At 59.6% G+C, this 56982-nt stretch carries 55 protein-coding genes and 1 tRNA gene (1 of these 56 only partly in view); 22 read left to right on the top strand and 34 right to left on the bottom strand.

The annotated features are described in order from the left end of the window. On the top strand, positions 1-799 hold the final stretch of the coding sequence (locus AKG12_RS00280) for a PAS domain-containing hybrid sensor histidine kinase/response regulator (protein ID WP_052816947.1). 2711 nt of this gene lie to the left of the window's left edge; only the last 799 of its 3510 coding nucleotides appear in the window; the start codon falls outside the window, past its left edge; its stop codon occupies positions 797-799. Between the two features lie 52 nt (positions 800-851). Here the strand turns inward: AKG12_RS00280 and AKG12_RS00275 are convergent, their stop codons facing one another. The 13 genes from AKG12_RS00275 to AKG12_RS00215 all read right to left on the bottom strand — a co-directional run bounded on the left by AKG12_RS00275 (position 852) and on the right by AKG12_RS00215 (position 14370). Next, a complete protein-coding gene (locus tag AKG12_RS00275; RefSeq protein ID WP_052816946.1) occupies positions 852-2699 on the bottom strand; it encodes a methyl-accepting chemotaxis protein in 1848 nt (615 codons plus the stop codon). A gap of 156 nt (positions 2700-2855) precedes the next feature. After that, complete coding sequence (visR, locus tag AKG12_RS00270; protein WP_046800731.1) at positions 2856-3557, bottom strand: transcriptional regulator VisR; 702 nt, start codon at positions 3555-3557, stop codon at positions 2856-2858. 53 nt (positions 3558-3610) lie between these two features. Next, positions 3611-4342, bottom strand: coding sequence for a transcriptional regulator VisN (gene visN, locus AKG12_RS00265; protein ID WP_052760248.1), 732 nt, complete (start codon positions 4340-4342; stop codon positions 3611-3613). A 372-nt stretch (positions 4343-4714) separates the two neighbouring features. Continuing rightward, positions 4715-6397 carry a flagellar basal-body MS-ring/collar protein FliF gene (fliF, locus tag AKG12_RS00260; protein WP_052816945.1) on the bottom strand — a complete coding sequence of 561 codons (1683 nt, stop codon included), beginning with the start codon at positions 6395-6397 and terminating at the stop codon, positions 4715-4717. A 129-nt stretch (positions 6398-6526) separates the two neighbouring features. Next, positions 6527-6910 (bottom strand): chemotaxis protein CheT, encoded by a 384-nt coding sequence (gene cheT / locus AKG12_RS00255; protein ID WP_052816944.1) that lies wholly within the window; start codon positions 6908-6910, stop codon positions 6527-6529. Between the two features lie 14 nt (positions 6911-6924). After that, positions 6925-7470: a chemoreceptor glutamine deamidase CheD gene (gene cheD / locus AKG12_RS00250; RefSeq protein ID WP_046800555.1), complete on the bottom strand. Its 546-nt coding sequence runs from the start codon at positions 7468-7470 to the stop codon at positions 6925-6927. After that, positions 7467-7856 (bottom strand): chemotaxis response regulator CheY2, encoded by a 390-nt coding sequence (cheY2, locus tag AKG12_RS00245; protein WP_003515008.1) that lies wholly within the window; start codon positions 7854-7856, stop codon positions 7467-7469. Before cheY2 ends, cheD begins: the two co-directional genes overlap by 4 nt. Beyond that, positions 7856-8911, bottom strand: coding sequence for a protein-glutamate O-methylesterase CheB (gene cheB / locus AKG12_RS00240; RefSeq protein ID WP_046800554.1), 1056 nt, complete (start codon positions 8909-8911; stop codon positions 7856-7858). The genes cheY2 and cheB overlap by 1 nt, the downstream gene beginning before the upstream one ends. Beyond that, on the bottom strand, positions 8908-9816 hold the full coding sequence (gene cheR / locus AKG12_RS00235) for a protein-glutamate O-methyltransferase CheR (RefSeq protein ID WP_052817816.1): 909 nt from the start codon (positions 9814-9816) through the stop codon (positions 8908-8910). The genes cheB and cheR overlap by 4 nt, the downstream gene beginning before the upstream one ends. 13 nt (positions 9817-9829) lie before the next feature. Then, complete coding sequence (locus AKG12_RS00230) at positions 9830-12097, bottom strand: chemotaxis protein CheA (RefSeq protein ID WP_046800553.1); 2268 nt, start codon at positions 12095-12097, stop codon at positions 9830-9832. A 16-nt stretch (positions 12098-12113) separates the two neighbouring features. Continuing rightward, on the bottom strand, positions 12114-12479 hold the full coding sequence (cheY1, locus tag AKG12_RS00225) for a chemotaxis response regulator CheY1 (RefSeq protein ID WP_004439870.1): 366 nt from the start codon (positions 12477-12479) through the stop codon (positions 12114-12116). Continuing rightward, on the bottom strand, positions 12476-12775 hold the full coding sequence (locus AKG12_RS00220) for an STAS domain-containing protein (RefSeq protein ID WP_046800552.1): 300 nt from the start codon (positions 12773-12775) through the stop codon (positions 12476-12478). The genes cheY1 and AKG12_RS00220 overlap by 4 nt, the downstream gene beginning before the upstream one ends. Further along, the gene (locus AKG12_RS00215; RefSeq protein WP_285277682.1) at positions 12775-14370 is read right to left on the bottom strand and encodes a globin-coupled sensor protein; all 1596 of its coding nucleotides are present in this window, start codon (positions 14368-14370) and stop codon (positions 12775-12777) included. The genes AKG12_RS00220 and AKG12_RS00215 overlap by 1 nt, the downstream gene beginning before the upstream one ends. 517 nt (positions 14371-14887) lie before the next feature. Here AKG12_RS00215 and AKG12_RS00210 point away from each other — a divergent pair. The 7 genes from AKG12_RS00210 to mnhG all read left to right on the top strand — a co-directional run bounded on the left by AKG12_RS00210 (position 14888) and on the right by mnhG (position 21358). Further along, the gene (locus AKG12_RS00210; RefSeq protein WP_046800550.1) at positions 14888-15253 is read left to right on the top strand and encodes a hypothetical protein; all 366 of its coding nucleotides are present in this window, start codon (positions 14888-14890) and stop codon (positions 15251-15253) included. Positions 15254-15357: 104 nt separating this feature from the next. Continuing rightward, entirely contained in the window at positions 15358-18276 is a 2919-nt protein-coding gene (locus tag AKG12_RS00205) for a monovalent cation/H+ antiporter subunit A (RefSeq protein WP_052816942.1), read from the top strand. Then, positions 18276-18611, top strand: a complete 336-nt coding sequence (locus tag AKG12_RS00200) for a Na+/H+ antiporter subunit C (RefSeq protein WP_020810384.1) — start codon at positions 18276-18278, stop codon at positions 18609-18611. The genes AKG12_RS00205 and AKG12_RS00200 overlap by 1 nt, the downstream gene beginning before the upstream one ends. Then, positions 18608-20254 carry a monovalent cation/H+ antiporter subunit D gene (locus AKG12_RS00195; protein WP_052816941.1) on the top strand — a complete coding sequence of 549 codons (1647 nt, stop codon included), beginning with the start codon at positions 18608-18610 and terminating at the stop codon, positions 20252-20254. Before AKG12_RS00200 ends, AKG12_RS00195 begins: the two co-directional genes overlap by 4 nt. Further along, positions 20251-20739 carry a Na+/H+ antiporter subunit E gene (locus AKG12_RS00190; RefSeq protein WP_046800547.1) on the top strand — a complete coding sequence of 163 codons (489 nt, stop codon included), beginning with the start codon at positions 20251-20253 and terminating at the stop codon, positions 20737-20739. Before AKG12_RS00195 ends, AKG12_RS00190 begins: the two co-directional genes overlap by 4 nt. Next, positions 20736-21017, top strand: a complete 282-nt coding sequence (locus AKG12_RS00185; RefSeq protein WP_046800546.1) for a K+/H+ antiporter subunit F — start codon at positions 20736-20738, stop codon at positions 21015-21017. The genes AKG12_RS00190 and AKG12_RS00185 overlap by 4 nt, the downstream gene beginning before the upstream one ends. Then, positions 21014-21358 (top strand): monovalent cation/H(+) antiporter subunit G, encoded by a 345-nt coding sequence (gene mnhG, locus AKG12_RS00180; RefSeq protein WP_046800545.1) that lies wholly within the window; start codon positions 21014-21016, stop codon positions 21356-21358. The genes AKG12_RS00185 and mnhG overlap by 4 nt, the downstream gene beginning before the upstream one ends. A 9-nt stretch (positions 21359-21367) precedes the next feature. Here mnhG and AKG12_RS00175 read toward each other — a convergent pair whose 3' ends face one another. Further along, positions 21368-21700: a helix-turn-helix domain-containing protein gene (locus AKG12_RS00175; protein WP_052816940.1), complete on the bottom strand. Its 333-nt coding sequence runs from the start codon at positions 21698-21700 to the stop codon at positions 21368-21370. A 410-nt stretch (positions 21701-22110) separates the two neighbouring features. Between AKG12_RS00175 and AKG12_RS00170 the strand changes: the two genes are divergently transcribed. Beyond that, a complete protein-coding gene (locus AKG12_RS00170; RefSeq protein ID WP_046800543.1) occupies positions 22111-22353 on the top strand; it encodes a helix-turn-helix domain-containing protein in 243 nt (80 codons plus the stop codon). Positions 22354-22371: 18 nt separating this feature from the next. Here AKG12_RS00170 and AKG12_RS00165 read toward each other — a convergent pair whose 3' ends face one another. From AKG12_RS00165 to AKG12_RS00135, 7 genes are all read right to left on the bottom strand, one after another. Further along, positions 22372-22962, bottom strand: coding sequence for an alpha-ketoglutarate-dependent dioxygenase AlkB (locus AKG12_RS00165; RefSeq protein ID WP_052816939.1), 591 nt, complete (start codon positions 22960-22962; stop codon positions 22372-22374). Positions 22963-23121: 159 nt separating this feature from the next. Continuing rightward, positions 23122-23197 (bottom strand) — tRNA-Phe (locus AKG12_RS00160). Between the two features lie 284 nt (positions 23198-23481). Continuing rightward, on the bottom strand, positions 23482-23913 hold the full coding sequence (locus AKG12_RS00155) for a hypothetical protein (protein WP_052816938.1): 432 nt from the start codon (positions 23911-23913) through the stop codon (positions 23482-23484). Positions 23914-24079: 166 nt separating this feature from the next. Continuing rightward, positions 24080-26296 (bottom strand): 3-hydroxyacyl-CoA dehydrogenase NAD-binding domain-containing protein, encoded by a 2217-nt coding sequence (locus tag AKG12_RS00150; RefSeq protein ID WP_052816937.1) that lies wholly within the window; start codon positions 26294-26296, stop codon positions 24080-24082. 147 nt (positions 26297-26443) lie between these two features. After that, positions 26444-27652 carry an acetyl-CoA C-acetyltransferase gene (locus AKG12_RS00145; RefSeq protein WP_052816936.1) on the bottom strand — a complete coding sequence of 403 codons (1209 nt, stop codon included), beginning with the start codon at positions 27650-27652 and terminating at the stop codon, positions 26444-26446. Positions 27653-27691: 39 nt separating this feature from the next. Next, positions 27692-27931 carry a hypothetical protein gene (locus tag AKG12_RS00140; protein WP_052816935.1) on the bottom strand — a complete coding sequence of 80 codons (240 nt, stop codon included), beginning with the start codon at positions 27929-27931 and terminating at the stop codon, positions 27692-27694. Positions 27932-27946: 15 nt separating this feature from the next. Beyond that, entirely contained in the window at positions 27947-29743 is a 1797-nt protein-coding gene (locus AKG12_RS00135; RefSeq protein WP_052816934.1) for an acyl-CoA dehydrogenase C-terminal domain-containing protein, read from the bottom strand. Positions 29744-30117: 374 nt separating this feature from the next. On the opposite strand from AKG12_RS00135, the gene podJ reads away from it, so the two are divergent. From podJ to AKG12_RS00115, 4 genes are all read left to right on the top strand, one after another. Next, a complete protein-coding gene (gene podJ / locus AKG12_RS00130; protein ID WP_082178637.1) occupies positions 30118-33867 on the top strand; it encodes a cell division protein PodJ in 3750 nt (1249 codons plus the stop codon). A 265-nt stretch (positions 33868-34132) separates the two neighbouring features. Then, positions 34133-35059 (top strand): sulfite exporter TauE/SafE family protein, encoded by a 927-nt coding sequence (locus AKG12_RS00125; protein ID WP_046800536.1) that lies wholly within the window; start codon positions 34133-34135, stop codon positions 35057-35059. Continuing rightward, complete coding sequence (locus tag AKG12_RS00120; RefSeq protein ID WP_046800535.1) at positions 35056-35883, top strand: TIGR02186 family protein; 828 nt, start codon at positions 35056-35058, stop codon at positions 35881-35883. The genes AKG12_RS00125 and AKG12_RS00120 overlap by 4 nt, the downstream gene beginning before the upstream one ends. Before the next feature lie 160 nt (positions 35884-36043). Then, positions 36044-36481 (top strand): universal stress protein, encoded by a 438-nt coding sequence (locus tag AKG12_RS00115; RefSeq protein WP_052816932.1) that lies wholly within the window; start codon positions 36044-36046, stop codon positions 36479-36481. A 78-nt stretch (positions 36482-36559) separates the two neighbouring features. Here AKG12_RS00115 and pdeM read toward each other — a convergent pair whose 3' ends face one another. Together pdeM and AKG12_RS00105 are read right to left on the bottom strand one after the other, a co-directional pair. Continuing rightward, positions 36560-37288, bottom strand: coding sequence for a ligase-associated DNA damage response endonuclease PdeM (gene pdeM, locus AKG12_RS00110; RefSeq protein ID WP_052816931.1), 729 nt, complete (start codon positions 37286-37288; stop codon positions 36560-36562). 32 nt (positions 37289-37320) lie between these two features. Then, complete coding sequence (locus AKG12_RS00105) at positions 37321-39912, bottom strand: ligase-associated DNA damage response DEXH box helicase (protein ID WP_285277679.1); 2592 nt, start codon at positions 39910-39912, stop codon at positions 37321-37323. A gap of 49 nt (positions 39913-39961) precedes the next feature. On the opposite strand from AKG12_RS00105, the gene AKG12_RS00100 reads away from it, so the two are divergent. Together AKG12_RS00100 and AKG12_RS00095 are read left to right on the top strand one after the other, a co-directional pair. Beyond that, on the top strand, positions 39962-40465 hold the full coding sequence (locus AKG12_RS00100) for an RrF2 family transcriptional regulator (RefSeq protein ID WP_052816930.1): 504 nt from the start codon (positions 39962-39964) through the stop codon (positions 40463-40465). 114 nt (positions 40466-40579) lie between these two features. Further along, positions 40580-41041: a carboxymuconolactone decarboxylase family protein gene (locus tag AKG12_RS00095; RefSeq protein ID WP_046800531.1), complete on the top strand. Its 462-nt coding sequence runs from the start codon at positions 40580-40582 to the stop codon at positions 41039-41041. Positions 41042-41067: 26 nt separating this feature from the next. Here the strand turns inward: AKG12_RS00095 and AKG12_RS00090 are convergent, their stop codons facing one another. From AKG12_RS00090 to AKG12_RS00080, 3 genes are all read right to left on the bottom strand, one after another. Then, positions 41068-41709 carry a YitT family protein gene (locus AKG12_RS00090; RefSeq protein WP_052816929.1) on the bottom strand — a complete coding sequence of 214 codons (642 nt, stop codon included), beginning with the start codon at positions 41707-41709 and terminating at the stop codon, positions 41068-41070. Positions 41710-41780: 71 nt separating this feature from the next. After that, complete coding sequence (locus AKG12_RS00085; protein WP_350638899.1) at positions 41781-42419, bottom strand: YitT family protein; 639 nt, start codon at positions 42417-42419, stop codon at positions 41781-41783. A gap of 108 nt (positions 42420-42527) precedes the next feature. After that, on the bottom strand, positions 42528-43469 hold the full coding sequence (locus AKG12_RS00080; protein WP_052816927.1) for a class I SAM-dependent DNA methyltransferase: 942 nt from the start codon (positions 43467-43469) through the stop codon (positions 42528-42530). A gap of 168 nt (positions 43470-43637) precedes the next feature. Between AKG12_RS00080 and AKG12_RS00075 the strand changes: the two genes are divergently transcribed. Further along, entirely contained in the window at positions 43638-43904 is a 267-nt protein-coding gene (locus tag AKG12_RS00075) for a DUF6460 domain-containing protein (RefSeq protein ID WP_046800527.1), read from the top strand. A gap of 1 nt (position 43905) precedes the next feature. After that, a complete protein-coding gene (locus tag AKG12_RS00070; RefSeq protein WP_052816926.1) occupies positions 43906-44406 on the top strand; it encodes a CAP domain-containing protein in 501 nt (166 codons plus the stop codon). Between the two features lie 62 nt (positions 44407-44468). Here AKG12_RS00070 and AKG12_RS00065 read toward each other — a convergent pair whose 3' ends face one another. Together AKG12_RS00065 and AKG12_RS00060 are read right to left on the bottom strand one after the other, a co-directional pair. After that, complete coding sequence (locus AKG12_RS00065; RefSeq protein WP_052816925.1) at positions 44469-45560, bottom strand: quinone-dependent dihydroorotate dehydrogenase; 1092 nt, start codon at positions 45558-45560, stop codon at positions 44469-44471. Beyond that, the gene (locus AKG12_RS00060) at positions 45560-45913 is read right to left on the bottom strand and encodes a DUF952 domain-containing protein (RefSeq protein ID WP_046800524.1); all 354 of its coding nucleotides are present in this window, start codon (positions 45911-45913) and stop codon (positions 45560-45562) included. The genes AKG12_RS00065 and AKG12_RS00060 overlap by 1 nt, the downstream gene beginning before the upstream one ends. Positions 45914-46154: 241 nt before the next feature. Between AKG12_RS00060 and AKG12_RS00055 the strand changes: the two genes are divergently transcribed. Together AKG12_RS00055 and AKG12_RS00050 are read left to right on the top strand one after the other, a co-directional pair. Continuing rightward, complete coding sequence (locus AKG12_RS00055) at positions 46155-46805, top strand: response regulator (protein ID WP_046800523.1); 651 nt, start codon at positions 46155-46157, stop codon at positions 46803-46805. A gap of 113 nt (positions 46806-46918) precedes the next feature. Then, positions 46919-47569, top strand: coding sequence for a S24 family peptidase (locus tag AKG12_RS00050; RefSeq protein WP_046800522.1), 651 nt, complete (start codon positions 46919-46921; stop codon positions 47567-47569). 47 nt (positions 47570-47616) lie between these two features. On the opposite strand, the gene AKG12_RS00045 is transcribed toward AKG12_RS00050, so the two are convergent. Both AKG12_RS00045 and uppY read right to left on the bottom strand, forming a co-directional pair. After that, positions 47617-48369 carry a polysaccharide deacetylase family protein gene (locus AKG12_RS00045; protein ID WP_052816924.1) on the bottom strand — a complete coding sequence of 251 codons (753 nt, stop codon included), beginning with the start codon at positions 48367-48369 and terminating at the stop codon, positions 47617-47619. A 26-nt stretch (positions 48370-48395) separates the two neighbouring features. Further along, on the bottom strand, positions 48396-49691 hold the full coding sequence (uppY, locus tag AKG12_RS00040; RefSeq protein WP_046800727.1) for a Wzy-type polysaccharide biosynthesis protein UppY: 1296 nt from the start codon (positions 49689-49691) through the stop codon (positions 48396-48398). A gap of 289 nt (positions 49692-49980) precedes the next feature. Between uppY and uppX the strand changes: the two genes are divergently transcribed. Beyond that, positions 49981-51273, top strand: a complete 1293-nt coding sequence (uppX, locus tag AKG12_RS00035; RefSeq protein ID WP_052816923.1) for a Wzx-type polysaccharide biosynthesis protein UppX — start codon at positions 49981-49983, stop codon at positions 51271-51273. Between the two features lie 100 nt (positions 51274-51373). Here the strand turns inward: uppX and AKG12_RS00030 are convergent, their stop codons facing one another. After that, positions 51374-52135 carry a transporter substrate-binding domain-containing protein gene (locus AKG12_RS00030; protein ID WP_046800519.1) on the bottom strand — a complete coding sequence of 254 codons (762 nt, stop codon included), beginning with the start codon at positions 52133-52135 and terminating at the stop codon, positions 51374-51376. A gap of 170 nt (positions 52136-52305) precedes the next feature. Between AKG12_RS00030 and AKG12_RS00025 the strand changes: the two genes are divergently transcribed. Continuing rightward, the gene (locus tag AKG12_RS00025; protein WP_052816922.1) at positions 52306-54252 is read left to right on the top strand and encodes a glycosyltransferase family 2 protein; all 1947 of its coding nucleotides are present in this window, start codon (positions 52306-52308) and stop codon (positions 54250-54252) included. Between the two features lie 213 nt (positions 54253-54465). Here the strand turns inward: AKG12_RS00025 and AKG12_RS00020 are convergent, their stop codons facing one another. The 3 genes from AKG12_RS00020 to AKG12_RS00010 form a co-directional block, all read right to left on the bottom strand. Continuing rightward, complete coding sequence (locus AKG12_RS00020; protein WP_046800726.1) at positions 54466-54759, bottom strand: hypothetical protein; 294 nt, start codon at positions 54757-54759, stop codon at positions 54466-54468. Positions 54760-54848: 89 nt separating this feature from the next. Next, complete coding sequence (gene aqpZ, locus AKG12_RS00015; RefSeq protein WP_052816921.1) at positions 54849-55538, bottom strand: aquaporin Z; 690 nt, start codon at positions 55536-55538, stop codon at positions 54849-54851. Between the two features lie 56 nt (positions 55539-55594). After that, positions 55595-55999, bottom strand: a complete 405-nt coding sequence (locus AKG12_RS00010; protein ID WP_285277678.1) for a hypothetical protein — start codon at positions 55997-55999, stop codon at positions 55595-55597. A 186-nt stretch (positions 56000-56185) separates the two neighbouring features. Here AKG12_RS00010 and AKG12_RS00005 point away from each other — a divergent pair. Further along, a partial coding sequence (locus AKG12_RS00005) for a contractile injection system protein, VgrG/Pvc8 family (protein ID WP_285277677.1) occupies positions 56186-56982 on the top strand: 797 nt, incomplete at its 3' end.

The following is a 56982-nucleotide window of genomic DNA, read 5'->3' as shown; positions in this document are numbered from 1 at the left end:
CTCACTCACGGTCCGTTCCGACCCCAATCTCCTGCGGCGGCTCGTACAGAATCTGGTCTCGAACGCCATCAAATACACACTGAGGGGCAAGGTCGTCGTCGGTGCCCGCCGCCGGGGCGGTGAAGTCGTCATTCAGGTGACGGATTCCGGCATCGGCATTCCTGCCTCCAAATTCCGCACCGTCTTCAAGGAATTCGCCCGACTGGATGAAGGCGCGAAAACGGCCTCCGGCCTTGGGCTGGGCCTTTCCATCGTCGACCGGCTGTCGCGCATGCTGCACCATCCCGTGCAGCTGATTTCGACGCCCGGCAAGGGTACGACCTTCCGCATTCATCTGCCGCGTGAATCAGACCGCGTTGCGCCAGCCAAATCCGGCGGCGCCGTCAGCAATGCGGCGGCGAGCGATCGCCTTCAGGGGGTGCGCGTCCTGTGCATCGACAATGAGCCAAAAATCCTCGAGGGCATGACGCTGTTGCTGACGGGATGGGGTTGCGAGGTTCTGCCGGCAGGTTCGGTGGCGACGCTGGAAGAACCCTTCCTGAAACTGGCGGCAGCGCCTGATATCATCATCGCCGATTACCATCTCGATGATGGTGACGGCATCAGCGCCATCCGCCTCATCCGCACATTCTACGGCAAATCGATCCCTGCCCTGCTGGTGACGGCGGATCGCAGTCCCGAAGTGCGCAGCGATGCCGAAAAATACGGGATTTCCGTTCAGCACAAGCCGGTCAAACCGGCGGCGCTGCGCGCCTATATCAACCAGATATCCAGCATGGCACGGGCAGCGGCGGAATAAAAAATCCCGGACCTTGCGATCCGGGAGATTTTGATTTTGCAGAACGGGGGTATCAGGCGGCGCGGTTCAATCGATCCCTGCCCGCCGCCGATCCCTGCTCCATCTGGAAACGCTGGACGAGATCGAGCAAGGCCTCCACCTCGCCGGACAGCACCCGGCTCGCCGCACTCGATTGCTCGGCAAGCGCCGCATTCTGCTGCGTCATCTGGTCCATCTGGTTGACGGAACCGTTGACGTTGTGAAGCGCGGATGACTGGTCCTGTGTCGCCGTTGCGATGGTTTCGACATGCTGGCTTACGGTGACGATCTGCTGGCTGATGGCGGAAAGAACCGTGCCCGCCTCCTGCACCAGCTTCGATCCGGTGCTGACTTCGTGCGTCGACTGGTTGATGAGCTGCTTGATCTCGCGGGCTGCGTCGGCGGAACGTTGCGCCAGTTCGCGCACTTCCTGCGCCACCACGGCAAAACCCTTGCCCGCCTCACCCGCACGCGCCGCCTCGATGCCGGCATTCAAGGCCAGGAGATTGGTCTGGAAGGCGATATCGTCGATGACCTCGATGATCTGCTCGATCTTGCGTGAAGCGCCTTCGATGCGGCCCATGGCATCAACGGCATTGCTGACGACCGAGCCGGAACTGTCGGCGCTCTGCTTGGTAATGCGGACGGCCTCATTGGCCTCCCGCGCCCGCTCGGCCGACGATCTGACCGTCGCGGTGATTTCCTCGACGGCGGCGGCGGTCTCTTCCAGCGAGGCCGCCTGATTTTCGGTGCGCTTCGACAGATCAACCGACGACTGCTCGATTTCAAAGCCGCTATGCTGGATGATGAGCGTGCGCTCACGGATCTGCCCCAGCGCATCGCGCAGATTGAGCAGGGATTCGTTGAAATCCGTGCGCAGCCGGTCCAGACGGCCGGCGAAAGGTGTCTCGATCGTGCGGCTCAGATCGCCACGCGAAAGCCTGCCGAGACCGGATGCGATTTCACCGACCGCAAATTCGATCTGGCTGTCCAGCGCCTGCTTTTCCGCGTCGTTGCGGTGGCGTTCGGATTCCGCCACAGAGCGTTCATCGGCGCTTCTTCCCTCGATGGCCAGTTTATCAAGCGCATTCTCGCGGAAGATCACCAGCGCGCGGGCAATGTTGCCGAATTCATTGGTATTGGTGGCATAGGGGATTGGTGTGTCGAGATTGCCGTCTGAAAGAGACTTCACCGCATCCGTCAGTTTGCCCAGCGGCTGCAATGTTCGTCTGATGACGAAATAGGCGAGAAGCCCGACTCCGCCCATGGCCAGCGTACCGCAGATCAGCATCAGGTCGCGCAGGCCGAATATCTGGGCTTCGTAGACGGCCATGGGAACGCCGACAAAAAGAATGCCGACGGTGGCGCCGGACTTGTTGATAACCGGCATGTAACCGGTCATGTAACTGACGCCGAAAAGCGTGGCCGGGCCGAAATATGCTTCGCCCTTGCTGACTTTTTCGAAAGCAGGATGATCGGTGGCAAGCTTGGTGCCTGCCGCCCGTTCGCCCTTTTCATTTTTCAGATTGGTGATCATACGGACATATTCACCGGCCTTGGTTTCAAAAACCGTGGCGATGCCGCCGTTTCCTGCCGCGGTGCGATCAACGAGGTCGTTGTCGCGCAGCGTCCCAATGCTGGCGCGGCTGACACTTTTGAGTTGCCCATCGCCCATGTCCAGCGCGACGCCACCGACCTTCATCTCGTAGAGGATCGCCATGTTGCGCATTGCGCTGTTGGTATCGCGCAGCGCGGTGGTGATGATATTATCCTTCAAGCGCATGTAGGTGGAAAAACCAACTGCCGCCACGCTGAGCATGATCAAGCCGATCGTCAGCACGACGACTTTGCTCGCGACGGTCTTAAAGAGCCGGTTGTGCATGAACAGTTCCCCAAAGCCAAACCTGCGACAGTTCTAGCTGGCAACTGTTAAAAAACGCGAAATGAGACGCCGGAACCATGGCGCATCGGCAGGTCTGCCGCGGCCTGCAGCCCTGAAAACCCGGGGATGCGGTGCGGGGGGAACCCCCGCCCGCCATCAGTGGATATAGCCGAGCCGGATGGCCTTTGCGATTGCCTGAATGCGGTTGACGGAATCGAGCTTGATCGTCGCGGAACCGAGATAGGCATTGACCGTGTGCACGGAAAGCCCGAGCTTGACCGCGATCTCTTCACTGATCCGGCCGTCACCTGCCAGTTGCAGGCAGGCGATTTCCCTCTCGCTCAGTGCTTCCGAGGGCGCCGCCTTGCGCTCGTCGAGCGCCAGCATGTCCACCATGATCTCGCAGCATTTGATATGCTGCTCGATGACGACCTCATTGTCGAGAACGAGATTGGTGCCGCAGAAAACGATGTAACCGTTGCCGATGGTGCCGAGCCGCACCGGCATGGCCAGCCCGGCATAGGGCAAGGTGTCGTTTTCGATCCGGCGCAGCAACGCCGGAACATCGGGAAGATCGGCAAAGCCGCCGGCATTCTTGTTGCGCCAGATGACCGGCAACAGCGACGTCTCGATATGATCGAGAAGAATATCACCGACGGCGCGGATGAACTGCGTGCTCTGTTCTGCGGCATTCATGCCCCAGTTTTCCAGCTCGCAGGTCAGCTTCTTCTTGTTGGGGAAACCGGAAGCGGCAGCCTTCGTCACCACGAAATTTCGTGCGCCGACCAGCTTCTGCATGGCGACGAGCTTTGGAAACAGATCCGACCGGCTCGTTGCGACAGGGCTGCGGTAAAACATGCCCGTTTGACCTGTACCCTCATTGTCTTTCGTCTGTACCATCCGTCCGACCATTATACGAGGTTGTTGCGCACGGCGTAGGCAATTGCCTCCGAGCGGGTTTTTGTCGCGGTTTTACGCATCACGCTTGTAATGTAATTATTGATCGTATTGCGCGAAATGCCAAGGATCATCGCAATTTCGTCGCTTGTCTTGCCTTCTGCAATCCAGAACAGGCATTCGAGCTCGCGCTCGGTAAGATCGATATCACGCACGGCCTTTGCTTCGCTGGCGATGCCGAAACTGACGCAATAACCCGTCAACAGGGCGATTTCGCGCAGACGCTCCGGTGAAGGAACAGCGTGTTCGGGAAACAGCAGCAGAAGGGAAAGGCGGATGCGGCCCACGCAGAAAGACAGTGCGGAATATTGCCGGTCGATACCGTAGGGCACAGAAACATCGTCGGGAAGAAACAATAATCGCGGCCGCAGAAGCGAAAGGCATTTTTCCATTTCGCTCGATCTGTTCTGGCTGTTCGTCAGTTCAATGCCGAGCCTGCGTACCAGATCGAAAGGCCAGTCGGATGTAACGATGAATTTCAGCCCGGTTTCTTCGAGAAGGTCATCCCGCGCCAGCAGATAATGCGAGGCGCCGGCGTAGGTTACGAGCAAATCCAGTGCGCCTGCAACGTTACCGGCAGCGGCCGTGGCTGCGACGTTCTTGGCAAGCTGATCGCGCGGCAAGGGCTTACCCATGCCCTCCATAGGCTTGGCAGACAGCCTGCGGATATCAACATCGACTTTCAATCGCCTACGCCCTCTTGCTCCCAGTGGGAGATTATACATCGGGATGGAATCATTCCATTCAAGAAGCTTACCAAAATGGAATGGCACGCCCCCGGAGACCGAATCACTTCATTTTATGGAACCGACCGGAATTTGCCATTACCTGACAACAGCCTTTCCACGTATTTCCTCATTCGTCTATTGCTAAAAAAACATACTGAAAAGCTGGCCAATCCATAAACGTCATTCTCAGCCTATTCCCAGCAAACTGTATCGTTGATGAATTTTTTGTAAACACTGTCCTGAAACGAGAATGCCACGGCCCGGCGACCAAGGATAGTAAAAAGCCCGAAAATGCGAAAAAGGCCGGGGGTAAGCCCGGCCCTTTCAAAATCACGCTGCCTTTTCCACCGCCCATTTGCGCAGGATCTTGGCTGCTCTTTCCTCGCTGATTTCCACCATGCGGGAGAGCCTGCGTTCCGGTCCTTCGCGAACCCGGCGGTTGAAGGTGCCTTCGCTGTCGCCACCCGCCAGAAGATCGTCGGTGCTGTCGAAGCCGAAATCCGCTCCGAAACCTTCCATAAGACCACCAGCACCTGCATCCATGCCCGGAGAGAAATCCGGCAGTTCGAGACCGGCGGTCTCCTGGCTGAGCTGACCCGCAGCCGCGCCATTGCCGGCGACCGTGCGAACCAGGGGGCGCACACCAAGCCAGATGACGAGGAAGGCGACAGCGACGAAAGCGAGCGAGTTGATGATGCCGGCCGAATTGCGGCTTAACACTTCCATGATGCCCGGACCGCTGGCGGCCTCATCGAGCAATTGCGTTTCAAGGAAGTCCATTGCCGTCAGCGTCACGATATCACCGCGATCGGAAGAGATACCCGCCGCCGAAGTCACGATCTTCTGCATTTCGGCAAGATAGGCGTCGATCTTGGCCTGATCGACGGGTTCACCGACCATCTTGGCAATGCGACCCTTGTTGACGACCACGGCGACCGAAATCTTCTCGACGGTATAGCCGTTCTTGACCGTAGCGACCGTCTTCGAGTTGATCTCGTAATTGGTCTGCTCTTCCTTCTTGGCCGACTGGTCGGAGGACTGCGGGCCACCGCCGCCGCCCTGCGGGGCTGCCTGCGGTACGTTCTGTTCCACGGTCGCTGCCGTATCCGGCTGCGTTTCCTGGGACTTCTGGTCTTCCTTTACCGTGCGGACAGAACGCTCGACGCGCGATTCCGGATCATACACGGTCTCCTGGATCTGGCGGCTGTCGGTGTTCAGCTGCGCCGTGACGCTCGAGCGGAAATTGTCCATGCCGAGGAAAGGCGCCAGCGCCTTGTCGATATTGGTGGTGATTTCCTGCTGGACGTTCTGCGCCAGCGTCAACGAGCGGTTCATGGCGGCGTTGGTGACGTCGTCGCCGGAAGCCAGAAGCTGGCCGGTGGAATCGAGCAGCGTCACATCATCGACTTCAAGGCCGGGAACGGCCGAGGCGACGAGGTGACGGATGGAGGCGGAGGCCTTGCGACCTGCGGTGGCGCTGGCGCGGATCATGACCGATGCAGTTGGCTTCTGTTCGCCACGGCGGAAATTGCCGACGTCAGGCATGACGATATGGACGCGTGCGGCCGCAATCCCATCGATCTGCTGGATGGAGCGGCTGATCTCACCCTCGAGGGCGCGGACGCGCGTCACTTCCTGCATGAAGGAGGTCAGGCCGAGAGAACCGACATTGTCGAAAAGCTCGTAACCGGCATTGGCGCTATCAGGCAAACCGCGTTCGGCCAGAAGCAGCCTTGCCTTGCTGGTCAGCCCAACGGGAACCTGAAGGCTCGAACCGTCGGTTCCAACCTGAAAGTCCAGCCCCGATTCGGCGAGCGCAATGCTGATCTTGTTGAGGTCGCTTTTTTCAAGCCCTACATAAAGGGTCTCGTAGGCGGGACGGTTCACGTAGAGCGCTGCCGCAAGGATAACGGCCATGGACAAAACGCCCACGCCGCCCAGCATCAGCAGCCGTGCCTGACCCAGCGCCGCGAAATTCTTCAGGACCTGAGGGATTTGATTTAACAGATTCATTCTGTTCCGCACCGTCATTCATAGAATCCGAGACCTTTTGGCCCCGTAATGACAATAGGGTGCGAAGCTTGCGCGAGCGTTGCCTTTCTCCGCATTCAGCGAGGAAAGGAACGTCGGCAGAAATGCGGTCTAGAACAGGTCGAAGTCGCCGGAAGCCTTGTCCAGCGGCTGGGAATGGCCGTGCCGGAAGGCAGCGCCCAGCGCCTTCTGCATTTCGGCAAGCTTGACGAGGCTGAGTGCCGTGGAGACATCCACGATCCATTCACCGGGAATGGAACCGGTGATGGTATCGATGAATTCGGCAAGACCGCGGGTCTTCTGAACGGCGAGATCAATGCCCTGCAACAGCTTGATGCCATCGCCCGACAACTGACCGCTGGTCACTTCCAGCAGCTGCGGCTCGATGCGCTCTATGAGATAGGCGACATCGTGCAGCTCCGACACCACGCGCATGAGGACATCCGGCAGGGCTTCTTCGAACGGAGCGGTACCGGCGTGGTCTGCAATCTGCATTGGAAACTCCGTGACTAGAAAAATTCGATGTCGTTGGCGACGGGCTTGGGAGCCGGCACCGGACGCGTTTCCATGGCGACCGTCTTCTGGGTTTCCGCGCCGCTGAGCGGATGCTGACGTGCGCGACCCGAGACCGGCCAGAACTCGATCTTGCGGCCATGCTCTCCGCCCGTGGAAGAGCTTATGACCGGAATGCCTTCGTCCTTCAGAAACTGCATGGCGAAGATGGCATTCTGCTCGCCGACATTCGAAAAGCTGGCGATCGTCTTCGCGCCGCCGAAAACCTTGGCCTCCAGCCGGTCGCGGCGGGCGCCCTTCTTCAGAAGGCCGTTGATCAGAAGTTCCATGAGATGCACGCCGTAACGCGTCGCATCTCCCCCGGTCACATTGCCCGTTCCCGGCAGCAGGAAGTGGTTCATTCCTCCAAGCCCGGCAACGGGATCTCTCAGACAGGCGGCCACGCACGAACCGAGTATCGTCGTCATGACCACGTCGGGATCGCTGACAACCTTGTACTCGCCCTGAATGATATGTACGCGTTTGGCCGCAGCTTCAATCATTTCAGCGATCCGAAAACCGCCTCGATGGCTGCGCGCATCTTGTCGATGGTGAAAGGCTTGGCCAGCACGTTGTTTGCGCCGAGCTGCGCCGCCTTCTGCACCAGCGCGCGGTCGCCCTGCGCCGTGAGGATGATGAAGGCCGCCTTTTTAAGAGTCGGATTGGCCCGCACGGCGTGCAGGAAACCAAGACCGTCCATCTTCGGCATGTTGAAGTCGGAGATGACGAGATGATGGGGCTGCTGCTCCATGATCTTCAATCCCTGCTCGCCATCGCCGGCGGCAGTGATCTGCTTGAAGCCCAGCTGTGTCAGCGCATCGCTGAGAAGCAGCCGGCTGGTCACCTGATCGTCAACGATCAGAACTTTGATCTTTTCTGCGAGAGACATTAGTCAGCACCTTCTTTGCGGGCAGTGGTTAGTTTCAGGATTTCTTCGCCGATGGAGGCCAGCGGCAATTGCTGTTCGACGGCACCGAGCTCATAGGCCACGCGGGGCATGCCGTAGACGACACATGTTTTTTCGTTCTGGCCGACGGTGCGCGCACCGGCATGGCGCATTTTCAACAGTCCGGCCGCGCCATCGCGGCCCATGCCGGTGAGAATGACACCGACGGCGTTGCGACCAGCAAGCTCGGCCACCGAATCAAACAACACATCGACGGAGGGACGATGGCCGTTGACAGGATCACGCTCGATGAGCCGGCAGCAAGGTGCTGCCCGGTTGGCGATCTGCAGGTGGCGTTCACCGCCCGGCGCGAGATAGATCTTGCCTGTCTGCAGACGTGCACCATCCGTCGCTTCTTCCACGACGGGCGCGCAAATCCGGTTCAGCCGTTCGGCGAAGCTCCGGGTGAAGGTCGGCGGCATGTGCTGGGTGATGACGGTCGGCGGGCAATTGGCCGGAAACTTCTGCAGCACGGCGATCAGCGCTTCGACGCCACCCGTGGATGAACCGATGGCCACGACTTTGCGACCCGCCCGATAATCGCTGACCGGGGTAGGCTGCACTGCCGCGGCGCTTTCCGGACGAGCCGCGCGATAGGCGGCATGTTGGGAGCGGGCGGCAGCCTTTACCTTGTCGGCGAGATCGCCAAAGGGACGCGCATCGCCCGGAGCAGGCTTGCCGACGCAATCAAAGGCGCCGATTTCAAGAGCCGCAAGCGACGCGTCCGCACCGCGATGCGTGAGCGACGAGACCATGATCACCGGCATGGGCCGCAGGCGCATGATCTTTTCGAGAAATTCGAGGCCGTTCATTTCCGGCATCTCGATGTCGAGCGTCACGACATCGGGGTTGAGCTGCTTGATGGCGGCGCGCGCTTCCATGGCGTTGCCGGCCTGCCCGACCACCTCGACTTCCGGATCTGCCTTGAGGACAGCTGAAATCAGGCCGCGCATCGTTGGACTATCATCGACGACGAGTACCCGTGCGAGTGCGCTCATGCCTTCCTCCCGGATGCGTGACCAATGTAGCGGTAGGTGGTGATGCCGGTATTGTCGAACAGGTTTTTGGCATCACCGGCGACGCGTTCGGAATGGCCGATATAAAGATGCCCACCTTCCGGCAGCAGGCCGGCGAAACGCGACCAGATGCGCGTCTGTGTCGGCTCGTCGAAATAAATGACGACGTTCCGGCAGAAGATGACGTCGAAATTGCCCTTGAAGGGCCATTGCGTCATCAGGTTCAATTCGTTGAAAGTGATGAGGCGCTTGACCTTGTCGTCGATGCGGAATTTGCGGCGCCCGCCGGCATCGACCTCCGTGAACCATTGCTTGCGCATGGCGGGGGATACGGTTTCGAGCGCGTTGTCGTCATAGACGCCGGCACGGGCCTGCGCCAAAATCTTAGGATCGATGTCCGTCGCCAGAATCTTGAAATCGTAGTCCGCCGCATTCGGGAACATGGCGAGCACGGTAAGCGCGATCGAATAGGGCTCTTGCCCGTCGGAACAGGCCGCCGACCAGATACGGACGCGTCCACCGCTTTTTGCTCTTGCAATGAGACCCGGCAGGACCTCATCACGCAGATGTTCGAAATGATGGTTCTCGCGGAAGAAGCGCGTGAAATTCGTCGTCAGATGCGACAGCATCTCGCGCCGCGCCGGTGCGCCCTCGGTTGAGGAGACCAGCGTGCAATATTCGCGGAAACCGGAAAGACCGAGATTGCGGATATGCTTCGACAGGCGGGAATAGACCAGCGACGCCTTGGTGTCGTTGAGATAGATACCCGCATCCGCATAGATCATCGCAGCGATCTCCGACAGATCGCGTCTCGTCAGCGGATATTCACCGCTGGCAAGAACGTCGTCCGGAGACTGGCGCTGGTCACTGAAATTAAGTGCTGCCATGAACGAACCGCTTTCAACCTGTCGCCGCAAGCGACATTTCCTGCTTCAGGGGCTGTCCGCGCGAAGCGCTGACGATGGCATCGACATCCAGAATGAGCGCAACGCGTCCGTCACCGAGGATAGTGGCGGCGGCAATGCCCGGAACATGGGTATAGTTTGCTTCCAACGACTTGATGACGACCTGACGCTGGCCCTGAATGGCATCGACCATCAGCGCGCGCTGACCGCCGCCTTCCGATTCCACCAGAAGCGCCACACCTTCGACCGGATCGGCCTGGGTCGGGCGGAAGTTCAGGACGCGTCCGACATCGACCAGCGGGCAGAAGGAATTGCGGATGGAGATCAGTCGCTGGTTGGAGCCGAAGGAGTGGATGTTCTTCGCTTCCGGCTGCAGGGTTTCCACGATTGCGGTCAACGGCACGACGAGCGTCTGCCCGGCCACCGTCACCACCATGCCGTCGAGGACGGCAAGCGTCAGCGGCAGGCTCATGGTGAAGGTGGAACCATGTCCGGGGCGCGAGGAGATGCTGATGCGGCCGCCAAGCGCCTGAATGGAACGCTTGACCACATCCATGCCGACGCCGCGGCCGGAAATGTCGGAAATCTTGTCTGCCGTCGAGAAGCCCGGTGCAAAGATCAGGTTGTCGATCTCTTCGTCGGTCAGGTTCGCATCGGCAGCAATGAGATCATTGTCGATCGCCTTCTGGCGAACGCGTTCGCGGTTGATGCCGGCGCCATCGTCCTGAAGCTCGATCAGGATGCGGCCCGAGCGGTGCTTGGCCGAAAGCTTGATGGTGCCTTCCGGGTTCTTGCCCGCGGCTTCGCGTTTTTCCGGTGTTTCGATGCCGTGGTCGACGGCATTGCGGATCATATGGGTCAGAGGCTCGGCCAGCTTGTCGATAACGGTCTTGTCGACTTCGGTATTCTCACCTTCGGTGATGAGGCGGATCTGCTTGCCGATCATGTCGGCGACTTCGCGGACGATACGGGACATGCGCTGGAAGACCGGCTTCACAGGCTGCGCGCGGATGGCCATGACGCTGTCCTGGATCTCGCGCGTCAATTGCTGCAGCTCGTCCAGGCCCATATTGACGGCAGAGGTGCCGCTCGCATCGTTTTCGATGACGCTCTGCGACAGCATCGCCTGATTGATGACAAGCTCGCCAACAAGGTTGATGAGGCGGTCAACGCGGTCGAGATCAACGCGGATGGTCTGGCCGGCACTTGCATTGGCCGCCGCATTGGCATTCGCCTGCGCTGCGGCCGGCGCTGCCGCCGCCTCACGCTTTTCGATGGCGGCATTGACGCTCTGGGCGATCTGCGTCGTTGCGACGGCCGCTTCAACGGCTGCGGCAACAAAAGGTTCTTCCACCATAGCTGCTTCGACGGCAATGTCCGCTTCCGGTCCGCTATCAAGCGCCGAGAGATCGAACGGAACCGGGATCATCGGAAGTTCTTCGTCATCCGCAGCGGCACCCGAGAGAACCGGCGTGATTTCGAGATCGCAATCCCATTCGGCGAATTCGAAGACGCTGCGGATACCCTCTTCACCCTTGTCGGTGGTGATCGAAACCGTCCAGGAGAGATAAGATGCTTCAGGATCGAGCTTGTCGAGCGAAGGCAGCTCCGACAGGTCGCAATTGATGCTCATCTCGCCGATACGCGAGAGATCGCGCAGGAGAAGCGCTGCCTCGTTGCCCTTTGAATAAAGCGATGCATGCGGCTTGAAGGTGATCTGGAAGGTCGGCGCTTCCATCAACGGTGTCGTGTCGTCGGCAAAGTCCGAGAAGGAGAACAGGACCGGCTGGAAACCGCTCTCATCCGTCGGCTTGGGCGCGGCGGGTGCCGGCGCCTTTATGGCAGCTGGGGCTGCCGCCGGCGCGGAGGCCTGTACGGCTTCGCCGTTTGCCAGCGCTTCCAGCTCCTTGACGAGACCACGGGTACGGCTTTCATCGACGCTGCCGCCGTCTCTGGCCGCATTGGTCAGGTCCGCCAGCACATCGGCGGAGCGCAACATGACTTTCAGAACATCCTGTGTCGGCTCCAGCTTGTTGGAGCGAACGCAGTCGAGGGTCGTTTCAAAAACGTGGGCGAAGGCCACGAGATCATCCAGACCGAAGGCACCTGCCCCGCCCTTGATGGAATGAACGGCACGGAAAACGGCGTTGACGGTTTCCGGATCGCGGTCGCCGTCATTCAATTTAAGAAGCCCCGATTCCAGTTCAGCGAGCTGCTCCTCGCATTCCTGGAAAAAGATTTCCTTGATTTCGTTCATATCCATCGTGAAATGTCCCGTATCAGGCGGTTACGCGTTCAATGGCATCGATGAGTTTTGCAGGGTCGAACGGCTTGACAATCCAGCCGGTCGCACCGGCCTGACGGGCGCGGTTCTTCTTTTCTGCATCGCTTTCAGTCGTCAGAACGAGGATCGGGATAGCCCGATATTTCTCGTTGCGGCGCACGCCTTCGATAAAGCCGAAACCATCAAGACGGGGCATGTTGATGTCAGTCACGATGACATCGGGGTTGCTCTGTTCCAGCACCTCGAGGCCTTCAACGCCATCTTCGGCCTGAATGGTCTCAAAACCGGCATTGTTGAGCGTGACCAGGAGCATGTTCCTGATCGTCCGGGAATCATCCACGGTGAGAACTTTTTTCTTCACTTTTGCATCTCCTTGGGGAGCAAATGGTCAATATCGACGCCTATCAGTTTCATGGTCTTGTCGAATGCATCGGACACCCTGGCAAAACCGAAGGGCTTGCCGTCCTCCTCCCAGGATTTCGCGCCGGCCATCAGGACCTGGACGCAAAGCGCGCCAATGCGCTCCACCTCGGACGCATCGACCGACAAAGGTGCTCCTCTCAGCGTCATCAGCTTGCCTTGCAGCGCCGATGCTTCGTTGAGATCCAGCACCGGTGACAGTTTCAGCGTCGCCTCAGCTGCTTTTCTGGCTGCCATTACATGACTCCTTGGCGTCTGAATTGTTGGTAATCCTGGCCGTAATCCGTGCGGTTATCCGCACGGGCCATAAATGATGTGTCCTGACGGTCCGCCACGGCCATTGCCGCTGCCTGACCCTGACGGGCGATGCGGAACTCGCGAATGGTGCGGCCCAGTTGCAGAATGACAGTGTGAAGCGCGTCTGCCTCGCAGGAGCCTTCGCCGATCTCGTTTGCGATCCGGCCGGCCTGCCGCTGCTGTTCGCTAATATCGGCAGCGACCGTTTTCAGGTCATCTGCCTGTGCAGACGTATGCCGGGAAACTTCGGCGATCATGTCGTTGATGCCGGACACCTGCCGGACGACGCCGCCGATTGCTTCCTGCGTGCGGTTCACCATGCGAACACCGCCCTCGACCTGCGTCTTGGTGGTGCCGACAAGGCTCTTGATTTCCCTTGCGGCGTCGGCGGAACGCTGGGCGAGTGCCCGGACTTCCTGTGCGACGACGGCGAAACCGCGGCCGCTTTCACCCGCACGCGCCGCCTCGATGCCGGCGTTGAGGGCGAGAAGGTTGGTCTGGAAAGCAATCTCGTCGATCGTGCCGATGATCCTGCCGATGTGCTCGGCGGATTGTTCAATGTCAGACATGGCGTCGATCGCCTCGCCGATTGCCTTGCCGCTTTCGACAGCCGCGTCGCGGGCACGGGAAACCGCCGTTTCCGTCGCCGATATGCGGGTGCCGTTTTCGGCGAGGTTCCCGATCATCGCCTGAAGCGCGCGGGAGGTCTCGGCAAGGGCTTCTGCCTGCTGGCCGGAACGTTCTGCGATGGAGCGACCGATATCGGCGAAACGGGCGCTGAGCATCTCGGCGTCGCCGATACCCTGCTGCGCGGAGGTCAGCGATGCGCCGATCGTTTCCAGCGCCGCGTTGAAGGAGGCGGCAACATCGCGATAGGCTTCCGGCAGATCGCCGCCGATACGCGCCTTAAGATCGCCGGCGGCAAAGGCCGTCAGCGCCGCACCCAGCAGTGTCGCTGCTTCCGAACGGTCATTGTCGCGCTGTTCCGCAAGTTCGCGGCCGTGACGCAGGCGTAATTCATTAAAGCGCAGCGAGACGGCGATCTCCGTATCGACCATCACCAGACGGACGATGTTCTTCACGGCTTCGGCCAGTTCACGGCTCTTCTTGCGGCTGCCGGGCAGGATGGAGCGCGGCGCGTGCTCAGTCACCAACCCACCGAGCAGATGTTCCAGAACGATGGCGTGGCTGGCGATCTGCCAGCGTGGATCGAGACCCATGCGGCCGGCATTGTCGGAAAGAACCTTCACCCGCTCGGCATAAAGCGCATCGAAACGCGCATCCGTCAGCACACTCCAGTGCGAGGATTGCAGATCGTGCAGGCGATCAAGCTGGTTTTCGCTTTCGAAAGACGGAGAACAGTCGGGCATCGACTGAAAACGGTTCATCACGTCCCGCAGGCCGGCCTTGACGTAAGGCTCCAGCATGCTGCGATAATTGCGCAGGAAATCGGATTGCGTCTCATCGAGGCCGGCAAAACGCAACCGTCCCGCCAGGCTTGCACCTGCCGATCTGCGCGCTTGATCTGATGGCAAGTCCTGCCCCAACCGACGTCCCCAACAACATGACGGCCGGTAAAACCCGGCCAATTGGCCAAGGTTCAGAACGCCAGCACCCTAAGGGGGATTTTTGAACGAACATACCCATCGCGGACGATGCGGCATCGACGCTTGCCTGACCTTCTTGAACCAAGAAACGAAAATACCGGATCGGCACCGGTACGGCAGTGCGGCGTCATGCCTGGAAGGGGAGAGAACCCCATTCCGCCGTGGAAATACCATCAATCTTTATGGTTAATTCCTTGCTTGAAAGTTAAGAAACATCAGCTCCAGCGTCAAACGGTAAAATTTGTAAAAGCTTTTAGCCATTGCCGCCCTCACTTTGCCGCAAACGGGCAAAAACGAAAAGGAATCGGCCATTGCGGGCGGTTTTTCCGGCCTGTGCGCTGGACAAGCGCCTGCGGCTTCCCCTAAAACAAATCAACGGGATATTCGCTGAGCGGTGATGCTTTAAAGAGACCTTTACGATCAAGGAGATGCCAACTTGTTATGGATGGAGAAATGCCGCCGTTCAAGGCGCCATCCGCAAGTGTTGATCGGCATCATGGTCGCAAGCCTGCTCGTCATGATCGGCTTTCAGGCACCATCCGGCATCAAGACCCTTTCCAAGACCAGCCGTCTGGAGAGATTGCAGACCGTCGATCTCAACCGTTCCCTCACTCTTCGCGACAGGGATTGCGATAGCGGCTGCAAGGCCGGGGATACCAGCTCGGGTCTTCGCCCCGGCAACTTCCCCTCGCCCGCTTTGCGGATCGCCGTTGACGCCGGGCCGGCCGTTGCATCTGTTGCCGTCGCGCCACAAGCTTTCCGAGACTTTGCGAGCGTGGTTCCAAGAGCACCCCCGCATATTATCTATTAGTCATTCCGGCGGTCCTCATCATTCGGCTCTCATGAGCCTTGAGGGATCGGAGTCGTCGGAAACCCGCCGTAGACTCCAATTCCAGAGAAAAACCGCCGCTGCATATGACACTTGCAACCATTCTTCCATTTATTGTCGCATTGCCCTTTGTCGGCGCCATTCTCACGGCTTTCATGCCGCGCGATGGCGCAGCCGCCGGCCCCGCCTCCGTTGCAGGCGGCGTCGCCCTTTTCGGTCTCATCAGCAGCGTCTTTCTTTATTCGACTGTCAGCGACGGCGGCGCGCTGAAATACGATGTGGAATGGCTGCCGCAGCTCGGGCTGAATTTCACCCTGCGGCTGGACGGGTTTGCCTGGATCTTCGCAATCCTCATTACCGGCATCGGCCTGCTCGTGGTGCTCTACGCCCGTTATTACATGTCGGCCAAGGATCCAATCCCGCGGTTTTTTGCCTTCTTCCTCGCCTTCATGGGCTCGATGCTCGGCGTGGTCCTGTCCGGCAACGTCATCCTGCTGTCGATCTTCTGGGAGATGACCAGCATCTTCTCGTTTTTGCTGATCGGCTACTGGCACCAGAACGCCGGCGCGCGCGACGGCGCCCGCATGGCGCTGACCGTGACCGGCATCGGCGGCTTCAGCCTCCTGGCCGGACTTCTCATCCTCGGCCATATGGCGGGAAGCTACGATCTGGACAAGATCATCGAGGCCGGGGCCGCGATCCGCGCCCATTCCCTCTATCTGCCGGCACTTATTCTCATTCTTGGCGGCGCGTTGACCAAAAGCGCGCAGTTTCCCTTCCATTTCTGGCTGCCCAACGCCATGGCAGCGCCCACACCGGTTTCCGCCTATCTGCATTCGGCGACCATGGTGAAGGCGGGGGTTTTCCTGCTCGCGCGGTTCTGGCCGGTGCTGGCAGGCACGCCGGAATGGTTCTGGCTGGTGGGCGTTGCCGGCATCATCACGCTGCTGCTCGGCGCTTATTTCGCCATGTTCCAGCAGGACCTGAAAGGCCTGCTCGCTTATTCGACCATCAGCCACCTCGGCCTTATCACTACTCTGCTGAGCCTCGGCAGCCCGCTTGCGGCAGTTGCGGCCATCTTCCACATGGTCAACCATGCCACCTTCAAGGCCTCGCTGTTCATGGCGGCCGGCATCATCGACCATGAAACCGGCACCCGCGACATGCGGCGCTTAAGCGGGCTTTATACCTATTTGCCGGCAACGGCGACGCTTGCCATGGCGGCCAGCGCGGCCATGGCCGGCGTGCCGCTGTTCAACGGCTTCCTTTCCAAGGAAATGTTCTTTGCCGAGGCCGTCGAGACCCATGCCGATTCACTCCTGGACCGGGCGCTGCCCTATGTCGCGACGCTTTCAGGCGCATTCGCCGTCGCCTATTCGCTGCGCTTCATCCACACCGTCTTCTTCGGCCCCAAGCCCGTCGATCTGCCCAACCCAAATCCGCATGAGCCGCCGCGCTGGATGCGTTTCCCGATCGAGTTCCTGGTTTTCGCCTGCCTGATCGTCGGCATCGTTCCGAGCCTCTCCATCGGCCCGTTCCTGCATTCGGCCGTGCTTTCCGTTCTCGGCGACCAGACGCCCGTCTACAGCCTGTCGATCTGGCACGGTTTCAACCTGCCGCTCATCATGAGTATTGCGGCACTTATCGGCGGTGTGACGATCTATGCGCTGCTCGGCGGTTATTTCTCGCGCTGCGACGACGGCCCGCCGGTCTTCCGGCATTTACGGGGACAGCGCATCTTCGAGCGCATTCTCGTCACCGTGTCCTGGAAGTGGGCGCGGTGGCTGGAAAGCACGCTCGGCACGCGGCGTCTGCAGCCGCAGCTGAGACTTCTCATCCTCGTGGCGCTTCTTGCCGGTTTCTCACCACTATTCCTTTCGGAATTCTCCCTGTCGCTGCCGCGCGTGACGACCTTTGATCCGATCTTTGCCATCCTTTGGCTGATCGGCATGATTGCCGCGCTGGGTGCCGCCTGGCAGGCGAAATATCATCGCCTCGCCGCCCTCATCATGCTCGGCGTCTCCGGGCTCGTCACCTGCCTCACCTTCATCTGGCTTTCCGCGCCGGATCTGGCGATCACCCAGCTGCTGGTCGAAATCGTCACCACGGTTCTCATCCTGCTTGGTCTAAGGTGGCTGCCAAAACGCTTCGAGAAGGTCGATAGCAGCGACGAGCTGCCAGCGCAGCTTCGCCGCGCCCGCGACTTCCTGCTGGCGGCAGCCAGCGGTATCGGCATGTCCGTCATCGCTTACGCCGTCATGACCCTGCCGGTGCCAAACGCCATCGCCACCTATTTCCTGGAGCGTGCCTATACGGAAGGCGGCGGCACCAATGTCGTCAACGTCATCCTCGTCGACTTCCGCGGCTTTGACACATTCGGCGAGATCGCGGTGCTGGCCATCGTGGCGCTCACCGTCTTCGCCCTTCTTCGCCGTTTCCGCCCCGCGCATGAAAGCATCGGGGTGCCGGAACAGCAGCAGATGCAAAACGCCTTCGATGCCGAACGCCCTGATCGTAGCAAGGGCGATACCGTCCGCGACTATCTCTATGTACCGTCGATCGTGATGCAGTGGATGTTCCCTGTTATCATCACCTTTTCGATCTTCCTGTTCATGCGCGGCCACGACATGCCGGGCGGCGGCTTTGCGGCCGGCATCACCATGGCGATTGCCTTCCTGCTGCAATATCTCGCCGGCGGGGCGCGCTGGGCGGAAGACCGCATTCGCATCCTGCCGCTGCGCTGGATGGGCTTTGGCCTTCTGATGGCGGCGGCGACGGGTATCGGCTCCTGGTACTTCGGCTACCCGTTCCTGACCTCGTATTTCCAGTATACGGAGATACCCTATATCGGCAAAATGCCGACCGCATCCGCCCTGTTGTTCGATCTCGGCGTCTTCTCGCTGGTCGTCGGCTCCACCGTTCTTATCCTGATAGCACTGGCACACCAATCGTTGCGTAACTACCGCGTTCGCACGCCTGACGCCGCAAAAGCGGAGGACGTGTAATGGAACTCATTCTTGCAATCGGCATCGGCATCATGACCGGCTCCGGCGTCTGGCTGGTGCTTCGCCCGCGCACCTATCAGGTCATTGTCGGGCTTTCCCTTTTGTCCTACGCCGTCAACCTGTTCATCTTCGGCGTCGGCGGCATCAAGACCAATGCGCCGCCGGTGCTGGTGAATGGTGTCGACAGCTCCACGCTGGCCGACCCCGTGCCGCAGGCGCTGGTACTGACAGCAATTGTCATCGGCTTTGCCACCACGGCGCTGTTCCTCGTGGTGCTGCTTGCCGCCCGCGGCCTCACCGGCACCGACCACGTGGACGGGAGGGAGACGAAATGATGTCATTCCCCTTCCACATCGTCATCGCCCCCATTCTGGTGCCGCTGATCACCGCAGCACTTCTGCTGTTCTTCGATGAGCGCCAGCGCGTGGCGAAAGCCGCGATCAGCCTTACCTCGACCGTGCTGTTGCTGGTGGTCGCCATACTGCTGTTCCGCGAGGTGAACTCGACGGTCAATACCGAGATCGCCGCCGTGGTTTCGAGCGGCGTCTATCTGCTCGGCAACTGGCCCGCACCATTCGGCATCGTCCTCGTCGCCGACCGTCTTTCAGGCCTGATGGTGCTGCTCACGGCGCTGCTTGCCATTCCGTCGCTGATCTATTCGATGGCGAAATGGCACAAGGCCGGCGCACATTTCCATTCGCTGTTCCAGATGATGCTGATGGGGGTCAACGGCGCGTTCCTGACCGGCGACCTCTTCAATCTCTTCGTGTTCTTCGAAGTGATGCTGGCTGCCTCCTACGGCCTGCTGCTGCATGGCTCCGGCCAGCAGCGTGTGAAGGCCGGGCTGCATTACATCGCCATCAACCTCGTCGCGGCGCTGTTTTTCCTGATCGGCGTCAGCCTCATCTATGGCGTCACCGGCACGCTGAACATGGGCGACCTTGCCCACCGTATCGAGGGGCTGAACCCAGACCAGCGCATGCTGCTGGAAACCGGCGCTGCGGTGCTTGGCATTGCGTTTCTGGTCAAGGCCGGCATGTGGCCACTGAATTTCTGGCTGCCTTCTGCCTATGGCTCAGCATCTGCCCCGGTTGGCGGTCTGTTTGCGATCATGAGCAAGGTCGGCATTTATGTCATCGCCCGCCTTTCCTTCCTGCTTTTCGGGCAGACGGCCGGCGAATCCGCCGGCTTCGGCCATGACGCACTGCTGGTCGGCGGCATCGCCACCATCATCTTCGGGGCCATCGGCGTCCTGGCGTCGCAGGCGCTCGGGCGGCTGGCCGGGTTTTCGGTTCTGGTATCGTCGGGAACGCTTCTGGCCGCCATGGGCACCGGCAATCCAACGGTGGCGGCCGGTGCGCTTTATTATATGGTCAGTTCCACGCTCACCATCAGCGCCTTTTTCATGCTGATCGAACTCGTCGAGCGCGGGCAGGATGCGGGCGCGAACGTTCTTGCCGTCACGATGGAAGCCTATGGCGAGGGTGAAGACGAGGAAGAGGAAGAAGAAGTCGGCGTGACCATGCCCGCCACCATGGCGGTGCTCGGCGCCTGCTTTGCCGCCTGCGGCATTCTTCTGGCCGGTCTGCCGCCGCTCTCGGGTTTCATCGCCAAATTCTCGATGCTGACCGCCATTCTCAACCCTTCCGGGCTGGGCGCCAATGACAGCGTTTCCACGCTTTCCTGGTGGCTGGTTTTCCTGATCGTCTTTGCCGGTTTCGCCTCGCTGATCTCGATGACCCGTGCCGGCATCCGCACCTTCTGGGCATCCATCGAGGGAACCGTGCCCCGCGTTCTCGTCATCGAAATCGCGCCCGTGATGCTGCTGCTTGGCCTTACGCTTGCCATGACCGTGCAGGCCGGGCCGGTGATGCGTTACATGCAGGAGACGGCGCGTATTCTCGATCTGCCCGCCAGCTATATTCAGGGCGTCATTTCCGCGCCAAGAGCGGGCAGCAACCCGGAGGCGGAGCCATGATGAGCCGTCTCCTCCCCTACCCGCTGCTGACGGTTTCGCTGATCTTCTTCTGGATGACGATCAACAGCTTTTCGCCCGGGCACCTGCTGCTCGGCACCGCAGTAGCACTCATCGCCTCCTGGGCGATGGCGTCGCTCAGGCCAGCCAAACCGCGTATCCGCAACTGGCACAGGCTGGTGCAGCTGATCCTGATCGTGCTTTACGATATTATCAGGTCCAATATCTCGGTCGTGAAGATCATCCTGTTCAAGCGCGAAAGGGACCGTAAATCCGGCTTCCTGGCGGTGCCGCTCGATATTCGCGATCCCATGGCGCTCGCCATTCTGGCAACGATCCTGACCTCGACGCCGGGCAGCGCCTGGCTTGAATATAATTCCAGCCAGGGCACGCTCCTCCTCCACGTTCTCGACGATGTGGATGAGGCGGCGTGGATAAGCCTCATCAAGAACCGTTATGAAAAACTGCTGATGGAGATATTCGAATGAGTTCGATTATCCTTTTCTGGTCCTTTTCGCTGGCGCAGCTGATGCTGGCCATCGCCATGGCGATTTCGGTCTACCGCATCGCCATCGGCCCGCGGGCGCAGGACCGCGTGCTGGGCGTGGATACACTCTATGTCAACGCCATGCTGCTTCTTTTGACCTTCGGCCTGCGCACCGGCAACGACATCTATTTCGAAGCCTCGCTGCTGATCGCCATCCTCGGCTTCGTCTCCACCGTCGCCCTTTCCAAATTCATGATGCGTGGCGAGGTGATCGAATGAACAGTGCCGCAGAATTTCCGCTCTGGGCCGCCATTCTCGTGGCTTTCTTTGTGCTGCTGGGCGCTTCGCTGACGCTGATCGGCACCATCGGCTTTGCCAAGCTGAACAGCTTCTACGAGCGCCTGCACGCGCCCACACTCGGCACCAGCTGGGGCACCGGCGGCATCGTCATGGCCTCGATCATCTATTTCTCCGTCTCCGGCGACCGCTTCGCCTTCCACGAAATCTTCATCGGCATTTTCATGACAGTGACGACGCCGGTGTCGCTGATGCTGCTCGGCCGGGCAGCACTTTATCGGGACCGGGCGGAGCAGAATACGGATAATCGGGAGCATCTTTAGAACGCCGGGCTACTTTGCCCGGCTGTTCGCCACTGCCTCAATTGCGATGGCCATGACTTCCAGATCGCTTTCCGGCAATGCATTTGCTGCCGAAGCGATCTTTGCTTTCAGCAGATCATGGCCAGTCAGCGCGGCTGTTTTCTTCTCAAAATCAAGCAATACGTTCGGAGTGCTATCCAGAACGGTGGCTATCCGAACGAGTGTCGCCAGATCAGGCTCTCTTCGGCCCATGATGTAATTGCCGTAACGACGCTCCGTAAGCCCCGCTCGGCGGGCAACTTCGGCATTGGAGAGACCAAGCTCCTTCGCGCGCTTTTTCAGATTTGCTGCAAATGATTCCATAGGAACAGATTGTTCCTGACAGAAACCACGGGTCTATGTACATTATGGCGTTAACGATCACGTCATTATAGGTAGGCTATGCCGCTCAGCGCCGATTATCTCTATCTCATCGCGGGCTGCAGTTTCGTCCTAGCAGCTTACCTCTGGCTCGAATGGCAGACCCGCATTCGACCCCTGCTCTTATCAAGCTCGGAGATTAAACGCCTTGCCGATAACCTGACTGAACGACATGGCGAGCGCGCGGAGGAATTCGCGTCAATGGAAGAAGACCGGGCGTGGCGCTATTCGCGAAGCTTCGAGCAGGGCAAATGGCGACGTGTGCGCAGAGAGCTTGAGTGCCGCAACAATATCCCATAGCAGGATAATTCAGGATCGACCCTTGGCACCGAGATTTTGAGATTTTTCGGCACATGACAAAGTCTACGCATACACCCGAGTATCGGCTTCTTGTTGAGATACTAACCGACACGCGGCGAAAAGCAGGGTTAACCCAGCAGCAAGTCGCAGATCGGCTGGGTAAGCCACAGTCCTATGTCGCAAAGGCCGAAGGGGCTGAAAGACGCATAGATGTCGTTGAGTTTGCAAAACTGTCGGCGGCGATGGATCAAGACCCGATAGCGCTTCTCCACCTTTTACTCGAGCGGATAAAATAACAGCGCTCTCCTCTCCGATCAAAACTGTTTCGAAGCAATAACCTTGCGAAAAGTGAGGGAAATTCGTCTGCTTCGGGCTGTCTTAACTCCATTCATGATATCCGATTTTCGAGCCGGAATTTCATGAGTCCAGCCGTAGCGGCCAGCGTCTCTCAGCAAGACGCCGGAGCGAGGTTGAAGCAAGACGCCGCATATGGCTGGTCCACGCAATTCGCGGAAAACCATCTCGCATGTGGATAAAAGGCTTATCGATACGATCCCATCGTCAAAACAGGGAACACAGTCGACATGGGCGCTAATACCCTGCCCCGGAAGATATTCATTAGCGATAACCTGATCGGGCAAATCCCGGCAATATCCTGCGGTAACCAACCGCTCCGCGAACACGCCAAGCCATGGCGGCAACGGCCCGAGATATGCATCCGCGGTAACAGCGCGCGCCTTATAGTCGTACCGATAACCGAAATGCTGCACGCGACGTTTCAACTCCGTGCTCCACGCACCCGCATCCAGTCTGTCGGTGACGGCGGCCTCCTCCTCTGGAGAAAGAAAGCCATCAAAATAGACAATGCCGGGCGGTAGAAGAGGTGGGCTTGTGACACGATCCATTTGCGGGCTGCTCTCCAACTGCCTGCAACAAACAGGGTTGGCCCATGGCTACACCGGGCCTGTCAAAAGCATATGATGGCGGTAGCCACTCATCGAAATTTGCTTGCAAATGGACAAGTCGCCAAGCACGCAATTCGTCAACAATGCTATTGAGAGAAATGGTGCCCGGAGGCGGATTTGAACCACCGACACGCGGATTTTCAATCCGCTGCTCTACCAACTGAGCTATCCGGGCACTTCAGGTCCTTGAAGAACCTCCGCTTTTGGCGGTCGGGACTGTTTTGCGCCCCGAAAGTGAGCGGGGTTATAACATCTTGTTCGGACATGGCAAGCGCCATCGCGAAGTTTTTTGACAGTTTTTTCACAGGGGCTGTGGATGGCTGGAATGTCTGCCCGGTGCAGGCCGGATTGCGGCGGAAAACCCGTTATCGACCATGTGTCGCGCCTTGCAGCATCCGGCCGCTACCCGGGTTCGGCGCCAGCCGATCCTGCCCGGCATAACGGCACCGCAGGCGGCAGCTAGGCCACTTCGCTGCGCCGTGCGGCAAGGCCAAGCGCGATGGGCACAACGGCCACCAGCGCCGCCATGACGGGCGAGGAAGCGAAGATGCGGCTGGCAAGCGAGGTTACGGCGACGGAGCGCACCACCGTCATCAGGCGGGAATTCTCGCGGTCTCTTTCATGGTGAGCCTGTGCGGGCCTGTGGCGGGAATGCTGGGCCGCCTCCAGCCGTTTGATATCGCGGCGGATCTTGTCTACCTGCTTGCGAAGCTCTTCCAATTCGGCGCGCAGCGACGGATCGACGGTATTGGCAGCACGCGTCCTTTTGACCGTGGTTTTTTCCGTCTTTGCTTCCGCGGCTGTCGCTTCAGCCTCTTCGTCCAGCTCTGCCAGATGGTCGTCGAGGTCCGTGGGCTTGTCGAAACCGTGGGATCGCAGTGGTGCTTTCATCGCTGTCTCCTGGGGCGTGCTGAATTGCGGCGGCGGGCGTCTTTGCCCGGTCTCGCCCTTTCAACGCCCCAGCTGGGCAAAGGATGCACCGAAAGCGATCAGCGCGGTATATTCGGCTCAAAAAAACAGGCCCCGGAGGGCCTGTTTACTGATCTGACCGGAAGCCTCATGCCGCCTTGGCGGCGCTGGCATAGGGATCGAAACGACCGTAGAAGCTCTCACCCTTGGCCGCCATGTCCTTCAGGAGCGGCGTCGGCTTGAAGCGCGGACCGTAGGTCTCGCTGAGCTTTTCGGCGAGTGCCACGAAGTTCTTCACACCCATGCCGTCGATGTAGGACAGCGCACCGCCGGTATAGGGCGCGAAGCCGAAACCGAGGATGGAGCCGACATCCGCCTCACGCGGATCGGTGACGATGCCTTCTTCCACCGTGCGGGCGGCTTCAAGCGCCACGGTGACGAGGAAGCGCTGTTTCAGCACCTCCATATCCACGTCCTCAGGCTTCTGCTGCGGATAAAGGTCCTTCAGGCCGGGCCAGAGGGATTTCTTGGCGGGCTTTTGTGGATAGTCGTAGAAGCCCTTGGCGTTCTTGCGGCCGAAGCGGCCCTCGCCTTCCACCAGCTTCTTCACCAGCTCCATATGGCGCGGATCGACGGCCTTTTCGCCGAGATCGGCGACGGTGGCTTTCAGGATCTTGTAGGAAAGATCGATGGCCACCTCGTCGTTCAGCGCCAGCGGGCCGACCGGCATGCCGGCGAATTTCGCGGCATTTTCGATCATGGCGGCGGGCACGCCTTCGATCAGCATATCGTAGCTTTCCGCCATGTAGCGCAGCACGCAGCGATTGACGAAGAAGCCGCGCGTATCGTTGACGACGATCGGGGTCTTCCTGATCTTCGCCACATAGTCCAGCGCGACGGCGAGCGCCTTGTCGCCGGTTTCCTTGCCGAGGATCACTTCCGTCAGCATCATCTTCTCGACCGGCGAGAAGAAGTGGATGCCGATGAAATCCGCCGGGCGCTTCGAGTTCTTCGCAAGCCCGGTGATCGGCAACGTGGAGGTGTTGGAGGCGAAGATCGCACCTTCAGGAAGCACCGCTTCCACGGCCTCGATGACGGCCTTCTTGACATCGCGGTCTTCGAAGACGGCCTCGATGACGAGATTGGCATCCGCGAGTGCGGCGTAATCGGATGTCGGGGTGACGAGGTCGAGCAGGGCCTTGCCCTCATCCTGCGTCAGCCTGCCCTTGCCGATGGCCGCCTTGACGCTTTCCTCGCAATGGCCCTTGCCCTTGTCTGCGGCTTCCTGATCGCGATCCACCAGCACGACGGGGATGCCGGCGGCAGCGGTGACATAAGCGACGGCAGCGCCCATGAAGCCCGCGCCGACAACGCCGACCTTTTTGAACTCGGTCTTCGGCTGGCCGGCCGGGCGGCGCGCGCCCTTGCCCAGTTCCTGCATGGAAATGAACAGCGAGCGGATCATGCCGAAGGCTTCCTTCGAGCGAAGGATTTCGGTGAAATAACGCTGCTCCACCTTCAATGCGGTATCGAAGGGCAATTGCAGGCCTTCATAGACGCATTTGAGGATGGCGAGTGCGGCCGGATAATTGCCGGCGCTTTCGCGGCGCAGGATGGCCGGCGCGGCAGGCCAGAGCTGGGCAGCGGCCGGCGTCCAGATGCCGCCGCCGAGGGCCTTGAAGCCCTTTTCATCCCAGGGTGCGACCGGCTTCAGGCCGTCCTTGATCATCTGCTTTGCGGTGGAGACCAGTTCACCCGGCTCCACCACCTGATGCACCAGACCCATGGCCTTGGCGCGCGCGCCGGTCAGCGACTGGCCGGTTGTCATCATCTGCAATGCCGATTGCGCATCCGTCAGGCGCGGCACGCGCTGGGTGCCGCCGGCGCCGGGGAAAATGCCGACCTTGACTTCCGGAAGGGCGATCTTGAGGTTCTTGGCACTGGAGGCGACCCGGCCGTGGCAGGCAAGCGACAATTCGAAAGCGCCGCCCATGCAGGTGCCGTTGATGGCCGAAACCCAGGGCTTGCCATTGGTCTCGATCTTGCGGAACAGGCCCGTCATGCGGCCAACCAGTTCGAACAGCTTTGCCGCCGCCTGATCCGGGTTCTTCGCCTTCTCATCATTGTAGAAGGAGAACATCGACTTGATCATCGAAAGATCGGCGCCGCCGGAAAAGGTGCTCTTGCCTGACGTGAAGACGACGCCCTTGACGGCACTGTCGGCGACGGTTGCGTCAAGAATGGCGTTCAGCTCGTCCATCACCTCAGAGGTGAAGACGTTCATGGATTTTTCCGGCATGTCCCAGGTAACGAGGGCAATGCCGTCTGCGTCCGTCTCGATGGTGAAATTGGTGTAAGTGCTCATTTGGGATTCCTCTTCCCTGAATCTTAATGGCCGCTTCGCTTTCTCCGTCATCCTCGGGCTTGACCCGAGGATCCAAGCACCGGGGATAGATCCTCGGGTCAAGCCCGAGGATGACGGAGGAACCGTTGCGGTATCAGCCGAAGCCTCTCAAACCCGCTCGATAACGGTCGCCGTGCCCATGCCAGCGCCGATGCAAAGCGTGACGAGCGCGGTGTTGAGATCGCGCCGCTCCAGCTCATCCAGCACCGTGCCGAGGATCATCGCGCCGGTTGCACCGAGCGGATGGCCCATGGCGATCGCGCCACCATTGACGTTCATCCGGTCGTGATCGATGTCGAAGGCCTGCATGTAACGCAGGACCACGGCGGCAAAGGCTTCGTTAAGCTCGAAAAGATCGATATCGGCAAGCGACATTCCGGTCTTTTTCAGGAGCTTCTCGGTCACATCCACCGGGCCGGTCAGCATCAGCGCCGGGTCGGAGCCGATATTGGCGAAAGCCTTGATGCGGGCGCGGGGCTTAATGCCCATTGCCTCGCCGCCCGCCTTCGAGCCAACCAGCACGGCGGCCGCGCCATCAACGATGCCGGACGAGTTGCCCGCGTGGTGCACGTAATTGATCCGCTCCACTTCCGGATGCGCCATGATGCCAACGGCTTCGAAACCGCCCATTTCACCCGGCATCTGGAAGGAAGGATTGAGCGAGGCCAGCGCCTGCATGTCCGTGCCGGGGCGCATATGCTCATCGCGGTCGAGGATCGTCAGGCCGTTTGAGTCCTTCACCGGAATGACCGACTTGTTGAAATAGCCCTTATCCCAGGCATGCGCCGCGCGCTTCTGGCTTTCGACGGCATAGGCGTCGACATCGTCACGGGAGAAACCATACTTGGTGGCAATGAGATCGGCCGACACGCCCTGCGGCATGAAGAAGGCCGGGAAGTTGACCGAGGGGTCCATGTACCAGGCGCCACCCGACATGCCCATGCCGACGCGTGACATGCTTTCCACGCCGCCGGCAATGACGATATCGTCAGACCCCGCCTTGACCTTGCCGGCCGCGAAGTTGATGGCATCGAGACCCGAGGCGCAGAAGCGCGAGATCTGCATGCCCGGCGCCTTGTTGGAATAACCGGCCTCGAAGGCGGCGGCCTTCGGGATCACGGCACCGGCATCCATGACAGGATCGACGCAGCCCATGATGATGTCGTCGACGGCAGAGGTGTCGAGCCCGTTGCGGTCGCGGATCGCTTCCAGCGTCTTGGCGGCAAGGCGAACGGAAGGCACCTCATGCAGGCTGCCATCCTTCTTGCCGCGTCCGCGCGGGGTGCGGACATGGTCGTAAATGTAAACGTCGGTCATTGTTTCTCTCCCTTGCACCGTATTCTCAGTGCACCAAGCTCATTTAAGCGTCCATTTTCCGCGACGATCGTCATCAGCGGCAACAAGTTGCCCCTTTTTCCTCAACTCAGTCGCCGCCCATCGCATGTCATATTGCCACGAGTAAAAAAGATCGTGCCCGCGCAGATCCTTTTCGTGATGGTCCCAAATGTACTTCGCTACGTACAGAATTGACCCTTCACCGTTACTCGCCTTAAGCGCCTCGACTACCCAATCTTTTAAGTCTGCTTTCGTAACCATCAAAAACCTTCGTTGTCAGAATGCTTCCGCAGCCAGTTCCATCATGGTGTCCGCGCCGGTTTCGATGCGGGCCTTGCGCAGCGCCGTTTCCGGCATGATGCGCTCCATGTAAAACTTCGCCGTGACAAGCTTGGTCTTGAGGTAATCCTCGTCCGAAGCGCTGCCTGCTGCAAGCGCTTCGCTGGCGGCTTTCGCCATGCGCGCCTGCATGTAGCCCAGCACCACGATGCCGAAGAGATGCATATAGTCGGTCGAGCCGGCACCGGCATTGTCGGGTTTCGCCATGGCGTTCTGCATGAACCACATGGTTGCGGCCTGCAGGTCGTTCAAGCCCTTCTTCAGGCCCTTGGTGTAAAGGGCAAGCTTTTCGTCGGCGCGGTTTTCCTCGCAGAAATCACCGATTTCCTTGAACAGCGCCATGACGGCGCGGCCGCCATTCATGCCAAGCTTGCGGCCGACCAGATCGAGCGCCTGAATGCCGTTGGCACCTTCGTAGATCATGGTGATACGCGCATCGCGGACATATTGGCTCATGCCATGTTCTTCGATGTAGCCATGGCCGCCGAAGACCTGCTGCGCCATCACCGCATGGTCGAAGCCCTTGTCGGTCAAGACACCTTTCAGGATCGGCGTGACGAGGCCGAGCAGGTCGTCCGCCGCCTGGCGTTGCTTTTCATCGGCGGCGCGATGGGCGATGTCGGATTGCAGCGCCGTCCACAGAAGGAAGGCGCGGCCAGCCTCGTTATAGGCCTTGATGGTCATCAGCGTGCGGCGGATATCCGGGTGCACGATGATCGGATCGGCCTTCCTGTCGGGGAATTTCGCACCCGAAAGCGAGCGGCCCTGAATGCGGTCACGGGCATATTCCACGGCGTTCTGATAGGCGATCTCACCGACCGAAAGCCCCTGCAGGCCGACGCCGAGGCGAGCCTCGTTCATCATCACGAACATGGCCGACAGGCCCTTGTTCTCCGCGCCCAGCAGATAACCCGTCGCGTCATCGTAGTTCATGACGCAGGTGGCGTTGCCGTGAATGCCCATCTTGTGCTCGATCGCACCGCAGGTGACGCCGTTGCGCTCGCCGAGCGTACCATCCTCCTTGACGAGGAACTTCGGCACGATGAACAGCGAAATGCCCTTGGTGCCTTCCGGCGCGCCTTCGATGCGGGCGATCACCAGATGAACGATATTGTCAGTCATGGAATGTTCGCCGGCGGAGATGAAGATTTTCTGGCCGGAAATCTTGTAGCTGCCGTCGCCCTGCGGCACCGCCTTGGTGCGCAGCAGGCCAAGATCGGTGCCGCAATGGGGTTCGGTCAGGTTCATGGTGCCGGACCATGTGCCTTCCACCATCTTCGGCAGATAGGTTTCCTTCTGCTCCTGCGTGCCGTGCACGAGGACGGCAGCGATGGCGCCCTGCGTCAGGCCGGGATACATCATCAGCGACAGGTTGGCGGACGACATATATTCGCCGATCGCCGCATGCAGCGTATAGGGCAGGCCCTGCCCGCCGAACTCCTGGGGAACGGCAAGGCCGATCCAGCCGCCCTCGCAATAGGCGTCATAAGCGGACTTGAAACCTTCAGGCACCGAAACCGAGCCGTCATCGGCGCGCTTGCAACCCTGTTGATCGCCGGAAAGGTTGAGCGGGAAAAGCCGTTCTTCGGCGAGCTTTGCAGCCTCGCCGGTAATGGCCTCGATCATGTCAGGGGTTGCATCTTCAAAGCCGGGCAGGTTGTTATACCGCTCGAGGCCAAGAACGTCGTTCAGGATAAAAAGCGTGTCTTTGACTGGGGCCTTGTAAACAGGCATTACCGATGTTCCTCCGCATCGTGGTGCCGGAGACAATCCGGCGGATATGGGATGACAATATTTGACGTGCGCGTAAACGTCAAATAAATTTCAATGGATATCGCCGATCCTCTGCTGGCAAATGGCTGCTCAACCCGGCGCGGCCTACCCCCGCGCCACAAAAGTTAAAAAATTCCAACCATAGTTAACCACTTCTTTACCACGTTTCGTGAATTCTCCGACAAGAGGTAACTGCTTCGTTCATCGGCGCATTTTCCTCCAAGGGGGCGAATACCGGCTCTGGAATTGCTGCATGTTGCAGCGACAGCATGCACAGGCAGGCAACGTCGCGACAACAACCGGGCATAGCGGGCGGAAGCGAAGCGAGCGAGAAGATGAACGGATTGCGATCGAATAACCAACAGCCAAGCGACAGGTCGTCTCTTGATGCTCTCAATCGCACCATTGAAGGCCTTGAAGCCCGTATTGAAGGGCTGATGAGTCAGAAGTTTCCGCGCGAGCCGCGCCCGAGCCCCGCGCCCGAGCCGAAAGGCGAGGCTTATGCCGCGCCCCGCGAACCACGCGCCACGGTTACCCCGCCGCAACTTGACCCCGTCAACGAAATCCGCCAGCGCCAGCGCCTTCTCGAGGCGAGCTTCCAGCGCCCGCAGGAACCCGTTGCGCGTCCGGAACGGACAATTACCCGCCCGCTTGCACCGGAATATCGGCCGAACGTTCAGAACGCGGCGACAAACCCCGCTCCGCGCGCACGTTCCATTCCGCCCTATCAGGAACCGCAGCGTAATGACGCCGCCCTGCAGGAGATCGCGCAGGCGCTCGTCAATCTTCGCCACGAGCTGAAGCACGATATTTCCGAGGGCGTGGCCCGCGAAGCGCAGGGGCTGCGCGCAGAAATCCGCAATATCCGCGCGGTGGCGGAAGATCAGCAGTTCATCGGCGATCTGCGCGACGACATCGCCCGGCTTGCGGGCAGCATCGACCAGCTTGGCAACCTCGCATCTCCTGACGCCTACGGGCTGCGCAACGAGTTCGAGGACCTGCGCCTCACCATCGACCAGCTTGCGCGCGAAGACAGCGTGCACCGGATCGAAAGCCGCTGGAACAATGTGGAAGACACGTTGCGCGGTTTTGATACGAACTCATTGCAGGATGAGATCGTGTCGCTCGCCTATCGTCTCGATGACATCAAGACCCAGCTTGGCGGCATGAGTAACAATCCGGCCGTGCGTGTCCTCGAGGAAAAGCTGATTGCGATTGCCAGCGCCGTGGAGCAGCTCGGTAAGCATATGCAGCCCAATGAGGCCGCCTTTACCGAACAGTTTTCCGGTCTCGACCAGCGGCTGGACGAAATCAGCCGTGCCATTGCGGCGACCAATACCCGCTCCAACACGCAGGCGACGGACAATGCGCTGGCGCAGCGGCTGGAAACCCGTCTGAACGGCCTTGCCGAACAGCTCGGCGACATCAACCGCCTTGCCGCCGCCAAACCCGAGCCGGCGATGGACCTGACTGCCCGCCTTGAAGCGCTGTCCGGCAAGATCGACGAACTCAGCACCGCCCGCGACGCCGCCCAGCTGCATGAGCGGCTGGACCAGCTTTCGCTGCTTCTGGAGCGGTCGCAGCGCCCCTCGCAGCAGGCGGAACTGACATCCTTCCTCAGCGACATTTCCCGCAAGATCGATGCGCTGGATCATGGCGCCGTCAATGACGGTCTGGCAGAACGGCTCGATACGCTGTCGCGCCGCATTGAAGATCTAGATTATCGCTACAGCCAGCCGCAGCCGGTATCGGGCCTCAGCGAAAGCGCCTTTTCGCGCCTGGAAGAGCGGCTCGGCAATATCGCGGCGCGTCTCGACGAGACCGCCCATGCCGCCCCCGCCGATAACGGCGCGCTCACGAGCCTCGAAAACCAGATCGCCCATCTTTCGACGCTGATCAGCCAGCCGATGCAGATGCAGGCGGCAGGCATGTCCCCGGAACTCGATGCCCGCATGGCGGCGATCGAGGACTATATGGCGTCTAACGATGAATATATCATCGAAGCTGCACGGCAGGCTGCCGAAGCGGTTCTGGACGCCTATACGCGCAACAATCTCTCGGCGGGCGCAAACCTCGCCGACATGACGATGCTGACCGATCTCGCAACCGATCTGCGCAGCCTCGAAGCCTTGAGCCGCAATACCGAAGAGCGCACGCATCGCACTTTTGAGGCGCTGCATGAGACGCTGGTGCAGATTGCCGGCCGTCTCGACAGCCTGGACAACGCTCCCGCCTACCGCGAAGAGGCCGCGCCCCGCAGGGTCGCGCAGCCTATGGTCACGCCCGCCCGCGAAGAAGTGGCGATGCCAGCCGCCATCTTCCCGGAAGAAGGTTATATCGCTGAAGAACAGGCCATTCTCGACGCCGATGAAAACGAAGCGGATGCGATGGCCGTTGTGCCGCCTGCTGCCGCAAGGCCCGCCAAGGCGGAAAGGAAGAGCCTGCTTGCCGGCCTGACGAAACGGTTCAAGACCGGCACGGCAAAGACCGTCAAAACCGCTGAAGAGCCGGTCTCGGCCTCCTCTGCCCGCACGCAGGTGGAGCCGGCTCCGTCGCTCGACCCTATCGACGTTCTGCCCGCGGGCCAGGAAAACGAACTTCTGGAGCCGGGCTCGGGCGCACCTGACATCAAGAAGATACTGGAACGCGTGCGCGCCAGCCAGGTGGCTGCCAGCGGCAAGGCCGTAGATGCTGAAGGACGGACGGATTTCATTGCCGCCGCCCGCCGCGCAGCACAGGCTGCGGCCATGGAAACATCGCCGGAGAAGCTCGAAACCGGCAAGAAGAGCCGTAAGGCCGACGCCTCGGCGCTGTCGCGCTATCGTCGCCCGCTGCTGCTTGGTATCGGCGCCATTCTTCTCGCCATGATGGCCATGCCGCTCGTCAAGACGCTGATCGGCGGCGCGGAAGCCCCGGCACCTGTTATCGAGCAGAAGATCGACAATGCACCGGTCTCGGCACTTCCCGAAACCGGCGACAAGGCCGTGACCATCCCCTCCGATCTCGCCATCGATCCCGAGCAGGCGGCATCGGCCGACAGCATCGAGAATAACGCGCCGGCGCAGAACAGCATCGATACCCGCACCATTGGCGGCGCACCGCTCGCAGACGAGCCGCCGGTTGCCGATGCGCCGGTGGTGGATCCGACAACGCCAGACACAGTCGCAAAGAGCGAACCGCAGGCTCCGACGCAAACTGTCACCACCGTTGTTCCACCGCAGGACGCAATCGCGGTTCCCGCCGGCATCGAGCCCGCATCACTGGCCGAAGCGGCCGCCAAGGGCGAAACGCAGGCGCTGTTTGAGATCGCCGCACGTTATACCGAAGGTCGTGGCGTTACCGCCGACCGTGCGGAAGCGGCGAAATGGTACAAGCTTGCGGCGGATCGTGGTCTGGCGCCTGCGCAATACCGTCTTGCCAATCTTTACGAGAAGGCGAACGGTGTGGAGCGCAACCTTTCCGAGGCCAAGCGCTACTACACGCTGGCCGCTGAACAGGGCAATGCCGGCGCCATGCACAATCTCGCGGTCCTGCTCGCGTCCGACGCGGCCGGCCAGCCGGATTTCACCGCTGCGGCGCAATGGTTCATCAAGGCTTCGGAACTCGGTGTGCGTGACAGCCAGTTCAACCTCGCCATTCTCTATGCCCGCGGCAGCGGCGTGAAGCAGGATATCGAGGAGTCCTACAAGTGGTTCGCGATTGCCGCCAAGGATGGCGACGCGGACGCCGCCCAGAAGCGTGACGAAGTTGCCGGAGCCATGAACCCGCAGCAGCTTCAGAGCGCCAAGGCCAAGGTGGACGCATGGAAGGTCAAGCCGCTTTCGGAAGACACCAACAGCGTCAACCCGCCTGAAGAATGGGCTGGCAAGGAAGGTGTGAAGACCGCCTCCGTGGACATGGAGAAGGCGATCCGCAACATTCAGGCGATCTTGAACAAGAACGGTTTCGATGCCGGCCAGCCGGATGGCAAGCTCGGCAAGAACACTGTCACCGCCATCAAGGATTTCCAGAAATCCGTCGGCCAGGCACCTGACGGGCGTATCACCAACGAACTGGTGACTGCGCTGCTTGCCCGCAACAAGTAAGCCTTTCGGAACCGGTGAAGCGGCCCCCTTGGCCGCTTTCGCACCACTCGGCGCAGGAATGTGGCTGGCCATCGACACACAGCCGCTATCTTTCCAAATTATCAACGTATTTACCGTTGAATGTTGACAGGTCAGGCCCTCGCGGGCATGACGGATGAAGGCTGGGCCATGCCCGGTCTTTTCAGACAGAAAGTGTAAATCGCGGCGCGGCCCCCTCACCCGGACAAGCCCTGCCGCCCGGAACCATTTGCCCGAGGTCCGAGCCGTGACTGTCTATCTGCCGATCGCAGAACTGTCGGTGAACATTTTCATCATTCTCGGCATGGGCGCGGCCGTCGGTTTTCTTTCCGGAATGTTCGGCGTGGGCGGTGGCTTTCTGATCACCCCGCTGTTGATTTTCTACAATATCCCGCCAGTAGTGGCCGTGGCGACGGGTGCTAACCAGGTGGTTGCCTCTTCGGTCTCCGGCTCGATCACTCATTTCCGGCGCGGCACGCTGGATATCAAGCTCGGCAGTGTGCTGCTTGTTGGCGGCCTGGTCGGGGCGACGGTCGGTGTGTGGATATTCTCCTTCCTGCGCAGCATCGGCCAGCTCGATCTCATCGTTTCGCTGCTCTATGTCATCCTGCTCGGCACCGTTGGCGGGCTGATGCTGAAGGAGAGCATTTCAGCGCTGCGCCGCGCCGCCCGCAACGAAACCGTGACGCTGCGCCGGCCGGGCCATCACAACTGGGTGCACCGTCTGCCGCTGAAGATGCGGTTCAAGAAATCGAAGATCTATCTCAGCATCATTCCGATCGTCACCCTTGGTTTCGGCATCGGTATCCTCACCTCGATCATGGGTGTCGGCGGCGGTTTCATCATGGTGCCGGCGATGATCTATCTTCTGCGCATCCCGACCAATGTCGTCGTCGGTACATCGCTGTTCCAGATCATTTTCGTGACCGCCTACACGACCATCGTTCAGGCGGCGACCAACTATTCCGTCGATGTGGTGCTGGCCTTCATCCTAATGGTGGCGGGCGTCATCGGCGCGCAATATGGCGTGCGCGTCGGGCAGAAACTGCGCGGCGAACAGTTGCGCGCGCTTCTCGCCCTTCTTGTCCTCGCGGTCGCCCTTCGCCTTGCGGTCTCGCTGGTGGTGCGTCCGGAAGACCTGTTTTCGGTTGCCGTGGGAGGGCTGGGCTATTGACCTCTCGCCTGCTCATCGCCGCCCTTCTGATCTTACCCTGCCTTGCCTTTGGGAGTATGGCCTCCGCACAGACGCCGCCGCTTGCCCTGCCTCCCGGTACGCAGCAGCGGTCATTGCTGGAAAATATCGAGATCGGCGCATCGACGACGGAAATTCCCATCGCCTCCGATTTTCGCGGTGCGGATTTCACCCTCTTCGGCGCGCTGAACAATACCGACCAGCTGCTGCTGGCGATCGGCCAGTATGACATTGTCGTCACGCTCGAAGGGCCGACCGACTATATGACCGTGCGCAAGAAGCAGCGTGTTGCGGGCATCTGGATCAATACCAGTGCGATCACCTTCACGCCGCTGCCGGAATCCTATTCCATGGCCAGCACGCGTGACATAACGGATATCGCCTCGCCGGGCACCTTGCGGGCCATGGGGCTGGGCGTCGATCATCTGTCGCTCAAAAGCGCGGTGTTTTCCGGCGTACCCGATAATGTCTTCGATTTTCAGGAGGCCTATCGGCGCCTGAAGCTTTCCAGCGGCATCTATCGCAATGACACGACCGGGGTGAGACTTGAGCGCACCGGTCTGTTCTGGGCGACGCTTCGCCTGCCCGCCAACGTGCCGAACGGCGTGCACACGGCCCGAGCCTATCTGTTCAAGAGCGGCAAATTCATCGCCCAGCGCGAGCTGAAACTGCGTGTCGTCAAGACGGGCATGGAACAGGCCATCACCGATGCCGCGCATCAGACGCCGCTTGCCTACGGCGCGCTCTGCGTTCTGCTGGCCGTCGTGACCGGCTGGGGTGCCAGCATCATCTTCCGCAAGGACTGACCGCTTTTTCATCGCGAAAAAGAGAGCGTTTGCCGCCCACAGCGGCAAAGATAGCATTCGCTTCCTTTAACGGTTTGCGGTAAAATTCAAGACGTTACAACCTCGCACCCAGACAGTGGCGGCCAGCGCGGTTGTGACCGGGATGAAAAGGAGAAATGTCATGTTCAAGCACATTCTCATTCCCACCGATGGCTCGCCGCTGGCGCAGATCGCAATCGACCAAGGGTTCGCTCTCGCCAGGGAGGCAGGCGCAAAGGTGACCGTCGTGACGGTATCGGAACCCTTTCACGTGATTGCGAGCGACGTCGAAGACATTGCCGCCATTGCCGAAGAAGAATTCCACCGTTGCGAGGAGGCGGAGCATCTTCTCAGGGACACCCAGGCGCATGCGGCGTCGATGGGGCTGGATTGCGAGGCGCTGCTGGCGCGGGCGGGACGGCCGGACGAGGCGATCATCGAAATTGCCGACAGGACCGGCTGTGACCTCATCGCCATGGCCTCGCACCGGCGCAGGAGCTTCCTCGAGATGCTGCTCGGCAGCGTCACGGCCAAGGTGCTGAAGAATTCGAAGATACCGGTGCTGGTTTACCGGCAATAGAGCATTTCCGTCAAAAGTGCGTAGCGGCTTTACGTCCGGACAATGCGTAAAGACAAAGAGATAACGGCGCTGATACGCTCAGCCGAGCAGATTTGAGAACCGCACCGAATAGATGCGGTCCCGTCCCATCAGATGCGCGACGAGCGCCGCATGATCGAACAGGCCACGCATGGCCTTGTGGCGCAAATCCAGCCCGCCACTCATCACCCCGAAAGCCGGCATCAACAGACGAGCGCCATCCGTGGCGAAGCAGGGCCGCCGGACCGTCTTTTCGCGACGGCGAACCGTGGCGGAGGGATGCAGATGCCCGGCGATTTCGCCGGCGGCATCACCCAGCTTCGGCTCGTGGCGGAAGGTGAGATTGCCGTAAAACATCTCGTCCACCGAAGAGCCCGGCAGATCGACCGTGCCATCAGGATCGTGGTTGCCGTTGATCCATATCCATTCGCGGCCATGCGCCATCTCGCGGATGAGTTCGCGCAACATGGGCGACAGATGCTCTGACCCGACGCGGTCGTGGAAATTGTCGCCGAGGCTGACGACGATCTTCGGATCGTAGCGTCTGACGAGGGAGGACAGGATTTTTAGAGTGGCGATGGTGTCATAGGGCGGCAGCATGTGCCCGCGCCGGGCGAAGGCGGCACCCTTTTCCAGATGCAGGTCGGAGACGACGAGCAGCGACAGGTCCGGCAGGTAAAGCCCGCCCAAAGGATCGCACCAGGCGGCGACACCATTCACGGCGGTTTCGCTGCCAAGGCATTCGAAGCCGTTCGAAAATCGGTCGCTCAGTGTCAGCCGGCTCAACACTTACCTTCGTTCCCTTATTCCAGTCCGCCGTTTCAGGACATGGCCTCGGCGATCAATTCGTCGGCGGCCTCGGCCAGCACATCGTCCATCGCCTCGCCCGCCACCGTCTCGCGACCGATTTCCAGCATGACCGGAACGGCAAGCGGCGAGACATGCTCCAGCGCGCGGTGGGTGGTGTGCCCCTTGATTCGCTTCAGCATATCGCCAAGACGGCCAATATCCAAAAGCCCCGCCGCCGCATCGCGCCGTGTCGCTTCCAGCAGGATATGGTCCGGCTCATGGCTGCGAAGAACGTCATAAATAAGATCGGCGGAGACCGTGACCTGCCGGCCGGTCTTTTCCTTGCCGGGATGGCGGCGCTCGATAAGGCCGGAAATGACGGCGCAATTGCGGAAAGTGCGCTTCAGCATGAAGGATTCATCCAGCCACGCCTCCAGATCATCGCCCAGCATATCCTCATCAAGAAGGTCTGCCAGCGACAGGCGGCGGGATTTCAGCCGCCTGCCGATATCTTCCATGGCCCAGATGGCGAGCGAATAATCGGTGGCGACGAAACCCATGGGTTTTGCGCCGGCCCGTTCCAGCCGCCGCGTCAGAAGCATGCCGAGCGTCTGGTGCGCCAGCCGTCCCTCGAAGGGATACATGACCATGAAGAAGCGTTTGCGAAAGGGGAACGTCTCGACCAGCAACTCGTCGCGCTTCGGAATGATCGATTTTTCCTTCTGGATCGCCAGCCAGTCGCGCACCTGATCCGGAAGCGCGTGCCAGCGGGCGGGATCGGCAAGCATGGAGCGCACCTGATCCGCGAGGTAGGTGGAAAGCGGAAACTTGCCGCCGGCATAGGAGGGAATTTTCGGATCCATGGAGAAGGCCTGCGACACCAGACATTCGCTCTCCCTGATACCCTCGAAGCGCAGCACCTTGCCGGCAAACAGGAATGTATCGCCCTGCGCCAGCTGTTCGAGGAAATATTCCTCGACCTTACCGAGTGACATGCCGCCGCGGCCGACCGTGCCCCTGGCATTGCGCTTGACCATGCGGACATTCAGTTCCGCCGCCTCGACGATGGTGCCGAGGTTCAGGCGATATTGCTGCGCAACCGCAGGATTGGAGACGCGCCAGCGGCCATCCTTCATCTGGCGGATACGGGCGTAGCGCTCATAGGTGCGCAGCGCATAACCGCCTGTCGCGGTAAAATCCACCACCCGGTCGAAGGTGGCGCGCGGCAAATCCGCATAGGGCGAAGCGCTCGTTACTTCACGATAGAGCTCGTCGGCATCGAAAGGTTCGGCGCAAGCCATGCCGAGCACATGCTGGGCGAGAACATCGAGCGCGCCTTCGGCGATCGGCGGCGTATCCTGTGCGCCGATGTAGTTTGCATCAAGTGCTGCCCGGCACTCCATCACCTCGAAACGGTTGGCGGGAACGAGTATCGCCTTTGACGGCTCGTCCATGCGGTGATTGGCACGGCCGATGCGCTGGGCAAGGCGGCTCGCCCCCTTGGGCGCGCCGACATGCACGACGAGATCAACATCGCCCCAGTCTATGCCGAGATCGAGCGTGGAAGTGGCGACGACGGCGCGCAACTTGTTTTCCGCCATGGCCGCTTCCACCCTGCGGCGCTGGCCGGCATCCAGCGAGCCGTGATGCAGCGCGATCGGCAGATTGTCGTCATTGATGGTCCAGAGTTCCTGGAAAATCCTCTCCGCCTGCGAGCGGGTGTTGACGAAGATCAGCGTTGTCTGGTGCTCTTTCAGCGCCGGATACAAATCCTTCATGGCATAGCTTGCCGAATGGCCCGACCACGGGATGCGCTCTTCCGTCTGTAGAATGGCGATATCCGGTTTTGCCCCGCCTTCGACCGTGATGAGACCGGCAGGCGGTTCGCCTTGCCCCTGCGGTGCGAGGTAACGGCGCAGATCCATCGGCTCCGCCACGGTGGCGGAAAGGCCGATAAAGCGCACATGCGGAGCGTGCCTGCGCACCCGGGCGAGTGCCAGCGACAGCAAATGGCCGCGCTTGGAAGTGACGAGTGAATGCAGCTCGTCCAGCACCACATATTTCAGGTCGCGGAAAAACCGTTCAGCCTCTTTGTTGGCAAGCAGCAGCGACACCTGCTCGGGCGTGGTCAGCAGAATATCGGGCGGCTTGACCTTCTGGCGCTGACGTTTGGCCTGCGGCGTGTCACCCGTGCGCGTTTCGATGGAAATCGGAAGGCCCATTTCGAAGACTGGCTTGGTGAGGTTGCGCTCGATATCCACCGCCAGCGCCTTCAGCGGCGAGATATAAAGCGTGTGCACGCCGACGAAACCGGAGCCCGCCGGCACCTTGCCGCGTTCCGCCAGATCGGTGAGCGAGGCCATGAAGCCGCCCAGCGTCTTGCCGGCACCTGTCGGCGCAATCAGCAACATGTTTTCACCGCCCCGCGCCCGCGCCATCAACTCCGATTGATGCGCGCGCGGAGACCACCCTTTTTCAGCAAACCATTTCTGGAATGGAAGGGGCAAGGTGCCGACATGCGTGCCGGAAGTGGGAGACTCGGTGTGTTTCACGCCTTCAAGGTAGTGAAAAAGCTGCAAAAAAGAAGGGCGGAACATGGCCGCTTGACAGGAAACCATAATCATGGATAAATAATATCCACGATACTGAGGCAACAGGACATGGGAAAGACCGATGAAACTCGGCGACGGCGTAGAACAGGCCATTCACAGCGTAGGCATGCTGGCGGGACTTTCCGAAGGCGGCGTGCTGTCCGCAGCGGCGCTGGCGGAATTTCACGGCGTTTCCACGAGCTATCTCCTGAAGCACCTGCAATCACTGTCCAGCGCGGGAATTGTCGCCACCGTACCGGGTCCGAAAGGCGGTTACCGTCTGGCCCGGGCAACCGACAAGATCACGCTGCTCGATATCGTGCTGGCTGTCGAAGGACCGCAGCCAGCCTTTCGCTGTGCGGAAATCCGCCAGCGGGGGCCGAACCCCTTGCCGGGACGATATTTCACCAAGCCTTGCGGCATCAATGCCGCGATGCTGAAAGCGGAGAAGGTCTACCGCGCGGAACTTGCCAAAACCAGCATCGCCGACATTCTGGGTGACCTTGCCGCCAATGACGATGGCGGGATTGCCGCGCGCGGCTGCGCCTTTCTGGAGTTGAACGAGCGCAAGACGATGACGCGCTGAGACCCGAAAAGACAGAACCACCGACAGACCTGCCAAGCCAATACCGGTGAGCCTGACAGCTTTCCGGACCGATACTGCATGCCCTCAAATAGACCCCAATCACTGGAGAGACCGATGAAAACCCGTATCAACTATGCCAAAGCATCCCCCGAAGCCTTCAAGGCCGTGATGGCGCTGGAAAACTACGTCCAGAGCAGCGGCCTTGAGCGCCGCTTCGTTCACCTCATCAAGCTGCGTGCCTCGATCATCAACGGCTGCGCCTTCTGTGTGGACATGCATGTCAAGGAAAGCCGCCATGACGGTCTTGCCGAACAATGGATCAACCTGATGAGCGTCTGGCGGGAATCGACCGTTTATACCGAACAGGAGCGGGCGCTGCTCGGCTGGGTGGATGCGGTGACCAGGATTGCCGAAACCGGTGCGCCGGATGATGCCTTCGAAACGCTGAAGGCGCATTTCTCCGATGAGGATATCGTGAAGATCACGGTTGCCATCGGCGCCATCAATACATGGAACCGCATCGCCGTGGGTTTTCGCTCGCAGCACCCGGTGGATGCGGCAGCCAAGGCGGCCTGAATTATTCAATCGAAATCGGGCGACCGCTACATGGCGATGTAGCGGTCGTTTCTGTGATTGACGGCAAGGGTGAGGTTCATGACCAACGCGCCGAGGATGGAGCAGAGGATGACAAAAGGCGTCGCGACGAAGAAGGAGCAGGCCAGCACCATGCCATCAAAGGCGAGCTGCACGAGGCCGGCACGCCAGCCGAAACGGTCCTGCAGATAAAGCGCCAATATGCCGAAACCGCCGAGGCTGGTGCGGTGGCGAAACAGAGCCAGCATGCCGGCGGCGACCGTCAATCCGCCGAAAAGTGCAGCTGCAATCGGATTGATGATCTCAAAAGCGAAAAAGCCGGGCATATATTCGGAAAGCAGTGCCGTCATGGCGATGGCGCAGAATGTCTTGATGGTGAAGGCGAGGCCGAGGCGACGGAAGGCGAGATAATAAAACGGCAAATTGGCGAGAAAAAACACCGCGCCGAAGCTGAAGCCACTGGCATAATGCGCCAGAAACGCGAGACCCACCACACCGCCGGTGAGAAGACCCGCAGCGGAAAACAGCGTGACGCCGAGCGAAATCAGCATGCTGCCCGCCAGAATGGCCTGCGCATCTTCCAGCAGCGAATGGCGATCGGGCGCCGACGTCCAAAGGTTCAATCGCCTGCGCGCACTGGTATCGTCCATGCATTTTCCCCTGACTTGCCCGATCTGGCCCAGCTATTGCGCCCAAGCCCGACGAATTTCAAGCGTTCAGCTTAACGCACGACGATGTATCTGTCCGAGCGGTGATTGATGGCGAGGAATATGTTGAGAACGAAAGCGCCGACAATCGAATAGACCACGGTGGCCGGATCGATGACGAGAAAAGCGCAGAGCATGACAAAGGCATCGAAAGCCAGCTGGATAAGACCGGCGCGGATGCCGAAGCGGTCCTGAATATAGATGGCCAGAATGCCGATACCGCCGAGGCTGGCGCGATGGCGATAAAGCGCCAGCAGCCCATAGCCCAGAAGCAGACCGCCAAGCAGCGCCGCCCAAAGCGGATTGATGCTGTCGATGACCATCCAGCGCGCCTCCACTTCCGTCAGCACCGAAACAAGGCCGATGGCGATGAAGGTCTTGAACGAAAAGGCGAGACCGAGGCGGCGGAAGGACAGGTAATAAAAGGGCAGGTTGACGAGGAAGAACAGGAGGCCGAAGCTGACGCCGAAGGCATAGTGGATGAGAAAGGCGACGCCGGCGGTGCCGCCGGTCAACAGCCCGACCTTGTTCAGGAGATAAAAGCCAAGCGCCGAGACGATGGCACCGGTAACAATGCCTTGCACGTCTTCCACCGGCGCATGTCTGGCCGGATCTGAACTCCACATGCCGTAAACGCTTCTCGTTCTGCTCACGCTTTTTCCCTCAGGTTTCCGGCATATTTTGCACTGCAAAAAATACCGGATCAAGATGGATATGTAAGCAACGCTGACCTATCGTGAAAAAGGCAAGAAACGGAATGTTCAGCCTCTGGCGCGTGCAAGAAAGAGAATGCCGGAAAGGGGTTTTCCGGCATCCTTGCGAATGGTGGTTTTGCGGATTTCGATGAGGGAAAAGCCCGTCCGCTCAAGAAGGTCGGTCACGTAGCTTTTGGAATGGGCGTAACGAAGGGATTCCCGCAGGACGAACCCTTGCTCATCTCCCGCATCCTCCACCGAAAAGGCAAAAAAGCCTGATGGCTTGAGCAGGGCGGAAACGAGCGGCATGACGGTTTCAAGACTGCCGAGATACATCATCACGTCGGCAGCGGCGACGAGATCGGCGCGATGTTGCGCAAGTGCCGGGGCGAACAGTCCCGAGGTCTCTTCGTCCAATGAAAGATCGGCCTGGTCGAGATGATCGTAAAGACCCTTTTCCTCGGCCTTGGCCAGCATGTTCTGCGAAATATCGAACCCCTCCAGCCGTTTTGCGAGGGAGCGGATTTCGACGCCAAGGAGACCGGTGCCGCAGCCGATATCGACAATGGTGTCGAAGATACCGCCTTTCGCTTGCCTGTCGATCAGTTCCGCCAGTTTTTGCGGCACGCTGTAATCCAGCTTCTCAACAAGCGAGGCTTCGAAGCGGTCGGCATAATCGTCAAACAGCCCTTCCACATAACGGCTCGGCGGCTGCTCGGGTGTTTCCGCGGCGCCGAGAACCGCAAGTTTCAGTTCGGCTGCAAACAGCCCTTCCCTATCCAGCTCGGCGACTTTCTCATAAGCCGCCACCGCTTTTGCGGTCTCGCCCGCCTTTTCGAGATATTCTCCGAAGCGAAACCATCCCGCCGTCCACCGTGGCGCAAGTTCAAGCGCCTGTTCCATAAGTTCGGCGGCGGCGGGATAATCACCGCCTTCCGCCAACATGCGGGCATAGTCCGCCCGGCGGTCGGCAATGACGTCACCGGAAGAAAACTGGTTTGGGGCCATCAATGATTCCTGAGAAGATGCCGGCTGTCATTTATCAAGCCATAAAAAAACTCAAGTCCTATTTCATGGCACCCGCGTGGAATTGACTGATATGGCGCGATATAATGCGTGAAAACTTGCATCGAAGCGGTCCGTTTCATATGTCAGGACAAAACAGGAGACTTGCTGATGGCCGGTGAGGTCAACAAAATGCTGGGTGATACGGTGGCCCGCACCGTGGTGAAGCTGCTGGTGGTTTCGCTGCTCGTCGGTTTTCTGATGGCGATCTTCGGATTGACGCCGTGGAACATCATCTATAGCGCGCGCGATTTCGTCGTCGACCTGTGGCGCAGCGGTTTCCATGCGCTGGGCGCAATCGGCGACTATCTGATCCTCGGGGCCACGATCGTCATTCCCGTTTTCATCATCCTGCGCCTTCTGAGCTATCGCCGCTGACATGACCAATACATCATCACTTCAGACGCTTTCCCGGCGCGGCTTCGTGCTGATTTCCGCCGGCTCCGTTCTTTCCGCCTGCGTTTCCATGCCCACCAACAAGGGAATGCCATCAGGCACCCGCGACGAGACGGCGGCCGCGCTGCCGATGGTCAACGATCTGCGCCGCTCGAAGGGGCTTTCGCCCCTTGCCATCAATGGCGCGGCAAGCGGCGCTGCCGCTTATCAAGCCGGCCGCATGGTCAAGGCGCAGAAGATGGCGCATCTGATCGGCCTCACCGACAGCTTCCTCATCCGCATGAAGGACGGCAAGGTTCCGCTTCCGGCGGCGGAAAACGTGGCCGCCGGGCAGGACAGCGTCGAGCGTGTGGTCAAGGCCTGGATCGGCTCGCAACATCACCTCGAAAACATGCTCGGGCCCTATAACGGCCTTGGCGTTGCGGTGGCCTATGACGCCGCCAGCCGCAACCGGCCCTATTGGGCGATGGTGCTCTGCGCCTGATCAGATGACGGAAGCGGGGTTCGCGGGCAAGCGCGTCGCCGCGCCCCTACCCCGCTCCAGAATCAGCCGAGCTTGCGGTCAGCCCAGCGGTCTACCGTGCTGTCGCGCAGGTCACGAATAGACTGCACACCCTCACGGGCGACCAGCTGCGACAGGCCCTTGACGATGGTGGATGGCAGGCCGGGGCCTTCATAGACCATGCAGGAATAGAGCTGCACCAGATCGGCCCCTGCCCTTACCTTTTCCAGCGCGGTTTCCGCAGACGAGACGCCGCCGACACCGATGATCGGCAGGTTGCCGCCGACGCGGCGGCGCATCTTGGCGAGAACCGTGGTCGAGAGCTCGAACAACGGCTTGCCGGACAAGCCGCCGGTCTCGCCTTTGTGCGGGCCGGGCCGCAGGCCTTCGCGTGAGAGCGTGGTGTTGGAGACGATCAAGCCATCGAGATCATGGGCGAGCGCTTCTTCTGCAACGTCATCCATTCCCTCCTCGGTCAGATCGGGTGCGATCTTGAGAAAGACAGGAATGCGTTTGCCAAAGCGCTCAGTCTGCGCCTTGCGGCGCTCCAGCACCGCAACGAGAAGTGCGGCAAGGCTTTCACGCGCCTGCAGGTCGCGCAGGCCGGGCGTATTGGGCGACGAAATATTGACCGTGAAATAGGATGCGACCGAATAAAACGCCTCTATGCCCTGCACATAATCGGCGATGCGGTCTTCGCTATCCTTGTTCGCGCCGATATTGACGCCAACGATGCCGCGCAAGCTCGCTTGCTTCAGGCGCTCCAGCGCCGCGGCATGGCCTTCATTGTTGAAACCGAGGCGGTTGATGACGCCTTCATCCTCGACAAGACGGAAGATACGGGGTTTCGGATTGCCGGATTGCGCTTTCGGCGTGACAGTGCCGATTTCCGTGAAGCCGAAACCGAGCCGCAGAAGCGGTCCCGGCACTTCGGCGTTCTTGTCATAACCTGCCGCCATGCCGAGCGGATTGGGAAAAACGAGACCGGCAACCGTCTGTTGCAGGCGCGGATCATGCGGCACCATGCAGGTGGGCAGAAAGCCGCTTTTCAGCGCGGCGATCGACAGTCCATGCGCCTTTTCCGGATCGACCAGAAACAGGCCCTTGCGGCCGATCGAGGAAAATAATCCGCTCATCATAAAATCTCCGGAAACTGGTGCTGGCCATCATGATCGAGTGAGAGCGGCGTTTCCCAAAGCACGGCACTCAGGGGAAGCGGGGCATAGAGGTGCGGGAAAAGATCACCGCCTCTGGAGGGTTCATAGACCAGCTTGTCGCCCAGCGCTGCACCGTCGACTGCAATCAGAAGCAGATCGACCTGGCCGGAAAAATGCCGCGCGGCGGTTTCGGCCACCTGTTTCGCCGTCGAAAAATGAATAAAGCCGTCCGTCAGGTCGATAGCCGCACCTTCGAACACGCCTTTTGCCCTGGCTGCACTCCACAACGTCTCCGGAACGATTTTATAGATGATCGCGGGCGTTTCATGCATAGGGCTCTCCAAGGCTTTCCACTCAGCGGGATTTGCCGCAAAGCTCGAAGATTGTCCACAGTTTCCACGGCATTTTTATTGCGGAGAGCTTCAAAGGCCACCTCTCCACAAGCTTTTTCTTGTAATGCGCAAGCGATTGGCGCAACCTTGAGCGGAGGAGCCGGGTGCGTTTCGACCGCCGGCAAGGGAGTGCACCAGTACCCGCGAAAGAACCGCATAACGCCCTTGGGAGGGGGCCAGAATGTCGGAACTTGTCATTATTATTGCAGATGATCACCCGCTTTTTCGCGGCGCCCTCAAACAGGCCGTATCCGGTCTTGACGGGCAGCAGACCATTGTGGAAGCGGGAGATTTCGAAGCCGCCCGAAGTGCTGCAACGGCACGCAACGACGCCGATCTGATGCTTCTCGATCTTGCCATGCCGGGAGTTAGCGGATTTTCCGGCCTGATGGCGCTCAGGGCAGAATTTTCCAGCCTGCCGATCGTCATCGTTTCGGCAACGGACGATGCCACCACCATCCGCCGATCCATCGAGCTTGGCGCTTCCGGTTTCATTTCCAAATCCTCCGGTATCGATGATATCCGCGATGGTATCCGCGCGGTGCTGGAAGGCGATGTCTGGATACCGGCGGGTCATCAAGGCGAAAAGGAACAGGATTCGGACGTCGCCGATCTCATCGGTCGACTCAGAACGCTAACGCCGCAGCAGAGCCGGGTTCTCGGCATGCTTGCCGAAGGGTTGCTGAACAAGCAGATCGCCTATGAGCTGAATGTTTCGGAAGCCACGATCAAGGCACATGTCTCAGCGATCCTCTTAAAGCTCAAGGTAGACAGCCGCACGCAGGCCGTCATCCAGCTCGCCAAGATAAATACGTCGGCCATGGTGGCATGAAATAAGGATTTTATTCCTTTCCTTTCTTTACTCCAGGCTGGATATAGTCTAGATTCCGATGGGTAAACGACAGGAGCTTTTCCGCCACCGGCTCCATCTGCGGGCTTTCTATCATGCTTTCACACGAGACGATCTGGAGCGCCATCGATACGCTAGCCAAGCGCCATGAGCTGACACCATCAGCACTGGCAAAACGTGCCGGTCTCGATCCCACCTCGTTCAACAAGTCGAAGCGTTTCGGCCCGGACGGACGCAAACGCTGGCCCTCGACGGAATCCGTATCAAAAGTGCTGGAGGCAACGGGGGCGAGTGTCGATCAGTTTTTCGGCTACGCTTTCGGCAAGGCGCAGACCATGCAGCCTTCCGGTGCCGACAACGCCATTCCGCTTCTCGGTTTTGCGCAGGCCGGTTCCGGCGGTTTTTTCGATGATGGCGGTTTTCCGGCGGGTCAGGGTTGGGATGTGGTGGAATTCCCTTCTTCTCCCGAACGCAAACAGGGCGTCTACGCACTGGAAGTGCAGGGCGAAAGCATGATGCCGCTTTACCGCGACGGCGATATCCTCATCGTGGAACCGGGCGCGCAGGTACGGCGCGGTGACCGTGTGGTGCTGAAAAGTCGCGACGGTGAAGTGATGGCCAAGGTGCTGGCGCGGCAAAGCCCCAAGAACATCGAGCTTCTGTCGTTGAACCCCGAACATCCCAACCGCAGCTTCGACATGGCCGATGTGGAATGGATCGCCCGCATCATCTGGGCCAGCCAGTAAGCGCGCGGGTAAAGAGCCGCTGACGCTATACCCAACGCAATATATGTTCAGAGACCAAGCGCATTTGCGGCGGCATCCACCGTCATGACTTTCGCCCCTCCGGACGTCGCCCGGCGAACGAGGCTCTGAAGCCTCTCTTCCGGGCAACCGTAAAAGCTTGGCGTGGTCGAAACATCATGGGTGAAAATGATGAGCCAGCCGCCATTTTGCAAAACATCCTCCAGCCAGCGGTCAGCGGTATCGAGATAATTTTGATCCGACCGTAATTCGACGGCGGCAAGATTATGCGGATCGACGCTGCCGCGGTTGATGCCGGGCATAATGCCGCGGGTGGTTCTGAACCGCCGCCGCAACAGGGGCTGCATGATTGGCGAGGCCATGCCGAAAGGAACGGAGAAATTCTGCCTGTGCCGTTTCTCGTCGAACGATCCGAGCACGCGGTCATTGCGGTCGAAATCTTCTTCAAGCCCGCGCCGTGAAAAGCTCGACAGTTTGCGGTGGGAATAGGTGTGGCAGGCAAGCTCGTGGCCGGCCGCTGCAAGCTCTGAGCAGCCTTTTGCGGAAATCATCTCCTGCTGTTCATCGTGCCTGTCGATAAAAACGCCCGCAATGTAAAACGTCCCGAGAACGCCCTCATCCTCCAGAATGCGGGCACCCTTCGTCCAGGCACTCGCCGGAACATCGTCGAATGTGAAGGAGACGATCGGCTGAGATGTTTCGATCCGCACCGCCGGTCCCGGAAAATACCGCACCAGCCGGTTATTGACCCGGTCTGCAAGCGTTCCGATTTTTTGCGTCATACACAGCCCCCCGGCCTGTCAACAAATTACTGCCCCTGTTCAAGTATGTCGTAAGCCTGATGCCTCAAACAATAAATTGCGATCAGAAGAGACGACCAGATAGGCCCGGTTCCGGTAAAGAAATTACTCTCAAGACACGAAGAAAGTAAGGCATACACCCAAATTCGTCCGAAAAGCCGCGTCAAAGCCGGATCCGTGCCGCGGTCCACCGCCGTGCGAAAATCATTTGCGGGAATGATGACGAGCCATATAACTGTGAGGATGAAAGCCGGCAGGCCGCCATTCAGCAGACTTTCGATATAACCGTTATGGGCATGAAAGGCAGTGATTGCCCAGGTGCCGGCAATATCGGCCTGCGATAGAAGCCGGTCGCTCGTCCAGAACGCCTGAAAACCCTGGCCGAAGATCGGGGACTGCGCAAAGGTGTCGAAGGACAGGCGCCATATGTCCGTTCGCCCGGTGAAGGTGGAATCGATGCCCAGGCTTTCGACCAGATTCTGTATGCTTGGAAAATAAGTGGAGCCGACCGCAAGGATGTTGAGGAACGTGAGGAGGCCGCCGATCATCAGCAATGTCCGGCCGGCATGTCTTTCCATGATCCAGATCAGCGCGATGGTGACGGGCAGCAGCATCGCGGCGGTTTTCCCGTTGGTTTTCCAGAGGAAGAACCCCGCCAGCAGCGTGATCGCAATACCGCCAACCGTTGACCAGGCGTTACGCAGATAAAGCCCGACCATGAAAAGAATGATCATGGCGGGCGCGGCGGCGTTCTTGTGGTTGAAGATGCCGCGCCAGTCACCCGCCAGCGCTTTTTCATCGAGATCAAAGGGCTGATGGATTGCGCGCGATCGCAGGAAGATCACCCCGAAATAACAAAGCGCCAAAAGAATGATGGCGAAGATGGCCATCATCCGGTCGAACTGCCGCCGGTCCCTTGGCATGACGACGAGGACACTGGTGATGAAGCACAGCAGCGCCGTAAAGATCAGCCGCTGCAGCGAGGTGCCTGGCTGCGTGCCGAGCACCGAGCAAATCACCAGCCAGGAAAACAGCAGCAGGATAGGCAGACGCGGCCGCAGCAAAAGCCCCGTCAGCCGGTGACGCAGGGCAAATACCAGCAGGATCAACGCAATCACCAGCCCGGTCAGCTGGTTTGCGGCGGCGCGCGGGACCGGCGGCACCGCAAGGCTCTCGAAAGGCGCCACAGAAATCCAGATATAGAGCATCGTGACGACGAAAAAAATCGCGTCGCGGCGGCCGCCCGAAAGGGACATGGCGCTGCTTTCCGCAGAAATGGACTGCGTATCAGCAAAACGCGGCATGGTCGCCTGCATCGGGAGCGGAAAATCGGATCATTGGCCTGCCTTGTGACGAACAACAAAACCCTTGTGAAACCGGGCCATGTCCAAATAACCATAAACGGTCATTATCATCATTATTGTGCAATTGCTTTAACCCTCTCTTACCTCAAGAAGGCTAAGACAGGAGAAACTGCCATTCATTCAGGTTATTGGCATTCAGGTTACTGGCCGATTACCGGCTTTTTCAGTTCGCGAAATATTGCAAGGCCGGGCGATCATTCTTGAACTTGCCCGGCAATGTCGAAAAAACATGGAGAATGAGGTGTCGTTGAATACGCCGCGGTTCGGCCATCTAGTCAGACTGGGATTGACCTACATGGCATCCGGCGGGGCACTGCTGATGTCCAGCGCCGCCCAGCTTTTGACGTTTGCCCTGCTCGCCCGCCATCTCGGTGTCGAACAATTCGCGCTTTACGCCTCGATTACCGCCGTGACCAATCTCGGTGTGCAGATCTGCGGCATCGGCTCGCAGGAATCGCTCATCCGCCGCGTGGCGCAGGATCGCAGCATGTTTCCAGTCATGCTCGGCCACAGTTACCTTTTGAGTGCCGCGACAGGCGTGGTGCTGACCATCATCGGCATGGTAACGATTCCGGTGTTTTTCCCGACCTCGGAAACATTGCTGCACACGCTCATCACCACCTTCCTGATCCTCATCACGAACCTCGTTCTCTTGAAGGTTATTTCGCTTTCCACACAAAGCTTCATCGCCCATTCCGACTTCGCCTCGGCCAACAAGCTGGAAGTAATGTTTGCCGTTGCCCGCACGATTGCCGCCGTGGTCGCCTGTCTCGTCTTCAAGGTGGAAACGGTAGAGGCCTGGGCCTTGTGGAACCTCGCCGCCCACACCATTGCCGCCGTAATTTCCGTGAAGGCGATCAGCAGGCTCGGCAGGCCGGTTTTCCGGATCGTGCGCGATGAAATCCGCATCGGCATTCTGTTTTCCACGCAGTTCCTGTTCAAGGCCGTGCGCGGCAATGCCGATATTCTGGTTCTCGGCGCCATTGCCAGCGCCGAGGTTCTGGGCAGCTATTCCATTGCCCGGCGGATTCTCGACAGTTCCTATCTCTCCGTTGAGGCGCTTAACCGCCTGATCTATCCGGGTTCGGCTTCCGCCGCCCTGCAGGGCATCAGCAAGACGATAGAACGCGCCTATAATGTGCTGAAGGCCGCCCTTGTCATTGCAGCCGGCAGCGCATTGGCGATCTTCATCATCGCACCATTCCTGCCCCTCCTGTTCGGTGACGAATATGTTTCCCTGCCCGTCATCACCCGTGTTCTTTGCTGGGCGGTGATACCCATGGCTGTTGCGGCAACGGCGCTTGAAGCGCTCGGCGCATCCGGACGGCAGGATATTCGCGCCAAGATATGGAACAGCGGGAACCTCATCGGTTCCGTCGTCGTCGCGCTTGCTACCTGGTCTTTCAGCATTTCAGGAACGATCGGCAGCTATTTCATGGTGGAGACCGCCATTGCCGCTGCGGTATGGATCGCGCTTTTGCGATTGCGCCGCAGTGACGAGGCTTTTGCCGCGGCGAAATAGAATGAGAACGCCACAGGCGATCTGAATCGGATCGACACCCAACTATGGCCATCCGCGCCTTTTCCGAGCGTCAGGCCGCTACGCCGTTTTTCCGAATGTTCTAGTAGAGCCCATAGGGAAAATAACGGCGGTAGATTTCTTCCAGTCGGCCATTGCGGGAAAGTGCGGCAAGCGCCTGATCAAAGGCCGGTACAAGCACATTATCCGGATCGACGGCCATGATGGAAAGGCCTTCGCCGAGGAACCTGTCGGACATATAAGGCCCGCCGAAGAGAGAACAGCAGCCTTCGGAAGCGCTCCCCGAAATCCAGAAAGGCAGGCGCAGGCCGTCAGCGAAGATGGCGTCCACTTTGCCTGTCTTCAGGGCTGCATACATGGGTTCGTAGCCCTCGAAACCTTCTGGGGCGGCTTTCGGGAAAAATGCCTTGAGCATCTGTTCATGCCGTGAACCCGCGACAACCCCCACCTTTTTTCCCGACAATGCATCGGCGCCGGAGCCGGAGAACTTCGCGGCCTTGTTGACCGCAAGACGGGCGGGCAACAGCAGATAAGGGCGCGAGAAGGTAAAACTCTTGCGCAGGTCAGCGGTGGTGGCAATGCCAGAAATCACCGCTTCGCCTTCGCCCATTTCCAGGGCCGCCTCCAGCTCGTCAAACGGCAATGCCTGCACCTGGCACTTGCTTTCCACCTTCAGCTGGGCGCAGATTTCACGCACCAGATCCACATGGAAACCCGCGAGCCGGCCCTCCTGGTCGGTAAAATTGAACGGTGGAAAATCAACCGACATCAGAAACCTGATCCGCGGTACGGAAGAAAGATCGCCGCCCGGAAACCGCTCCTGCGCATCAAACAGCACCGGCATACGGTTTCCATCCGAAAGACCTTCGGCATGAGTTTCGCCAATAACACCAAAAAATTGTAAAGCGATAGCTAAAGTAAATCCGATACCTATATTTCGCGTTACATTCGTCATTCTCATCTATACTGTCCGTGGCAGGATGTGGGACATTACCATGACGGCGGCGGCGATGCATGGATCAATCTAGCCATTATACACGAGAATCGTTTCACACGACGCCAATGGAACGGAAAATTGCATTTTCATTCACGGGCGATGATCGGCAATGGAGCGCAGCTGAACAGGCTGAACCCGGACAGGCGCAGTTCCTCGCTTCACTGGGCTTCGGCAAACCCTATATCGACGCATTCGAGCAGCGGGCTCTTAAAAATGGCTCGACGGTGGAAGATGAATTGCTGGCAAGCGGCCTTGTCCAGACGGAAGCTTACTTCAGTGCTTTTGCCAGATTTCTGCGACTACCGTTTTTCCCGGAAATCGATCCGGAACGGGTCGAGGATATCAAGAACCTCGATATGCAACTCGCTGAACCGCAGTTGCTCCGGTTGAAGCCACTGAACGGCAGACCGCTCCTTCTGATCGTGCCGGAACTGGGACGGTTTGCATTGCTGAAGACCATGCTCGATCGGCATCCGCATCTTTTCGACGAGCTTGCCGTCACCACGCCGCAGGCCATGCGCAGCGCAATCTGGAAGGCTGGTGAGACGCGCCGCAGCCATGAGGCGCAACAAAGGCTTTTCAACGCGGCCCCGGGCCATTCCGCCAGGATTACATTGCAGGGCCAGCAGGGTTTCTACACTGGCATTCTGGCTACGCTGCTGACGCTGTCGCTGCTTTTTTATACGGAAGCGGCGCTGGCTTACATTCACGTCAGCCTGACGATGCTCTATTTCTTCACCCTGCTTTTCAGGCTGTTTGCGCTCGTTAACGCTCCGCACGCGCCGACGGAAAACGAAAAACAAACCCTCCCGGCTCTCCGAGACGACAGCGACCTGCCGGTCTACACCGTTCTCGTGGCGCTCTATCGCGAGGAGGCGGTCGTCGAGCAACTCATCGGCGCGCTGGAGCGTCTGGATTGGCCCAAGTCCCGACTGGATATCAAGCTCGTCTGCGAAGCGGATGATGATGCGACGATCGCCGCCATCAAGCGTGTCAATCCCGGTCCACATATCGAGCTGATAAAAGTGCCGCCATCCCTGCCGCGCACCAAACCCAAGGCGCTGACCTATGCGCTCGCTGGGGCGCGGGGCACATTGGTTGCCGTCTACGACGCAGAAGACCGCCCCCATCCGCAACAATTGCGCGAAGCCCATGCCACCTTTCGCCGCCAGCCGGACGAAGTGGCCTGCCTACAGGCGCCGCTTATTGTCAGCAATGCACGCTCCTCCTGGCTCAGCGCCTGTTTCGCGCTGGAATATTCCGGCCTCTTTCGCTGCATGTTACCCGTTCTTGCCGCACACAGGCTGCCGCTGCCACTTGGCGGCACTTCAAACCATTTCCGCACCGCGGTATTGCGCCGCGTTGGGGCGTGGGACCCCTATAATGTGACTGAGGACGCCGATATGGGCCTCAGACTGCACAGGCTGGGTTATCGCTGCGGTGTCATTCGGCGACAGACACTGGAGGACGCGCCAACCTCGTTCTCCGTCTGGCTGAACCAGCGCGCGCGCTGGTACAAGGGCTGGCTGCAAAGCTGGCTGGTGATGACCCGTGCGCCCGTTACAACTGCGCGCCAGATGGGATGGACCGACTATATTGTCTTTCAACTGTTGATCGGCGGCATGCTTTTATCGTCACTGACCCACCCCCTGCTGTTTCTTTCCTTCACCTTCATGGCCATGGCGATCCTGGAAAGCGGCACAGATATGCTGTTTTCCTGGCAGGGCATTCTGTTCGTCATCGATACGCTGAATATTCTCGGAAGCTACACCATCTTCGTGCTGATGGGCCGAAACAGAATGATACCCTATGAAAAGAAGCAGGTCGGGCAACGCTGGCTGGCGATCCCGTTTTACTGGCTGATGTTGTCTCTTGCGGCATGGCGCGCGGTTGTGGAACTGAAAACCAGACCCTTCGTCTGGAACAAGACACCGCATATGCCTGCCGTCAAGAATTCGGCCTGACGCGGCATCAGCAATATCGGTGAATACAGTCCTCACACCTCTTTTCGGCGGCCGCAGAACGCGTCTCACCATTGCAGACGTGCCACTGCATCTCGCAAAAATCCGGTTTTCGGCGGGTTGCCGTTATCGATACGGAATACACCAGAAGCCTTGCCGAATGAGGTGTCTCCTCCGGCAAGCTCTGTCACGCCGCCACGCGGGTGGCTAACGGCCCTATTTGGCGACGAGTTTGTTCTTGATCAGCCCGACAATGATCTGAACGATCAGACCACCGACACCACCGCCAACCAGCTGACCCGCAAGAGCGCCGATATCCACACCGCCAGCCGCCGCATTTCCCGCCGCTCCGAGCAGCGAGCCAAGTACGGTTCCGCCGCCAATGCCGCCAATGGCGCCTGCAATCAGGTTACCAAGCGAGCCGAGATCGGAATCCTTCACTATCTTCCCGCCAGCCGTGCCGCCAACCGCACCACCGATCACCTGGGCCAATATCGAAGCAAGATCCATGTCATCCTCCTCAATGGTTTCCCCGACCATTCGGGAAAACAAACTTCCCATTCATGTCTGCGCGGGCAGGAAGGAGCTGGCCTTGCGCCTTACTCTTCTTTCTCGCCGAAAAGTTTCCAGACCACAGCACCGATGACGCCGCCGAGGATCGGAGCAAGCCAGAACAGCCAGAGCTGCTGCAAAGCCCACCCACCGACGAACAATGCCTGTCCCGTCGAGCGGGCCGGATTGACAGAGGTATTGGTGACCGGAATGGAAATCAGATGAATAAGTGTAAGGGCAAGACCGATGGCGATTGGCGCAAAACCGGCTGGAGCCCTGCCATGTGTCGATCCCAGAATGACGATCAGGAAAAACGCAGTCAGGATTACTTCGATCAGCAGCGCTGACACGAGGGAATATCCGCCCGGTGAATGTTCGCCATAACCATTGGCGGCAAAACCACCGAGTTCGGCCCCCGCCTTGCCAGTGACGATGACGTAAAGCGCAGCTGCGGCGACAATCGCGCCCAGCACTTGCGCCACAATATAAGGAACGAGGCTCGATACCGGGAACTTGCCGGCCACCGTCAGACCGACGGAAACCGCCGGATTAAAATGACCGCCGGAAATGCCTCCGACCGCATAGGCCATGGTCAGAACCGTCAGGCCGAAAGCAAAAGCAACGCCGAGAAACCCAATGCCGAGCTCTGGGAAACCGGCAGCGAAAACCGCGCTGCCACAGCCACCGAAGACAAGCCAGAACGTTCCCAAAAATTCCGAAAGAAGTTTGCGACTCATAACACTTCCCCATAATGTTACGACTGCATCAACTATTACGTGCAATTTAATCGTAGTCAAGCTAAATTATAGGGATGCGCTTGCCGCTCAACGGCGGCCAGGCGCGGCATGTTCCGCAGGCTGAACTTTGCGGTGGAGAAGTTTTCTCTTTTTTGCCCTTCATGCCAGACATCCCCGTCAGCCGTCTCGGCGTGCCTGACGCCGGAGATACCACTTCGGTTGTTTCTACGCAGAAGTACGGCCTGTTCGTGATTGGTGGCGGGCGGAATGGCAAGAAGGATGGCGTCGCGGTAGGCGCGTGCCTGACAATAGGCGGCATCGCCGGAACCGTAGATGCTGTCCTTGAACAGCCTGACGATCCTGTGGCCGCGCCGCCTGAGGCTTACCCACCAGCCGGCACCGCGGTGTGTCCCGGAGGCCTCTTCCCGTCTAAGGCAATAGTGATCGGCATCATGCTTCATTGGTCTCGGCGTCGTTCCGGTCGTCACCCTCTGCTCGCGCTATCAGATGTCATAGATGGTATTTTGGCATTTTCTGGTTGCATAATTTATGATGAGTCCATGGTTTCGCCACAATGTTTGATTGCATTCTGTCGAGAATTTGACAGCTGATTGATTTTCCATCGATCTGAACACCCCGGGGGTTCAATGACCGACCAGCCTGCATCTTCGGACTTTCTCCAGGCGAGCCGCGTTCTCAAGGTCAAGTCCCCGCTGGGCGAAGACCAGCTTCTTCCGGAACGACTTGCGGTTGATGAGGGCGTGTCGCGGCTCTTCGAAATCCACCTGACCCTGCGNGAAGACCAGCTTCTTCCGGAACGACTTGCGGTTGATGAGGGCGTGTCGCGGCTCTTCGAAATCCACCTGACCCTGCGGGCCAAGAAAGAAGCGGTCAAGCCCGAGGAGCTGATTGGCCGGCTTGTCGATGTGTCGGTCGAGATAAGCCAGGGCGACGGGGAAGAGGGCAGCGGCATCCGCCGGCCGTTCAATGGTCTGGTGACGGAATTGCACGAAGGTCCGCCGATCACCCGCGGCATGCGCTCCTATGCGCTGACGCTGCGGCCGCAGATGTGGCTTCTGTCGCGCCGCTCGGATTGCCGCATCTGGATGGACAAGACGGCGGTGGAGATCGTCGAGACGCTGTTTTCCGAACACGGCATTCCCGCCCCCGATACATCGGGCATCATCTCGCCGCCGCCGGCGCAGCATTACAGCGTGCAGTTTAACGAGACCGATCTGGACTATCTCACCCGGCGTTTCGAAGAGGACGGGCTGTTCTACTGGTTTGCCCATGAGGACGGTTCCCACAAGCTGCATGTGGCCGACAGCGCCAGCGGCTGGCTTGGGCCGTCGCCGGCCGCCCAGGGTGAGGGGACGGTGCGTCTGGCGCAGGGTTCGTCGGATCGCAACCACATTAGCGACTGGGCGCGGCGTTTTTCCTATGT

This window comes from Agrobacterium sp. SUL3 (assembly GCF_001263295.1).
GTDB classification, from domain to species: Bacteria; Pseudomonadota; Alphaproteobacteria; order Rhizobiales; family Rhizobiaceae; genus Agrobacterium; species Agrobacterium tomkonis.
Note: the sequence above shows the minus strand (reverse complement) of the source record. Positions and strands in the feature narration are given on the sequence as shown.

Coding starts and splice junctions, on each gene's coding strand:
- cheD (WP_046800555.1), bottom strand. CDS start 7,470: ATGATTGAAGCTGCGGCCAAACGCGTACATATCATTCAGGGCGAGTAC.
- mnhG (WP_046800545.1), top strand. CDS start 21,014: ATGAACAGTGCCGCAGAATTTCCGCTCTGGGCCGCCATTCTCGTGGCT.
- cheR (WP_052817816.1), bottom strand. CDS start 9,816: ATGGCAGCACTTAATTTCAGTGACCAGCGCCAGTCTCCGGACGACGTT.
- cheB (WP_046800554.1), bottom strand. CDS start 8,911: ATGAGCGCACTCGCACGGGTACTCGTCGTCGATGATAGTCCAACGATG.
- AKG12_RS00025 (WP_052816922.1), top strand. CDS start 52,306: ATGGATCAATCTAGCCATTATACACGAGAATCGTTTCACACGACGCCA.
- AKG12_RS00105 (WP_285277679.1), bottom strand. CDS start 39,912: ATGATTATGGTTTCCTGTCAAGCGGCCATGTTCCGCCCTTCTTTTTTG.
- cheT (WP_052816944.1), bottom strand. CDS start 6,910: ATGCAGATTGCAGACCACGCCGGTACCGCTCCGTTCGAAGAAGCCCTG.
- AKG12_RS00205 (WP_052816942.1), top strand. CDS start 15,358: ATGACACTTGCAACCATTCTTCCATTTATTGTCGCATTGCCCTTTGTC.
- AKG12_RS00140 (WP_052816935.1), bottom strand. CDS start 27,931: ATGGTTACGAAAGCAGACTTAAAAGATTGGGTAGTCGAGGCGCTTAAG.
- AKG12_RS00090 (WP_052816929.1), bottom strand. CDS start 41,709: ATGGACGATACCAGTGCGCGCAGGCGATTGAACCTTTGGACGTCGGCG.
- AKG12_RS00185 (WP_046800546.1), top strand. CDS start 20,736: ATGAGTTCGATTATCCTTTTCTGGTCCTTTTCGCTGGCGCAGCTGATG.
- AKG12_RS00095 (WP_046800531.1), top strand. CDS start 40,580: ATGAAAACCCGTATCAACTATGCCAAAGCATCCCCCGAAGCCTTCAAG.
- AKG12_RS00190 (WP_046800547.1), top strand. CDS start 20,251: ATGATGAGCCGTCTCCTCCCCTACCCGCTGCTGACGGTTTCGCTGATC.
- uppX (WP_052816923.1), top strand. CDS start 49,981: ATGGAGAATGAGGTGTCGTTGAATACGCCGCGGTTCGGCCATCTAGTC.
- AKG12_RS00115 (WP_052816932.1), top strand. CDS start 36,044: ATGTTCAAGCACATTCTCATTCCCACCGATGGCTCGCCGCTGGCGCAG.
- AKG12_RS00135 (WP_052816934.1), bottom strand. CDS start 29,743: ATGCCTGTTTACAAGGCCCCAGTCAAAGACACGCTTTTTATCCTGAAC.
- AKG12_RS00030 (WP_046800519.1), bottom strand. CDS start 52,135: ATGCCGGTGCTGTTTGATGCGCAGGAGCGGTTTCCGGGCGGCGATCTT.
- AKG12_RS00055 (WP_046800523.1), top strand. CDS start 46,155: ATGTCGGAACTTGTCATTATTATTGCAGATGATCACCCGCTTTTTCGC.
- visR (WP_046800731.1), bottom strand. CDS start 3,557: ATGTTTTACCGCAGCCCTGTCGCAACGAGCCGGTCGGATCTGTTTCCA.
- fliF (WP_052816945.1), bottom strand. CDS start 6,397: ATGAATCTGTTAAATCAAATCCCTCAGGTCCTGAAGAATTTCGCGGCG.
- AKG12_RS00045 (WP_052816924.1), bottom strand. CDS start 48,369: ATGACGCAAAAAATCGGAACGCTTGCAGACCGGGTCAATAACCGGCTG.
- AKG12_RS00020 (WP_046800726.1), bottom strand. CDS start 54,759: ATGGATCTTGCTTCGATATTGGCCCAGGTGATCGGTGGTGCGGTTGGC.
- AKG12_RS00195 (WP_052816941.1), top strand. CDS start 18,608: ATGATGTCATTCCCCTTCCACATCGTCATCGCCCCCATTCTGGTGCCG.
- AKG12_RS00210 (WP_046800550.1), top strand. CDS start 14,888: ATGGAGAAATGCCGCCGTTCAAGGCGCCATCCGCAAGTGTTGATCGGC.
- podJ (WP_082178637.1), top strand. CDS start 30,118: ATGAACGGATTGCGATCGAATAACCAACAGCCAAGCGACAGGTCGTCT.
- cheY2 (WP_003515008.1), bottom strand. CDS start 7,856: ATGTCTCTCGCAGAAAAGATCAAAGTTCTGATCGTTGACGATCAGGTG.
- AKG12_RS00075 (WP_046800527.1), top strand. CDS start 43,638: ATGGCCGGTGAGGTCAACAAAATGCTGGGTGATACGGTGGCCCGCACC.
- AKG12_RS00010 (WP_285277678.1), bottom strand. CDS start 55,999: ATGAAGCATGATGCCGATCACTATTGCCTTAGACGGGAAGAGGCCTCC.
- AKG12_RS00175 (WP_052816940.1), bottom strand. CDS start 21,700: ATGGAATCATTTGCAGCAAATCTGAAAAAGCGCGCGAAGGAGCTTGGT.
- AKG12_RS00165 (WP_052816939.1), bottom strand. CDS start 22,962: ATGGATCGTGTCACAAGCCCACCTCTTCTACCGCCCGGCATTGTCTAT.
- AKG12_RS00275 (WP_052816946.1), bottom strand. CDS start 2,699: ATGCACAACCGGCTCTTTAAGACCGTCGCGAGCAAAGTCGTCGTGCTG.
- AKG12_RS00070 (WP_052816926.1), top strand. CDS start 43,906: ATGACCAATACATCATCACTTCAGACGCTTTCCCGGCGCGGCTTCGTG.
- AKG12_RS00145 (WP_052816936.1), bottom strand. CDS start 27,652: ATGACCGACGTTTACATTTACGACCATGTCCGCACCCCGCGCGGACGC.
- AKG12_RS00150 (WP_052816937.1), bottom strand. CDS start 26,296: ATGAGCACTTACACCAATTTCACCATCGAGACGGACGCAGACGGCATT.
- AKG12_RS00050 (WP_046800522.1), top strand. CDS start 46,919: ATGCTTTCACACGAGACGATCTGGAGCGCCATCGATACGCTAGCCAAG.
- aqpZ (WP_052816921.1), bottom strand. CDS start 55,538: ATGAGTCGCAAACTTCTTTCGGAATTTTTGGGAACGTTCTGGCTTGTC.
- AKG12_RS00065 (WP_052816925.1), bottom strand. CDS start 45,560: ATGAGCGGATTATTTTCCTCGATCGGCCGCAAGGGCCTGTTTCTGGTC.
- AKG12_RS00230 (WP_046800553.1), bottom strand. CDS start 12,097: ATGGATATGAACGAAATCAAGGAAATCTTTTTCCAGGAATGCGAGGAG.
- AKG12_RS00080 (WP_052816927.1), bottom strand. CDS start 43,469: ATGGCCCCAAACCAGTTTTCTTCCGGTGACGTCATTGCCGACCGCCGG.
- AKG12_RS00200 (WP_020810384.1), top strand. CDS start 18,276: ATGGAACTCATTCTTGCAATCGGCATCGGCATCATGACCGGCTCCGGC.
- AKG12_RS00155 (WP_052816938.1), bottom strand. CDS start 23,913: ATGAAAGCACCACTGCGATCCCACGGTTTCGACAAGCCCACGGACCTC.
- AKG12_RS00060 (WP_046800524.1), bottom strand. CDS start 45,913: ATGCATGAAACGCCCGCGATCATCTATAAAATCGTTCCGGAGACGTTG.
- AKG12_RS00100 (WP_052816930.1), top strand. CDS start 39,962: ATGAAACTCGGCGACGGCGTAGAACAGGCCATTCACAGCGTAGGCATG.
- AKG12_RS00220 (WP_046800552.1), bottom strand. CDS start 12,775: ATGGCAGCCAGAAAAGCAGCTGAGGCGACGCTGAAACTGTCACCGGTG.
- uppY (WP_046800727.1), bottom strand. CDS start 49,691: ATGCCGCGTTTTGCTGATACGCAGTCCATTTCTGCGGAAAGCAGCGCC.
- AKG12_RS00170 (WP_046800543.1), top strand. CDS start 22,111: ATGACAAAGTCTACGCATACACCCGAGTATCGGCTTCTTGTTGAGATA.